This is a genomic window from Streptomyces sp. CB01249 (assembly GCF_001905735.1).
Taxonomy (GTDB): Bacteria; Actinomycetota; Actinomycetes; order Streptomycetales; family Streptomycetaceae; genus Streptomyces.
Genome location: NZ_LISW01000004.1, coordinates 341050 through 397378 on the forward strand (window position 1 = coordinate 341050; position 56329 = coordinate 397378).

The 56329-nt window shown below is 71.9% G+C and carries 55 protein-coding genes and 1 tRNA gene (2 of these 56 running past the window's edge); 19 read left to right on the forward strand and 37 right to left on the reverse strand.

Going from position 1 to position 56329, the window contains the following annotated elements; all coding sequences use genetic code 11:
• From AMK18_RS21165 to AMK18_RS21180, 4 genes are all read right to left on the reverse strand, one after another.
• Nucleotides 1–216 carry the 5' portion of an NAD-binding protein gene (locus tag AMK18_RS21165; RefSeq protein ID WP_018102014.1) on the reverse strand. Its footprint begins 1722 nt before the window's first position, so only the first 216 of its 1938 coding nucleotides appear in the window; it begins with the start codon at nt 214–216; its stop codon lies beyond the left edge, outside the window.
• 30 nt (nt 217–246) lie between these two features.
• Complete coding sequence (locus tag AMK18_RS21170; RefSeq protein ID WP_073863934.1) at nt 247–5133, reverse strand: DNA repair ATPase; 4887 nt, start codon at nt 5131–5133, stop codon at nt 247–249.
• 176 nt (nt 5134–5309) lie between these two features.
• On the reverse strand, nt 5310–7424 hold the full coding sequence (locus AMK18_RS21175) for a flotillin family protein (protein WP_073863935.1): 2115 nt from the start codon (nt 7422–7424) through the stop codon (nt 5310–5312).
• Between the two features lie 117 nt (nt 7425–7541).
• Nucleotides 7542–8186 (reverse strand): hypothetical protein, encoded by a 645-nt coding sequence (locus tag AMK18_RS21180; protein ID WP_073863936.1) that lies wholly within the window; start codon nt 8184–8186, stop codon nt 7542–7544.
• A 306-nt stretch (nt 8187–8492) separates the two neighbouring features.
• On the opposite strand from AMK18_RS21180, the gene AMK18_RS21185 reads away from it, so the two are divergent.
• Together AMK18_RS21185 and AMK18_RS21190 are read left to right on the forward strand one after the other, a co-directional pair.
• A complete protein-coding gene (locus AMK18_RS21185) occupies nt 8493–9578 on the forward strand; it encodes a PucR family transcriptional regulator (protein ID WP_073863937.1) in 1086 nt (361 codons plus the stop codon).
• 100 nt (nt 9579–9678) lie between these two features.
• The gene (locus AMK18_RS21190; protein WP_202534897.1) at nt 9679–11175 is read left to right on the forward strand and encodes an MFS transporter; all 1497 of its coding nucleotides are present in this window, start codon (nt 9679–9681) and stop codon (nt 11173–11175) included.
• Nucleotides 11176–11179: 4 nt separating this feature from the next.
• On the opposite strand, the gene AMK18_RS21195 is transcribed toward AMK18_RS21190, so the two are convergent.
• A complete protein-coding gene (locus tag AMK18_RS21195) occupies nt 11180–11692 on the reverse strand; it encodes a nitroreductase family deazaflavin-dependent oxidoreductase (protein WP_018102020.1) in 513 nt (170 codons plus the stop codon).
• A gap of 131 nt (nt 11693–11823) precedes the next feature.
• Here AMK18_RS21195 and AMK18_RS21200 point away from each other — a divergent pair, with 131 nt between their 5' ends.
• The gene (locus AMK18_RS21200) at nt 11824–12369 is read left to right on the forward strand and encodes a MarR family winged helix-turn-helix transcriptional regulator (protein WP_018102021.1); all 546 of its coding nucleotides are present in this window, start codon (nt 11824–11826) and stop codon (nt 12367–12369) included.
• Nucleotides 12370–12433: 64 nt separating this feature from the next.
• Here the strand turns inward: AMK18_RS21200 and AMK18_RS21205 are convergent, their stop codons facing one another.
• The 6 genes from AMK18_RS21205 to AMK18_RS21230 all read right to left on the reverse strand — a co-directional run bounded on the left by AMK18_RS21205 (nt 12434) and on the right by AMK18_RS21230 (nt 18246).
• On the reverse strand, nt 12434–13672 hold the full coding sequence (locus tag AMK18_RS21205) for a cation:proton antiporter (protein ID WP_018102022.1): 1239 nt from the start codon (nt 13670–13672) through the stop codon (nt 12434–12436).
• 2 nt (nt 13673–13674) lie between these two features.
• Entirely contained in the window at nt 13675–14145 is a 471-nt protein-coding gene (locus AMK18_RS21210; protein ID WP_018102023.1) for a cation:proton antiporter regulatory subunit, read from the reverse strand.
• 194 nt (nt 14146–14339) lie between these two features.
• Entirely contained in the window at nt 14340–15782 is a 1443-nt protein-coding gene (locus AMK18_RS21215; RefSeq protein ID WP_026171380.1) for a flotillin family protein, read from the reverse strand.
• Between the two features lie 69 nt (nt 15783–15851).
• The gene (locus AMK18_RS21220) at nt 15852–16361 is read right to left on the reverse strand and encodes a hypothetical protein (protein WP_018102025.1); all 510 of its coding nucleotides are present in this window, start codon (nt 16359–16361) and stop codon (nt 15852–15854) included.
• A 108-nt stretch (nt 16362–16469) separates the two neighbouring features.
• Entirely contained in the window at nt 16470–16955 is a 486-nt protein-coding gene (locus tag AMK18_RS21225; protein ID WP_073863938.1) for a peroxiredoxin family protein, read from the reverse strand.
• A gap of 82 nt (nt 16956–17037) precedes the next feature.
• Nucleotides 17038–18246: an MFS transporter gene (locus tag AMK18_RS21230; protein WP_073863939.1), complete on the reverse strand. Its 1209-nt coding sequence runs from the start codon at nt 18244–18246 to the stop codon at nt 17038–17040.
• A 77-nt stretch (nt 18247–18323) separates the two neighbouring features.
• On the opposite strand from AMK18_RS21230, the gene AMK18_RS21235 reads away from it, so the two are divergent.
• Nucleotides 18324–19076, forward strand: coding sequence for an AraC family transcriptional regulator (locus AMK18_RS21235; protein WP_073863940.1), 753 nt, complete (start codon nt 18324–18326; stop codon nt 19074–19076).
• Nucleotides 19077–19180: 104 nt separating this feature from the next.
• Nucleotides 19181–20905 carry a SpoIIE family protein phosphatase gene (locus tag AMK18_RS21240; RefSeq protein WP_073863941.1) on the forward strand — a complete coding sequence of 575 codons (1725 nt, stop codon included), beginning with the start codon at nt 19181–19183 and terminating at the stop codon, nt 20903–20905.
• 17 nt (nt 20906–20922) lie between these two features.
• Here AMK18_RS21240 and AMK18_RS21245 read toward each other — a convergent pair whose 3' ends face one another.
• From AMK18_RS21245 to AMK18_RS21260, 4 genes are read right to left on the reverse strand one after another with little or no spacing between them, the layout of a single operon-like run.
• Complete coding sequence (locus AMK18_RS21245; RefSeq protein ID WP_018102030.1) at nt 20923–21528, reverse strand: hypothetical protein; 606 nt, start codon at nt 21526–21528, stop codon at nt 20923–20925.
• Nucleotides 21525–22772: an MAB_1171c family putative transporter gene (locus AMK18_RS21250; RefSeq protein WP_073863942.1), complete on the reverse strand. Its 1248-nt coding sequence runs from the start codon at nt 22770–22772 to the stop codon at nt 21525–21527. Before AMK18_RS21250 ends, AMK18_RS21245 begins: the two co-directional genes overlap by 4 nt.
• A 48-nt stretch (nt 22773–22820) precedes the next feature.
• Nucleotides 22821–23381 (reverse strand): toxin, encoded by a 561-nt coding sequence (locus tag AMK18_RS21255; RefSeq protein WP_073863943.1) that lies wholly within the window; start codon nt 23379–23381, stop codon nt 22821–22823.
• Between the two features lie 3 nt (nt 23382–23384).
• On the reverse strand, nt 23385–23831 hold the full coding sequence (locus AMK18_RS21260) for a hypothetical protein (protein ID WP_018102033.1): 447 nt from the start codon (nt 23829–23831) through the stop codon (nt 23385–23387).
• Between the two features lie 475 nt (nt 23832–24306).
• On the opposite strand from AMK18_RS21260, the gene AMK18_RS21265 reads away from it, so the two are divergent.
• Entirely contained in the window at nt 24307–25749 is a 1443-nt protein-coding gene (locus AMK18_RS21265; protein WP_073863944.1) for a DEAD/DEAH box helicase, read from the forward strand.
• Here AMK18_RS21265 and crcB (AMK18_RS21270) read toward each other — a convergent pair.
• From crcB (AMK18_RS21270) to crcB (AMK18_RS21280), 3 genes are read right to left on the reverse strand one after another with little or no spacing between them, the layout of a single operon-like run.
• Complete coding sequence (gene crcB, locus AMK18_RS21270) at nt 25721–26095, reverse strand: fluoride efflux transporter CrcB (RefSeq protein ID WP_018102035.1); 375 nt, start codon at nt 26093–26095, stop codon at nt 25721–25723. The two genes, AMK18_RS21265 and crcB (AMK18_RS21270), sit on opposite strands and share 29 nt — an antisense overlap.
• Nucleotides 26092–26445, reverse strand: coding sequence for a DUF190 domain-containing protein (locus AMK18_RS21275; RefSeq protein WP_020207271.1), 354 nt, complete (start codon nt 26443–26445; stop codon nt 26092–26094). Before AMK18_RS21275 ends, crcB (AMK18_RS21270) begins: the two co-directional genes overlap by 4 nt.
• Nucleotides 26442–26861: a fluoride efflux transporter CrcB gene (crcB, locus tag AMK18_RS21280; protein WP_073863945.1), complete on the reverse strand. Its 420-nt coding sequence runs from the start codon at nt 26859–26861 to the stop codon at nt 26442–26444. Before crcB (AMK18_RS21280) ends, AMK18_RS21275 begins: the two co-directional genes overlap by 4 nt.
• A 428-nt stretch (nt 26862–27289) precedes the next feature.
• On the opposite strand from crcB (AMK18_RS21280), the gene AMK18_RS21290 reads away from it, so the two are divergent.
• Nucleotides 27290–28066 carry a peptidoglycan recognition protein family protein gene (locus tag AMK18_RS21290; protein WP_018102038.1) on the forward strand — a complete coding sequence of 259 codons (777 nt, stop codon included), beginning with the start codon at nt 27290–27292 and terminating at the stop codon, nt 28064–28066.
• Between the two features lie 47 nt (nt 28067–28113).
• Nucleotides 28114–28698: a GNAT family N-acetyltransferase gene (locus tag AMK18_RS21295; protein WP_073863947.1), complete on the forward strand. Its 585-nt coding sequence runs from the start codon at nt 28114–28116 to the stop codon at nt 28696–28698.
• Between the two features lie 7 nt (nt 28699–28705).
• Here AMK18_RS21295 and AMK18_RS21300 read toward each other — a convergent pair whose 3' ends face one another.
• Nucleotides 28706–29122: a DUF4267 domain-containing protein gene (locus tag AMK18_RS21300; RefSeq protein WP_073863948.1), complete on the reverse strand. Its 417-nt coding sequence runs from the start codon at nt 29120–29122 to the stop codon at nt 28706–28708.
• 193 nt (nt 29123–29315) lie between these two features.
• Between AMK18_RS21300 and AMK18_RS21305 the strand changes: the two genes are divergently transcribed.
• The 4 genes from AMK18_RS21305 to AMK18_RS21320 all read left to right on the forward strand — a co-directional run bounded on the left by AMK18_RS21305 (nt 29316) and on the right by AMK18_RS21320 (nt 33997).
• Complete coding sequence (locus AMK18_RS21305) at nt 29316–29897, forward strand: TetR/AcrR family transcriptional regulator (RefSeq protein ID WP_073863949.1); 582 nt, start codon at nt 29316–29318, stop codon at nt 29895–29897.
• An 82-nt stretch (nt 29898–29979) separates the two neighbouring features.
• Nucleotides 29980–32160, forward strand: a complete 2181-nt coding sequence (locus AMK18_RS21310) for an MMPL family transporter (RefSeq protein ID WP_073863950.1) — start codon at nt 29980–29982, stop codon at nt 32158–32160.
• A gap of 5 nt (nt 32161–32165) precedes the next feature.
• Entirely contained in the window at nt 32166–33356 is a 1191-nt protein-coding gene (locus tag AMK18_RS21315) for a sensor histidine kinase (protein WP_073863951.1), read from the forward strand.
• Nucleotides 33353–33997: a response regulator gene (locus tag AMK18_RS21320; RefSeq protein ID WP_018102044.1), complete on the forward strand. Its 645-nt coding sequence runs from the start codon at nt 33353–33355 to the stop codon at nt 33995–33997. Before AMK18_RS21315 ends, AMK18_RS21320 begins: the two co-directional genes overlap by 4 nt.
• 4 nt (nt 33998–34001) lie before the next feature.
• Here AMK18_RS21320 and AMK18_RS21325 read toward each other — a convergent pair whose 3' ends face one another.
• The 3 genes from AMK18_RS21325 to AMK18_RS21335 all read right to left on the reverse strand — a co-directional run bounded on the left by AMK18_RS21325 (nt 34002) and on the right by AMK18_RS21335 (nt 37425).
• Nucleotides 34002–34340, reverse strand: coding sequence for a P-II family nitrogen regulator (locus AMK18_RS21325; RefSeq protein ID WP_018102045.1), 339 nt, complete (start codon nt 34338–34340; stop codon nt 34002–34004).
• Complete coding sequence (locus AMK18_RS21330) at nt 34337–35644, reverse strand: ammonium transporter (protein ID WP_073863952.1); 1308 nt, start codon at nt 35642–35644, stop codon at nt 34337–34339. The genes AMK18_RS21325 and AMK18_RS21330 overlap by 4 nt, the downstream gene beginning before the upstream one ends.
• Before the next feature lie 206 nt (nt 35645–35850).
• Nucleotides 35851–37425: a hypothetical protein gene (locus AMK18_RS21335; RefSeq protein WP_073863953.1), complete on the reverse strand. Its 1575-nt coding sequence runs from the start codon at nt 37423–37425 to the stop codon at nt 35851–35853.
• A 336-nt stretch (nt 37426–37761) separates the two neighbouring features.
• Between AMK18_RS21335 and AMK18_RS21340 the strand changes: the two genes are divergently transcribed.
• Entirely contained in the window at nt 37762–38778 is a 1017-nt protein-coding gene (locus tag AMK18_RS21340) for a glycoside hydrolase family 11 protein (RefSeq protein WP_107422352.1), read from the forward strand.
• Nucleotides 38779–38952: 174 nt separating this feature from the next.
• Here AMK18_RS21340 and AMK18_RS21345 read toward each other — a convergent pair whose 3' ends face one another.
• From AMK18_RS21345 to AMK18_RS21355, 3 genes are all read right to left on the reverse strand, one after another.
• Nucleotides 38953–39882: a glycosyltransferase family 2 protein gene (locus AMK18_RS21345; protein ID WP_073863955.1), complete on the reverse strand. Its 930-nt coding sequence runs from the start codon at nt 39880–39882 to the stop codon at nt 38953–38955.
• A 147-nt stretch (nt 39883–40029) separates the two neighbouring features.
• The gene (locus AMK18_RS21350; protein WP_073863956.1) at nt 40030–40788 is read right to left on the reverse strand and encodes an SDR family NAD(P)-dependent oxidoreductase; all 759 of its coding nucleotides are present in this window, start codon (nt 40786–40788) and stop codon (nt 40030–40032) included.
• A gap of 181 nt (nt 40789–40969) precedes the next feature.
• Nucleotides 40970–41554: a TetR/AcrR family transcriptional regulator gene (locus AMK18_RS21355; RefSeq protein WP_018102051.1), complete on the reverse strand. Its 585-nt coding sequence runs from the start codon at nt 41552–41554 to the stop codon at nt 40970–40972.
• Nucleotides 41555–41745: 191 nt separating this feature from the next.
• On the opposite strand from AMK18_RS21355, the gene AMK18_RS21360 reads away from it, so the two are divergent.
• The gene (locus tag AMK18_RS21360; protein ID WP_073863957.1) at nt 41746–42528 is read left to right on the forward strand and encodes a hypothetical protein; all 783 of its coding nucleotides are present in this window, start codon (nt 41746–41748) and stop codon (nt 42526–42528) included.
• A 78-nt stretch (nt 42529–42606) separates the two neighbouring features.
• Here AMK18_RS21360 and AMK18_RS21365 read toward each other — a convergent pair whose 3' ends face one another.
• The 4 genes from AMK18_RS21365 to AMK18_RS21380 form a co-directional block, all read right to left on the reverse strand.
• The gene (locus tag AMK18_RS21365) at nt 42607–42954 is read right to left on the reverse strand and encodes a hypothetical protein (RefSeq protein WP_073863958.1); all 348 of its coding nucleotides are present in this window, start codon (nt 42952–42954) and stop codon (nt 42607–42609) included.
• A 34-nt stretch (nt 42955–42988) separates the two neighbouring features.
• Nucleotides 42989–43732: a GOLPH3/VPS74 family protein gene (locus tag AMK18_RS21370; protein ID WP_073863959.1), complete on the reverse strand. Its 744-nt coding sequence runs from the start codon at nt 43730–43732 to the stop codon at nt 42989–42991.
• A gap of 104 nt (nt 43733–43836) precedes the next feature.
• Nucleotides 43837–45234, reverse strand: coding sequence for a signaling protein (locus AMK18_RS21375; protein ID WP_073863960.1), 1398 nt, complete (start codon nt 45232–45234; stop codon nt 43837–43839).
• 239 nt (nt 45235–45473) lie between these two features.
• Complete coding sequence (locus AMK18_RS21380; RefSeq protein WP_026171381.1) at nt 45474–45812, reverse strand: MerR family transcriptional regulator; 339 nt, start codon at nt 45810–45812, stop codon at nt 45474–45476.
• Nucleotides 45813–46487: 675 nt separating this feature from the next.
• Here AMK18_RS21380 and AMK18_RS21385 point away from each other — a divergent pair.
• A complete protein-coding gene (locus AMK18_RS21385; RefSeq protein ID WP_018102062.1) occupies nt 46488–46847 on the forward strand; it encodes a hypothetical protein in 360 nt (119 codons plus the stop codon).
• Between the two features lie 146 nt (nt 46848–46993).
• On the opposite strand, the gene AMK18_RS21390 is transcribed toward AMK18_RS21385, so the two are convergent.
• From AMK18_RS21390 to AMK18_RS21405, 4 genes are all read right to left on the reverse strand, one after another.
• Entirely contained in the window at nt 46994–47305 is a 312-nt protein-coding gene (locus AMK18_RS21390) for an SCO5918 family protein (RefSeq protein ID WP_073863961.1), read from the reverse strand.
• A gap of 49 nt (nt 47306–47354) precedes the next feature.
• Nucleotides 47355–47708, reverse strand: a complete 354-nt coding sequence (locus AMK18_RS21395; protein ID WP_376452091.1) for a hypothetical protein — start codon at nt 47706–47708, stop codon at nt 47355–47357.
• A gap of 46 nt (nt 47709–47754) precedes the next feature.
• Nucleotides 47755–49197 carry a DEAD/DEAH box helicase gene (locus AMK18_RS21400; protein WP_073863963.1) on the reverse strand — a complete coding sequence of 481 codons (1443 nt, stop codon included), beginning with the start codon at nt 49195–49197 and terminating at the stop codon, nt 47755–47757.
• A gap of 190 nt (nt 49198–49387) precedes the next feature.
• Entirely contained in the window at nt 49388–49591 is a 204-nt protein-coding gene (locus AMK18_RS21405; RefSeq protein WP_018102064.1) for a cold-shock protein, read from the reverse strand.
• Between the two features lie 519 nt (nt 49592–50110).
• On the opposite strand from AMK18_RS21405, the gene AMK18_RS21410 reads away from it, so the two are divergent.
• Nucleotides 50111–50320, forward strand: a complete 210-nt coding sequence (locus tag AMK18_RS21410) for a DUF6243 family protein (protein ID WP_073863964.1) — start codon at nt 50111–50113, stop codon at nt 50318–50320.
• 215 nt (nt 50321–50535) lie between these two features.
• Here the strand turns inward: AMK18_RS21410 and AMK18_RS21415 are convergent, their stop codons facing one another.
• Nucleotides 50536–51138, reverse strand: a complete 603-nt coding sequence (locus tag AMK18_RS21415) for a TetR/AcrR family transcriptional regulator (protein WP_073863966.1) — start codon at nt 51136–51138, stop codon at nt 50536–50538.
• A gap of 115 nt (nt 51139–51253) precedes the next feature.
• Between AMK18_RS21415 and AMK18_RS21420 the strand changes: the two genes are divergently transcribed.
• Nucleotides 51254–52705 (forward strand): amidase, encoded by a 1452-nt coding sequence (locus AMK18_RS21420; protein ID WP_073864212.1) that lies wholly within the window; start codon nt 51254–51256, stop codon nt 52703–52705.
• Between the two features lie 111 nt (nt 52706–52816).
• On the opposite strand, the gene AMK18_RS21425 is transcribed toward AMK18_RS21420, so the two are convergent.
• Nucleotides 52817–52887, reverse strand: a tRNA-Gly gene (locus AMK18_RS21425).
• Between the two features lie 452 nt (nt 52888–53339).
• Here AMK18_RS21425 and dcd point away from each other — a divergent pair.
• Nucleotides 53340–53915, forward strand: a complete 576-nt coding sequence (gene dcd / locus AMK18_RS21430; RefSeq protein WP_018102070.1) for a dCTP deaminase — start codon at nt 53340–53342, stop codon at nt 53913–53915.
• A gap of 7 nt (nt 53916–53922) precedes the next feature.
• Nucleotides 53923–54423 (forward strand): phosphoribosyltransferase, encoded by a 501-nt coding sequence (locus tag AMK18_RS21435; protein ID WP_073863967.1) that lies wholly within the window; start codon nt 53923–53925, stop codon nt 54421–54423.
• A 68-nt stretch (nt 54424–54491) separates the two neighbouring features.
• Here AMK18_RS21435 and AMK18_RS21440 read toward each other — a convergent pair whose 3' ends face one another.
• On the reverse strand, nt 54492–55436 hold the full coding sequence (locus tag AMK18_RS21440) for a Yip1 family protein (protein ID WP_073863969.1): 945 nt from the start codon (nt 55434–55436) through the stop codon (nt 54492–54494).
• Between the two features lie 195 nt (nt 55437–55631).
• Nucleotides 55632–56329 carry the 3' portion of a (Fe-S)-binding protein gene (locus tag AMK18_RS21445; protein ID WP_073863971.1) on the reverse strand. The gene runs 1570 nt beyond the window's last position, so only the last 698 of its 2268 coding nucleotides appear in the window; its start codon lies beyond the right edge, outside the window; the stop codon is at nt 55632–55634.

Below are 56329 nucleotides of genomic sequence, written 5' to 3' on the forward strand. Positions count from 1 at the left end.
GAACAGCGCGGCGGCCCGCCCGCGCCCGCTCAGCGGCTCGTCCGGCCTGACCGTGCCCGGCTCGGGCGGCACGACGAGGGTGACCCGTTCCCCGTACACGTAACGCAGCTCCACGGCGAGCCGCTGGGCGAGCGCGTCGTCCCCGCAGACGACCATGTGGCCGGAGAACGGGGAGGGTTGGGGTTGCTGGGGGAATGAGGACACGTGTCCCAGCATGCCTTGCTCCGTTCCGTTGATCGAGGACGGTCAGCGGTCTTCGGGGTGTCTCGCCAGCAGATGGCGCGGGTCGGCGGCGCGCCCGATCGCCGTCTCGACGGCCGCGATCCGGTCCGCGAGCAGCCCCAGCGCGGCCACCGCGCGGGTCATCGGATCGCCCTCGGGCCCGCCGAGCGCCTGGGTGCGGACGTACGAGGAACAGAGCGCCGCCCACCGCTCGGCCTGCGCGGGTGTGAGCGTGCCCCGCAGCGCGGCGAGCTTCAGGAGCGCGGCCTCGGCGCCGCTGGTGAGGGTCTGTGCCTCGCCCGCGTAGTGGTCGGCCACGACGGCGGACAGCTCGGCGTCGTTCATCACGGGTGCGATCCGCTCCGCGATCCGGTTCATGTTGCGGTACGAACCCTGGAGCCGGAACGGCGGTTCGGTGCGGGTGGCGTCGGTCTGCGCGGCGGACGCGATGTACGCGGCGTTGACCGCGAGCACCGTGTCCCGGGCCCGCAGCAGATGCCGCAGCACGGCGGTGATCCGCTCCACCTCGGCGGGCGCGTAGGGGTGTTCGAGCTGTTCCGGACGCGCCGTGGGGTCCTCGGCGGCGAGCCGCAGCAGCAGCGCCAGGTCGTCGCGGGAGCGGCCGGCGAGCGGGGCGAGGACCGGGTTGGCGGTCAGCGCGTTCTCCACGAAGCTCAGCGCGAAGGTGTCCTCGCGGCCGGACAGCACCTCGCCCAGGTTCCACACGTCCGCCCGGTTGGCGAGCATGTCGGGCACCTGGAAGCGCGCCCCGGACTCGGTGTACGGGTTGCCTGCCATGCACACCGCGAACCGCTTGCCCCGCAGGTCGTACGTGCGCGGCTCACCGTCCCGTACGCCCTCGATGCGGCGCGTGGCGTCGCAGAGCGGGATGAACTTCTGGAGGAGTTCCGGCGAGGTGTGCTGGATGTCGTCCAGGTAGAGCAGCGTGTTGTTGCCCGCCTCGAGCGCGAAGTTGATCTTCTCGATCTCCTGGCGCGCGGTGGCGCTGCCCGCCTGCGCGGGGTCGAGCGAGGTCACGTCGTGGCCCAGGTTCGGGCCGCTGATCTTGACGAGGACGAGCCCGAGCCGGTCGGCGACGTACTCCATGAGCGTCGTCTTGCCGTAGCCGGGCGGCGATACGAGCAGCAGCAGGCCCTGCGAGTCGGTGCGGCGGTCGGCGTCGGAGGTGGAGAGCTGCTTGGCGAGGCTGTCCCCGATGAGCGGCAGATAGACCTCGTCTAGCAGCTGGTTGCGGACGAACGCCGACATCACGCGCGGCCGGTGGTCGTCGAGCCGCAGCCGGGTCCGCTCGGCGGCGACCAGGGCGGTGCGGCGGCGCTGGTAGGCGCGGAATCCGGGGACGACCTCGGTACGGAACTCCTCGGTCCGGGCGAGGAGTTCGTCGATGCGGACGGTGAGCCGGCCGCGCTCGATGCGCGGGTGGACGCCGAGGAGCCCGTCGACGGTCTCGGTGAGCGGCGCGTCCGCCTCGTAACGGCCGAGCAGGCCCTCGGGGCACAGCTCCACGGCGACGGCCTCCGCGAGGTCGCCCGGGTCGAGGTCCGTACCGCTCGCCTCGGCGTACGAGGTGAGCCAGCCCTCCACGAGCTGGCGCCGGGCGGGCAGGTCGTCCGCGAGGGCGGTGAGGTCGTCGTCGTACGCGGAGGTGCCGGTGGCGTGGCGGAACTTGTCGAGGAACGCGCGGACGGAGGCGCCCGTCGCGAAGCCCTCGGGCCCGCCGGTCAGCTCCTCGAAGAGGTACGCGGCGACCGTCCGGGGGCGCTCGCCGCCGATCACCGACGCCCACTCCTCCTGGAGCGCGGCGACCGCCGGGGCGAGCCCGAAGGTCTCCCGGGCGCGGGCCAGCGAGCGGGCGCGGCGCGTCCAGGAGGTGCGGCGGGCCTCGTCCGTCCCATGGGCCCAGAACAGCTGGGCGGCGGCCCGGACGGCGGCCGGGAAGCGCAGCAGCCCGGCGCCCGCGTGCAGCCGCAGCAGCGCGGCCAGGATCGCGGTCGCGTCCTCGTCGTGGACCCCGCGCTGGTAGCCCTCGTCGTACGCGGCGGCGGCCGATTCCCGTACGAGCGTCGCGAGTTCGCCGTCGTCCAGGGAGGCCAGCCGGTCCGCGCCGTGCTCGTCGAGGAGGCGGGCCGCCAGATGCTCGCCCCGGTAGACCGCCGGGGACTCGGAGGGCAGCGTCTGGTCCCAGTACGGGCGGGTCGCGGCGAACTCCGGGTCGGTCACCGGCATCCGGTAGTCGGTCCCGGTGACGGCGAACGCGAGCGTGCCGTCCTGCGGCACGAGGGTCAGCTCGAACGGCTGGGTGTTCACCGCGAACCGGTGCCGGCCGAGGCGGATCACGGACCCGCCGTCCGCGTACAGCTCGTCCCGGTCGCGCAGCGCCCGGCCCGCCTCCTGGCGGGCGGCGAGCAGCTGCCCGTCCAGCTCCTCCGCGCGCACGGTGTCACCGAGCGCCCGCAGCTCCTCGGCGGTCCGGCGGACCTTGGCGACCATCGGGTCGGAGGCGAAGTAGGTGTGGACGGCGTCCGCGTCGGGCAGCGCGGCGCTGCGCCGGGCGACCGTCTCCAGAACGCGCGCCGCGGAGTCCGCGAGGCGTTCGGTGCGGCGGGCCAGCTCGTCCTGGAGGCCCTGCCGGCGGGCCGAGAACGCCTCGTACACCTCCGTCCGGCGCTCGCCCAGCTCCGCCAGGAAGTCGTCGTACTCCGCGAACCGCGCCTCCAGGTTCTCCAGCTGGAGCAGCAGCCTCGCCAGCTGCTCGTCGCAGGACTCCGGTGTGTCGGCGGCGGCCAGCGCGGCCGTGACGGCCTGCCCGAGCAGCGCGGACTCGGCGGCGAACTCGGCCCGGCCCTCGTGGTCCGCCAGGGCGCGGCGGCGGGCGTCGAGCGTGGCGCGGGCCCGGTTGACGGCGCCCAGGACCTCCGCGATGCGTTCCAGGATCGACGTACGGACCACCCCGTCGCCGATGTCCAGACCGGCGACGACGTCCGTGACGGTGCTCAGGCCGTCCGTCATGGCGGCCAGCCGGTCCCCGAGTGCGGCGGCGTCGGTGACCGTGGCGAGCTCGGCGGCCTCCTCGGTGAGGCGGGCGATGTCCTCGTGGTACCCGGCGAACGCGTCGTCCCTGGCCAGGAAGGCGACCGCGCGGCGGGCGGCCGCCTCGATGTCCTCGGCGGTGGTGGCGGTGAGCTCCGCGATGCGCTCGGTGTCCGCGTACCGCATCTCGGCGAGGGTCGCCAGGTGGCCGTGCGCGCCGCGCAGCTCGGTGAGGCGGTCGACCCACTCGGCGGCGGTGCGCGGGGCCTCGCCGCGTACCCGGCGGACCAGGGTGGTGATGCGTTCGGCGGTCTCGGCGAGCGCGTCGGCGGCCTGCCGGGTGAGGGCCTGGACCGCCTCGAACTCCGCGACGACCTGGCGCGCGGTCTCCCGCAGCTCGCCCAAGGGCTCCGCGAGCCCGCCGAGTTCGGTGTCGTCCAGCCAGTGGTAGCGGTCCCCCGCCCGGACGCAGTCGGCGACCAGCCGGTCGTACACGGCGGCCGTCGGCGTCGTCTCGGACGCGGCGTGCGCGAGGGCCAGGCAGTCGGAGATCCCGCGCACGAGGTCGGCGTTGCCGACCCGGGCCAGGGGGCCTTCGCCCGCCGGGCGGGACGCGGCGTACGTGTCGGAGACGTACGGCGTCTGCCAGCGCTGCAACGGATGGACGCGCGCAGCGCCGCCCTCGCCGCCCTCCACCGGGTCGCGCAGCACGACGAGCGTGCCGTCGTCCAGCAGCGCGTGGCCCCGGCCCTGGAGCGGGGTCGCCACCTCCTGGCGGATGACGTTGTACGGAAGCAGCAGGCTGCGGCCGTCCTGGCGGGACCGGAAGACGTACAGCACGTCCTCGCCGTTCGGGGAGCGGACCGCCTCCTCGAAGACCGGGTCGGTGAGCGGCTGCGCGATGTCGAAGGTCCGGGCCTCGCCGGTCGTCAGATAGAAGCCGCCGGGGAAGATGATCCCCTGGTCCTCCGGGAGCCGCTGGCAGGCCGGGCCGATGCCGTCGAGGCGGGTGACGGTCCCGAGCAGCGCGTTGAAGACGAGGTACCGCCGCGCCTCCTCCTTGTACGGGCGGACCCGCAGCAGCACGAGCGGGCCCAGCTCCGCGTACTCGACCTCGGCGTCCGCGAGCGACTGGAGGGGTTCGGTGACCGGCTCCTCGTAGATCCCCTCCGGGGTCTCCGTGTCGTTGACGGTCTTCACGGTGAGCGTGCCGCCCAGCGTGTCCACGTACAGCTCGGCCTCGCAGCCGAGGGCGATGTGCGGGTGGCGGCCCGCGACGTGGGCCTCGCGGCCCGCGGTGGTCCAGGTGAAGTCGTGCGACGGCGGGAAGACGTGGTCGCGCTCGCCGCGCGCGTCGAGGAACGCGCCGGGGGAGCCGTCGGGGTTGAGCGCCCAGCGCAGGACCCGGATGTCCTTCGCGGTGTCGCCGGTACGGAAGACCGCCAGCAGGCGGCCCTCGGTCCGGCGCAGCCGCAGCAGGCGGGCGGCGCGGAAGTAGCGGTGCAGGCCGTCGAATTCGCGGACGAAGGAGGCATCGGTGAGCGGGGTGCCGGTGCCGGGGGTGAGGTCGGCGGCGTACAGGGCGAGCACGTCGTCCACGGCGGGTGAGTCCTGCGCGCCCGGGCCGCGCTCGAAGCCGAACAGCAGCTCGCCGCCGAGTGCGACGAGGTCGCGGGGGGTGGAGGGGCGGTGCGTCCGGATCTGCTCGCTGCCGAGCAGCTGGAGGCCGGTGGCGCCGAACGCCTCGGTGCGGCGGGCGTTGAGGGCGGTGGCCCTGCGGGCGAGCTCGGTGGCGTGCGTCCGGAGGCGGCGCCGCAGGACGTCGTAGTCCCCGGCGGCGGGGGCGGTCACGGTGTCCATGGGATGCGGTCTCCTTGCGGTGCGGTGCGGCTTGCGGCGGTGTCCTCAATCGCCGGACGGGCTTGGGAGGTCGCCGGGTGGACTGGAAGTGACCGCCGGGCGGGGGCTTGAAAACCCCGCCCGGCCCCACCCCAGCCCGTCCGGCGGTTGAGGACGGGCGGGGCTCGGTGGGGCGGTCAGGCCGCGGACCCCTCAGGCACCGGCGTGCCGTTCAGGCCCGCCGGGACCAGACCGCTGACCGGGACATCCGCGAGCCCCAGCGAGCGCGCGTGGTCCAGCAGTGCGCGGACCTGGTCCGCACCGACCCCGGCCCCCGGCGCGGCCATCATCCGCATGAGCAGCGCCGACACCGTCAGGTTCTGGATGTCACCCGTGGAGACCGAGGACAGCACCCGTGTCAGGTCCTCCGTGAACGAGGACTCGCCGTTCAGCCACGGACCGGCAAGCGCCTTCGCCGTGTCGGAGTTGTCCACGAAGCCGTCCAGGCTCTTGCCCATCGAGATGGACGAGACCAGCCGGTCGAAGAAGACCGACTCGCCGCCGACGATGTCGATGTCCGCGTTCTCCAGGCCCGTGGCCAGGACCGTCGCCTGCGCCTCGGCGACCTGCCGCTGCACGTCCAGACCGGCGAGCCGGATCTCCTTCTCGGCGGCCAGCCGCAGCCGGTACTCTTCGTGACCCCGCGACGCGTCGTCCAGCGCCGCCATCGCGGCCGCCTTCTCCGTGAGGCCCGCGGCCTCCGCCTTCAGCTTCTCGCCGATCATCGCCGCGTCGGCCGACGCCTGCGCCTGCGTACCCTCCGCGTCCGCGAGGGCCTTGAGGCGGGCACCCTCGGCCTCCGCCTTGAGCCGCGCGGACGTGGCCTCGGCCTCGGCGAGCCCCGTCTTCTCGATCACCTCCGCCGCCGCGTCCCGCACCTGGACGTCCGCGAGGCCGGGCGCCGCCGACTCCGCCTGGATGCCCTCGGCGAGCCGCAGCTTGGCCTGTGCGTCGAGATCGGCGGTCTTCAGCCGGGCCTCGGCGAGCGTCAGCTGCTCCGCCGCCCGGTGGGTGGCCGCGGCCTCCGCCGCCTCGGCCGCCTTGATGTCCTTGACCAGCCGCTCCTGCGCCTCCGCCTCGGCGGCGATGATGACCGACTTACGGGTGCGCTCGGACTCCTCGACGGACCGCAGCGTCTTGATGGACTCCTCCTGCTCGGCGACCGTACGGTCCACCGCGATGCGCTCGCGGATGACGTCGGCGACCTCGCGGCGCTCCGCCTCGACCTCCTTCGTCGCGGCGATGCGGTTCAGCTCGGTCTCGCGCTCGCGCCCGATGACCTCCAGCATCCGGTCCTTCTCGATGCGCTCGTTCTCCACGGCGATGACCCGCTCGCGGTTCTTCTGCGCGACGGCGATCTCCCGGGCCTGGTTCTCCCGCTGGATGCCCAGCTGCTCCTCGGTCTTGATGAACGCGGCCTGAGCCCCCAGGCGTTCCTCCTCCTGGACCCGGGCGGTCGCCGCCTCCTCGCGGGCCCGCAGCGTCTCGACCTCGCGGCGCTGCTTGATCTCCGCCTCGGCCTGCCGGCGCTCCAGCTCCAGGATGGTCTCCCGGGCGTCGACGTCCTGTCGGGTGATCTCCTTCTGCTCGGTGCGCTGGAACTCATTGGTGCGGACGTGCTCGATCGCGGTCAGCTCGGTGATCTTCCGGATGCCCTGGGCGTCCAGGATGTTGGCGCCGTCGAGCTGCGCCATCGGGGTCTGCTCCAGGAAGTCGATCGCCGCGTCGTCCAGGTGGTAGCCGTTCAGGTCGGTACCGATGACCCGGATGATCCGGTCGCGGAACTCCTCGCGCTTCGTGTACAGGTCCACGAAGTCCAGCTGCTTGCCGACGGTCTTCAGCGCCTCGGAGAACTTCGCGGCGAAGAACTCCTGGATGGCGGCCTTGTCGCTGGCGCGCACGGTGCCGATGGACTGGGCGACCTTCTTGACGTCCTCGACGGTCTTGTTGACCCGCACGAAGAACGTGATGTGGATGTCGGCGCGGATGTTGTCCTGGCAGATCAGGCCCTCACGCCCGGTGCGCCGGATCTCGATGGTCTTGACCGAGATGTCCATGGACTCGGCCTTGTGCAGCACCGGCAGGACGACGGCACCGGTGAAGGTCACGTCGACCTTCTTGGTCTTGGAGATGATCAGGGCCTTGCCCTGCTCCACCTTGCGGAAGAGCCGGGTGATGATCAGCAGAACGGCTACGGCGATGAGGAGGACCACGGCGACGAGCAGGCCGAGGCCCAAGGAGATGGCATCCATGACAGTCCTTGGCGGCAGGTGGTGCGGAAATGAGCGGTTTCACGTGAAACACGGCGCGGCGGCACACGGCGTCCGGGCAGCCCGGACGGGCACACCGCGCCGAGTGGGAGCGGTGGCTCAGACGGCGGGGCCGGAGGCCGTACGGCCGTGCGGCGGACCCGGGTCGAGCGCCTTGTCGTAGGCCGAGACCCAGAAGAACTCCCCGGCCTCGTCGTACGCGTACAGCAGTCCGGCGCAGCCGGAGGTCAGCTCCGCGTCGACGGGCTCCAGTTGGCGCACCTGGACGGTGGCAGTGGTCCCGTCGTCGGCGGTGACCTCGGCCTGGCCGAAGTCCGTGGAGACCGAGCCGGTACGGATCGTGCAGACGCGGCCCAGGAAGTCCTGGCGCGATGGCGGAGGCTGGTCCGGGAAGACGCGCCGGAAGTGGTGGACGAGCAGCCGCACCGCGCCCCAGGCGAGCAGCAGCGCCCCGGCGAGCACCGCGCAGGACAGCACGGCGCGCAGCGGCCCGATGGCGCCCGAGCGGTGCACCAGGACCGAACCGGTCAGGGCGGAGAACCAGCCGACGGCGATCATCAGGGACACCGAGACGGTGACCGGGACGCCTCCGACGCCCGCGAGATCGGTGTCCAGGTCGGCGTCGAAGGAGTGGTGGTCGGCCGCGCCGACCAGGACGAGCAGCCAGAAGGCGATGACGACGACCAGCGCGGCGGCGAAGAGTACGGCCGGGAAGGACAGTGTCGCGTCCAGGAATTCCCGCATCGGTACCGACCCCCTGCCGTTCCGTCGGCGGTGTCGCCGACGCCTGCGCGGACCGGTCGGGGACCACGGCGCCGCGGTGTCACCCTCGACGACACCACGGCGGCCGGGTCTTCCCCCGATCCCCCGTGCACCCCCGTGTTTCCCCCGTTGGTCCCCCGGTTGGTGCTGACAGGATCGTGTCATCCTGGGCGGCCCGATCGCATTGCCGGAACACGGCAACGTTCGCCGCCCCCCGATGCCGGGCACCGGCACCGCCTCCCGTGCGTTGGGCTGGTGACGGTACGGAATGGAAACGGAGGCGGACGCGTGGCGGAACCGGTGATTCCCGACAGTTTTCTGGAGGGTTACGCACGGATACTGGGGGAGGTGGCCGTCTCGGGCCGGCGGCTCACCCGCGAGGAGCTGGACTCCCGCCGCGCCCTGGGCAGGGAGGCCGCCGAAGCCGGCCACCAGCTCCGCGCCCTGGTCCGCATGCATCTCGCCGAGACCCGCGCCGCCTGGCCCGCCCCCGCCCCCGGCGCGACTCCGGCCGCCACGGCCGCAGCCACGGACAGCGTGCTGGCCGCCATGGAGCAGGCGGTCGACGCCTTCGCGGACGGCTTCGAGCGCGCCCAGCGCCTCACCGTGCGCCGCGAGGAGGCCGCCAGACGGGAGTTCATCGACGACCTGCTGTACGGGCGCAGCGATCTCGGCCGGCTCGCCGAGCGGGCCACCCGTTTCGGGCTGCGCCTCTCGCGCGCCCACGCCGTGGCGGTCGCGACGGGCCCGGAGGCGTACACCGAGACGGAGGCGGTGCCCCGGCACGTGGAGTCGGCGATGCTGGCCCGGTTCGGCGGGCGCAAGATCCTGCTCACCACGAAGGACGGCCGCATGGTGTGCGTCGCGCCCGGCAGCCAGCCCGACGTCCTGCGCTACTTCGCGAAGCAGGCGCACGCGGCGACGGACGGCGGCCGGGTCGCCGTCGGCCGCGCCCACCGGGGCCCCGGCGGCGTCGTCCAGTCGTACGACGAGGCGCTCGACGCGCTGGACCTGGCGGACCGGATGGACCTGGACGACCCCGTGCTGTTCGCCGCCGACCTGCTGGTCTACCCGGTGCTGACCCGGGACCGGCAGGCCATGGCCGATCTCGTACGCAGTGAGCTCGGCCCGCTCCAGAAGGCCAGGGGCGGCGCCGAACCGCTCCTCAAGACGCTGTCGGTGTACTTCGACGCGGGCTGTGTCGCCGCCGAGACCGCCCGCCGCCTCTCGCTGAGCGTCCGGGCCCTCACGTACCGACTGGAACGCATCCACCAGCTGACCGGCTCCGACCCGGCGGACCCCCAGCACCGCTACACGCTCCAGACCGCGGTGATCGGCGCCCGCCTCCTCGACTGGCCCGCCAAAGACCTCTGAGCCCGACAGGGCCTCGCTCCACATGCGGGAGCGGCGGGCTCCGCCTAGCGTGATCATCCGGGGGATTCCGGCGGTGTGCGCAGCGAGGGAGATCCGCCCCATGGCCCGTGAAGCAGGTCCCCGAGAAGCAGGAACCCGCAGGGCGAACCCCCGCGAGGACCACCCGGCGCACCGCTGGTGGGTGCTCGGGGTCATCGGGCTCGCCCAGCTGATGGTGGTGCTCGACGCGACGATCGTGAACATCGCGCTGCCCTCCGCCCAGCAGGACCTCGGCTTCAGCGACGGCAACCGGCAGTGGATCGTCACGGCGTACGCCCTCGCCTTCGGCTCGCTGCTGCTGCTCGGCGGACGCATCGCCGACCTGGTGGGCCGCCGGGTGGTCTTCCTGACCGGCCTCGTCGGCTTCGCGGTCGCCTCCGCGATCGGCGGTGCCGCCCCGAGCTTCGAGGTGCTGGTCCTGGCCCGCGCCCTCCAGGGCGTGTTCGGCGCGCTGCTCGCCCCGGCGGCGCTGTCGCTGCTCACCACGACGTTCACGGTGCCCAAGGAGCGGGCCAAGGCGTTCGGGATCTACGGCGCCATCGCGGGGGCGGGCGGTGCGGTGGGGCTGCTGCTCGGCGGAGTGCTCACCGAGTACCTGGACTGGCGCTGGTGCCTCTACGTCAACCTGCTCTTCGCGTTCCTGGCCTTCGTCGGTGGCTGGCGGCTGCTGACCGCGGGGGCGCCTACGGACCGGCCCCGGCTCGACATCCCGGGGACGCTGCTGGTCTCGGCCGGCCTCTTCTGCATCGTCTACGGCTTCTCGGAGGCCGAGTCGCACGCCTGGAGTTCGCCGCTGACCTGGGGGTTCCTGGTGGCGGGCGCGGTGCTGGTGGCGGCGTTCGCATGGTGGCAGACCAGGGCGGCGCATCCGCTGCTGCCGATGCGGGTGGTGCTGGACCGGGACCGGGCGGCGTCGTTCCTCGCGATGTTCATCTCCGGCGGCGGGATGTTCGGCGTCTTCCTCTTCCTCACGTACTACTTGCAGAAGGGCCTCGGCTATTCGCCGGTTTCCACCGGGCTCGCCTTCATCCCGATGGTCGCCTGCATGATCGCCTCGTCGGTGACGACGACGAATGTGCTGCTGCTGCGGTTCGGCGCGAAACCGATCGTCCCGACCGGGATGGGCATCGCGGCCGCCGCGATGGTGTGGATGACGGCCCTGGACCTGAACAGCAGCTACGCCGCCCATGTGCTGCCGCCGCTGCTCTGCCTGGGCATCGGCCTCGGCGCCGTCTTCGCCACGGCGATGAACCTGGCCACCGCGGGGGTCGGTCCGCGGGACGCCGGGGTGGCCTCGGCGATGGTCAACACCAGCCAGCAGGTCGGCGGCTCCATCGGCACGGCCCTGCTGAACACCCTCGCGACCACCGCCGCCGCGAACTACCTGGTGGGCCGCAGGCCGACCCCGCCCGTCGTCGCCCAGGCCCAGCTGGAGAGCTACTCCACCGCCTACTGGTGGTCCGCGGGCTTCTTCGCCCTCGGGCTCGTCGTCACCCTGTTCCTCTACCGGCCCGGCGCACCCCGCCCGCACCTCGTGGAGGAACCGGCGCGGGCGTGAGGGATCAGCGCCGCGCGCCCTCCGTGAGCCGGACGAACGGGATCGACTCGCCCACCCGCCGGTAGTCCTCCGTACCGCCGTCCACCTCGAAGCCCATGTACGCGCAGAGCCGGCGGGCGACCCTGGGGTGGCGGGGTGCGTACCGCGCCATCAGCTCGCCGCCCTCCTCGGCGGTCAGCACCTGCGCGGTGACCGCGTGGAAGCGGCGGCCGACCTGGACCGTGGCGTGCGGGGTGCGCTCCAGGTTGCGGAACCAGTCGGCGCCGGGGCCGAAGCCCGAGGCGACGGTCCAGCAGGCCCGGCCCTCGTGGGTGCCCGCCTCCACGACCTCGACGGCCGTCCGGCGGGGGAGGCCCGAGACGCGGCCGGTGTGGACGAGCAGCAGCAGCCGGCCCCCGAAGAGCGGCCCGAGCCCCATGCGGAACAGGTGGACGGGAAGCCGGAAGGCGGTGCGCCGCCAGCCGGTCGGCGGGTCCGGGCGCCGGGGAGCGGGGGTAGCCGCGGATTCGTGCGTCACTATGCAAACGTTGCACAATCCAAAGGTCGGTGCCAGCGGTCGCCGCTGTCGGTCCGGTACCGGTTGGGTGGCGTTTGCGTATCGGATGACCGCCGGTTCGAGTAAGCCGGGCGGGCGCGGTAAAAAGGGGCATGGCCGCGCACGGACAGGCACCCGATGACCCCCCGACCGCACCGGACCGGGACGACGTCGACGCGGTGACGCGCGCGGTGCTGACCGCGTCGAGACTGCTGGTCGCGGTGTCCGCCCGGTCGCTCGCGGCGGTCGAGGACCGGGTGACGCTGCCCCAGTTCCGGCTGCTCGTGGTGCTCTCCACGCACGGGGAGGCCAAGCTCGTCACCCTCGCCGAGCGCCTCGGTGTGAACCCCTCGACCGCGATGCGGATGCTCGACCGGCTGATCGCGGCGGGCCTCGCGGAGCGTCAGGTCAACCCGGCCAACCGCCGCGAGACGGTGCTGCGGGTGACGCCCGAGGGCCACCGCCTGGTCGAGGAGGTCACGGCCGGGCGCCGCCGCGAGGTCGCCTCGATCGTGGAGCGCATCGCGCCCGCGCAGCGCGCCGCGCTGATCGACGCGCTGCGGGCGTTCACCGACGCGGGCGGCGAGGCGGCGGCCCCCGCCGAGGGCCCCGACGCCTACCCGCTGGGCTGGACGCCGGACCTGCCGACGGGGGCCTGAGGCGCCCGGCGGCCGGGGCGCGCACCGCCACCGGACCCGCCGCCCGCACCCCGACTCCTCGCGGTCACTCGGTCGACGCCGAGACCTCTTCCCGGGCCGCCGGGACCGCTTCACCGCTCGCCGCGACCGGCGCCGGAGCCGCGTCCTTGCCGCGCCACTTCTGGACGCGCTCGACCACCGGCTGGGTCCAGCGCGCGGTGAGCGGGCCGACGATGACCAGGATCAGGACGTACGCGGTGGCGATGGGGCCGATGCGGGGCTCGGTCGCCACGGCCAGGCCCGCGATCACGATGGAGAACTCGCCGCGCGCGACGAGCGTGCCGCCCGCCCGCCAGCGGCCGCGCGGTCCGATCCCGGCGCGCCGGGCCGCGTACCAGCCGGTCCCGATCTTCGTGAAGACGGTGACGATCGCGAGCAGCGCGGCCGGGAGCAGCACCGGCGGAATCTCGGCCGGGTTGGTGGAGAGCCCGAAGAACACGAAGAAGACGGCGGCGAACAGGTCCCGCAGCGGCGTCAGCAGCTTGCGCGCGCCCTCCGCGACCTCGCCGGAGAGCGCGATGCCGACGAGGAACGCGCCGACGGCGGCCGAGACCTGGAGCTGCTGGGCCACTCCGGCGACCAGGACGGTCAGCCCGAGCACGACGAGCAGCAGCATCTCCGGATTGTCGGAGGAGACCGCGCGGCTGATGAGGCGGCCGTGCCGCAGCGCCAGGTAGAGCACCAGGCCGACCGTGCCGAGCGCGATCAGCAGGGCGACGCTGCCCCCCGCGAGGCCGACGCCCGCGAGCATCGCGGTGAGCAGCGGCAGGTAGACCGCCATCGACAGGTCCTCGATGACCAGCACCCCGAGGATGACCGGTGTCTCCCGGTTACCGAGGCGTCCCAGGTCCGCGAGGACCTTCGCGATCACGCCGGACGAGGAGATCCAGGTGACCCCGGCGAGCGCGACGGCCCCGACCGGGCCCCAGCCGAGCAGCAGCGCGGCGACCGCGCCCGGGGTCGCGTTGAGCACGAAGTCCACGGCCCCGGACGGGTACTGCGTCTTCAGGCTGGTGACCAGCTCGGACGCGCTGTACTCGAGGCCGAGCAGGAGGAGCAGCAGGATGACGCCGATCTCGGCGCCGACGGCGGTGAACTCCTCGCTGGCCCCGAGCGGCAGCAGTCCGCCGTCGCCGAAGGCCAGTCCGGCCAGCAGGTAGAGGGGGATCGGCGAGAGTCCTATCCGGCCGGCGAACCGCCCGATGATGCCGAGTCCCAGGATGACGGAGCCGAGCTCCATGAGCAGTGCGGTCGTGTCGTGCACGGTCAGCCCTCCGCGATGATCTCGGAGAGCGTGTCGACGCCCTCGCGTGTTCCGACGGCGATGAGCGTGTCGCCGATGGCCAGCCGGAAGTCCGGCCCGGGTGACGGGTGCGCGCTGTGGGTGCGCAGCACCGCCACGATCGAGGCGCCGGTCCGGGTCCGCGCCTTGGTGTCGCCGAGCAGCCGGCCGCCGTACGGCGAGCGGGTGCCGAGCGGGATGTGCTCGGTGACCAGGTCGATGCCCTCGGTCCGTACGGCGTCGATGGGCGCCGCGTCGATGAGGTGCGCGAGCCCCGTCGCCTCCTGTGGAGTCAGGGGAACGGAGAGCCGGCACGAATCAGGGTCGTCCTGGTCGTAGAAGCCGATGAACCGCCGCCCGTCGTGGTGGACCACCACGGAGATGTGCTGCCCCGACTCGGTCGTGTAGTCGTACTGGACGCCGACTCCGGGCAGCGTGGTGCGGTGGGTTCCCATGGCTTCCTCCCGAGGAGCGCGGTACGCGCGAGGCACTTGGTGATCTCTTTAGACCCGCATTACCTTATCCGGAGGTATGCGGCACCCCCGAGGGGCGACTTCCGGCCACCGGCCCGTTGCGCCACGGACCCGGCACACGAATGCCCGGCCGGTTGCGCAACCGGCCGGGCACGCGGGTCTGTTCGTACGGGGGATCAGTCGCCGATCTCGATCTTCCCGTTCTTCTCCGGCGAGGCCGCCGGGACCGGCTCGGCGGCGGCCGGCTTCGGCACCGCGCCCTTGAGGTTCTGGAGCAGCGCGGCCAGGTCGACCCCGGTGGTGGAGCTGAGCAGTTCCATGCCCTGGGCGACGTTGTCCGTGACCGTACGGGACAGCTGGCTCGCCCCGTCCGTGGAGATCACGGTCATCTTGTCGATCGCGCTCATCGGCTCGGCGGCCTTGGCGACGACCTGGGGCAGCACCTCGACGAGCATCTGGAGCACGGCCGCGTCGCCGTACTGCGCGAAGGCGTCGGCCTTCTTCTGCATGGCCTCGGCCTCGGCGGAACCGCGCGCCGCGATGGCGGCGGCCTCCGCCTCACCCTCGATGCGCACCGCCTCGGCGAGCGCGGAGCGGTGCAGCTTCTCGCCCTCACCGGTGAGCCGGGCGCGCTCGGCGGCCGCCTCGGCCTCCTTGACCTGGGCGATGCGGCGGGCCTCCGCCTCCTGCTCGGCCTGGTAGCGGGCGGCGTCGGCGGGCTTGCGGACCTTGGTGTCGAGCTCGCGGTCGGTCAGGGCGGCCTGGCGCTCGGCGACCTTCTCCTGCTCGGTCAGGATCTCCTGGCGGCGGGCGGCCTCGGCGAGCGGGCCCGCGGCGTCGGCCTGGGCGGCGGCCGCCTCGGTCTCCGCCTTGATCTCGGCCTGCTTCAGGTAGAAGGTCCGCTCGGCGATGGCGATCTCCTCGGCGGCCTTCAGGCGGGCCTGCTCCGAGGCGCGGCGGGCGATGGCCTCCGCGATGTCGGCCTCCTGCTTGGCGCGGGCGGCCTCGGGGCGGCCCAGGTCCTCCAGGTAGGAGCCCTCGGTGGTGATGTCCTGGATCTGGAAGGCGTCCAGGATCAGGCCCTGGCCGGACAGGCTGGCCTCGGCCTCCTCCGCCACCTGGCTCGCGAAGGCGGCGCGGTCGCGGATGATGTCCTCGACGGACATCCGGCCGACGATGGCGCGCAGCGCGCCGGAGAGCACTTCCTGGGTGAAGCCGACGATGCCGTCCTGCTGGCGCAGGAAGCGCTGGGCGGCGGCCCGGATGGAGTCCTCGCTGCCGCCGACCTTGACGATCGCGACGCCTTCGAGGTGGGCCTTGACGCCGCGCAGGGTGACGGCGCCGCGCACGGCGACCGGGATGTGCCGGCTGGACAGGTCCAGGGTGAACTTCTGCTGGACGAACGGCACGACGAAGACGCCGCCGCCGACGACGACCTTCTGGCCGCTGTTGTCGATGCTGGTCCGGCCGGTCACCGGGTCGACGGACTTCTTGCCGCGGCGGCCGGTGATGATGAACGCCTGGCTGGGGCCGGCCACCTTGTAACGGGTGATCACGGCGAGGGCGAGCAGGAAGAGGAGTACGACGACTCCGACGATCGCGATCATTACGGGACTCATGCGGTTTCCCCCTCTGCCTCCTGACGGGGGCAGTCGTGAGACGAGCGGTGATGGTGCCGGGCGTACCGGTCAGCGTTCGACGGGACGGACCGACACCGAAGTGCTGGAGAGCGACGCCTCGACCCAGACCTCGGCGCCGCGCGCGACGGGCACCGTGCTCCTCGCGGACAGCTTCACGAGGTGGCCGCCGAGGCGGAGCAGGACCTCGCCGTAGCCGTCGGCCGGGATCGCGGTGACCACCGAACCCGACGTGCCGACCAGGTCCTCGCCGCGCGGGGTCGAGTCCGTCTGGTCCCGCATCAGGGCGCGGCTGAACTTCCAGGTCAGCAGGGCGGCGGCCACTCCGGCCGCGACCCCCGCCACGGTGGCGACGAGGGTGCCCGCGCCGGTCGTGCCCAGCACGATGGCGCCGCCGAAGCCGAGCATCGACAGGAAGCCCGCGATCACCGGAAGGGAGACGAGCCCGCCGAACAGGCCCTCGAGCAGACCTCCGAAAAGGCCCTCCAGGATCCCGTCGAAGACCAGCGACAGGGCGAGCAGGGCGACCCCCGCGATGCCGAGACCGAGAAACAAGGTCATCCGATCACCCCTCCCGGCCCCGTTGATCCATGTGCTGCTTTTCCGTCGAACTGGCTGGATGATCCCATACGCACCCCCCGGACGACATTGCCGGAACCCGGCAACCTTTTACGCGTTCTTGATGCCGGACAATTGGTCGGACAGGGTGTCCAGGGACTGGAACGTCGCCCCCAGCAGTGCCACGTGCTTCCACCGCAGCACCCCCTCCGCGTCGATCAGGAAGACGGCGCGCCGCACCCCGATCCCGGGCGCCGCGACGCCGAAGGCCCGGGCGGTCTCCCGGCCCGGGTCCGCCAGCAGCGGCATGCGCAGCCCCTGGGCGCGGGCGAAAGACTCGTGGCTGTCCACACCCTGGGGACTGATCCCCCACACCTCCGCGTCCAGCTTCTCGAAGGTCTCCATGCCCGAGGAGTACGCGCACAACTGCTTCGTGCACACGGTGGTGTTGTCGCCCGGGTAGAAGGCGAGGACCAGGGCCCGGCCGCGTGCCTCCGAGAGCGTGTAGTCGCGCCGCTCGAAGGCGTCCCCGGCGAGCACGCCACCCGGAAGCGTGAAGTCCGGTACGGCCGATCCCAGTTGCGGTGACGATCCCATGGCGTGCCCTTCGGTGTGCTGCGCCCGGGCGGCGGTGGTGCCGCCCGTGTCGCGTACAGCATGCCTCCGTCACAGGGGACGGTCAGCCACCCGGGGACGGTTCCGGTTCGGTGAGGAACAGCCCGAGGAGTACGGCCAGTACGGGGATGGCGCACAGGATCGTGAACACGCCCTGCGGCCCGTACGCCTGCGCCGCCGCGCCCAGCGCCGGGGCGATCAGCCCTCCGACGCTGACGGCGAGGCCCAGTGTGACCCCGGCCGCCGTGCCCGGGCGCCCCGGCAGGTAGTCCTGACCCAGCTTCACCAGGACGGCGAACGGCACGTTGAGCGCCAGCCCCGCCAGGACCGCGAAGACCAGCGGCAGCAGGGTGCCCGGGGTCAGCCGCAGCGCGACCAGGGCCGGCACGGCGGCGAGACCGCCCAGCTGCACCGTACGGACCATGCCGACGCGGTCCGCGATCCGGCCGCCGAGCAGCGTGCCGGCGACCCCGCCGACCAGGAAGCAGGCGAGCGCGACCCCGGCGACGCCCCGGCCCGAGTGGAGGTGGCGGATCCAGAACAGCTCGATGAAGGTGATCGCGCCGAAGAACGCCACCGAGCGCACCACCTCGATCCCGGTGAGGAAGAAGAACGGCCGCCACCGGTCCCGCCCCGCCCGTCCGGCCCTGCGCGCGGGGGCGGCGGCCGGGCGGTGCCGGAGCAGGACGAACGCCATCAGGACGGCGGGCGGGATGAACAGCGCCGTCGCCCCGACCCCCATCGCGACGAGCGCCGGGGTCGCGAGCACCGGGGCCAGGAAGAAGCCGACGCTGCCGCCCGCCGCGAAGACGCTCATCGCGGACGCGCTGTCGCCCGCCGCCTCCCGGGCCGCCTTGCCCGCCGCCGGGTGGAACATCGCCACGCCGAGCCCGGAGAGCAGGATCAGCAGCCAGACGGCGGCGTACGGCCGGACCAGCCCGGACAGGCCGAGCCCGATCCCCGCGACGGCGAGCCCGGCGGGCGCCAGCCGGGGCAGCCGGTAGCGGTCCACCGCGACGCCGATGAACGGCTGCGGTACCGAGCTGCCGAGGGCGGCCGCGAGGGTCAGCCCGGAGGCGGCGACATAGCTGTAGCCCCGGTCGAGCACGAAGTACGGGACGCAGGCGGGCACGAGGCCCTGATAGAGGTCGTCCACGGCGTGCGCGGCGCCCCACATCCGCATCCGCCGCCAGGCGGAGACGGGCGCGGCAGCCCCGGCGGGCGCGGCGTCGGCGGGCGGGGCCCCGGCCTGCGCGGCGTTGTCGGTGGTCATGAAGGTGCTCCTCCTCGAAGGTCCCTTCGAGGATTCCGGGCGGCCCGGGCAGCGGGCTAGCGATAATCTGCCTGGTTATGTCGCCAACCGGCCGCACTCTGCACGGCCCCGCCCGGGTTCCGCTCGCGCACCAGGAGCGCATCGAGAGCCACCACCACCTGGAGCACCAGCTGGTCTGCCCCTCGCGCGGGGTGCTCGAAGTCGCCACCCCGCTCGGTGTCTGGGCCGTGCCCCCGCACCGGGCGGTCTGGATTCCGGCGGGCGTCGTCCACGCGCACCTCGCGTACGGGCCGACCGAGCTGCGGGCGCTCAGCTTCGCCCCGGCCGACAATCCGCTCCGGCTCGACCGGCCGACCGTCCTCGCCGTCACCCCGCTGCTGCGCGAGGTCGTGGCCTGCCTGACCGACGACACCGAGCTCACCGGCGATGCGCGCCGCCGGCGCAACCTGGAGCGCGTGGCGCTCGACCAGCTGCGCCGGGTCGAACCGCTCGGCGTCTGCCTGCCCACCCCGGCCGACGCCCGGCTGCGCGACATCGCCCGCATCCTCCGGGACGACCCGGCGGACGGGCGGACCCTCACCGAGCTGGGCGCGGCCGTCGGCGCGGCGCCCCGCACCCTGAGCCGGCTCTTCCGCGTGGAGACCGGGATGTCGTTCCCGCAGTGGCGTACCCAGCTCCGCCTGCACCACGCGCTGACCCTGCTCGCCTCGGGCGGCTCGGTCACCTCGGTGGCGGTGGCCTGCGGCTACAGCGGCCCCAGCGCCTTCATCCAGTCCTTCCGCCACGCCTTCGGCACCACTCCCGGCTCGTACGCGGCAAGCACGAGCTAGCGCACGCCGCCACCCGGCGGTCTGCGGATGCGGGAGCGCGCGGGGCGACCGAGGATGAAGGGCCGGGCAGCAGGCGGCCCGCGCCCTGCCCCAGGAGGTTCGTCTTGCCGGTGCACGCCCACCATCCGCCGTCCATCGACGTCACGGCGCTCGCCGCCGTGCTCGACGGCACGACGGCGGGCGTGGCCGTGTTCGACACCGAGCTGCGCTATCTGTACGTCAACCCGTCCCTCGTACGGCACAACGGCATCCCGCCCGCCGCCCACATCGGCCGCCGCCCCAGCGAGGTGCTGCCCGACATCGACGCCCGCGAGGACCTGATGCGCGCCGTGCTCGCGGACGGCCGGGCCCGCGAGGTCACCTCCAGCGGCCGGCTGCCCGCCGAGTCCGGGACCGCCCGGGTCTACTGGCACGGGGCCTACCACCGCCTGGAGGCGGACGGCCGGGTCGTCGGCGTCGTCGGGATCGTGCTGGAGGTCATGGCCGACGACGAACAGCGCCGGTTCGCCCAGGCCCAGCGCCACCTCTCCCTCCTCGACAGCGCGAACACCCGCATCGGCACCACCCTCGACATGGACACCACCTGCGCCGAGCTGGCCGACCTCGTCGTGCCGGGGCTCGCCGACGTCGCCATCGTCGAGGTCTTCCCGCCGGACGTCGCCCCGCCGGTGCGCCCTGCGCCGCCCGACGTGGTCCGGCTGCGCCGGGCTGCCATGTCGGCGGTACGCGGACTGAGCCGGGGCGTCGCCCGCTTCGGGGTGGCCGGCGACTACATCGATTACCAGGAGGAGGCCGCCGTACCGCGCTGTCTGGCGACCAACCAGCCCGTGGTCGAGGACCTCACCGACACCGAGCGGCTGAGCCGCGCCGCGCCCAACCCGGAGCGCGTCGCCGCCTACGGGGAGCTCGGGCTGCACTCGGCGGTCGCCGTGCCGATCTCGGTGCGCGGCGCCCCGATCGGCGTGCTCGGCCTGCTCCGGGGCGGCGGCTCACCCGTCTTCTCGGACGACGACGTGGTGGTGGCGCGGGAGCTCGCCGGGCGGGCCGCCGTCCATCTCGACCACGCCCGCCGCTTCACCCACGAGCACACCATCGCCCTGGAGCTCCAGCGCTCCCTGCTCTCCGAGCCCCGGCCGCCCCACCCGCACATCGAGGTCGCCACCCGCTATCTGCCGGCCGACCGCAGCGTCCTGGTGGGCGGCGACTGGTTCGACGTCATCCCGCTGCCCGACGGGCGGCACCTCAAGGCGATGGGCGACGTCATGGGGCACGGCGTGGAGGCGGCCGTCGCGATGAGCCACTACCGCTCGCTGCTGCGCCTCCTCGCCGACGAGGAACTGCCCCCGCACCGCATCCTGGAACAGCTGGACCGGATGGTGGAGCGCTCCGGGATAGACCGGGCGGCGACCTGTCTGCTCGCCGTGGTGAACGCGGACGGCGGGCTGTGCGAGGTGGCGAGCGCGGGCCACCTGCCGCCGGTCTTCCTCGACCCCGGCCCGGCGGGCACCCGGATCTGCGACGTACCGGCGGCCCCGCCGCTCGGCACCGGGTTCGGCGGCTACCGGTCGACGGTGATGGAGTGCGGCCCGGGCACGGTGCTGTTCATGTACACCGACGGGCTCGTGGAGCGGCGCGGCGAGGACATCGACGCGAGCGTCGCCCGGCTGGGGGAGCTGGCCCTGCCGGACAACGGCGATCTGGAGACCTTCCTGGACCGGGTGCTCGAACGCTTCGGCCCCGGCGCCGAGGACGACATCGCGGTCATGGCCTCGCGGACCCGGGAGGAGCCGCAGGCCACGGTCCCGGAAGCCACGGTCCCGGAGGCCTGAGCCGGGTCGCGCGAAGGTCACACGAAGAGGAACGCCGTCGCCGTCGCCGCGCCCAGCGCCGTACCCGCCGTGACCTGGCCGACCGTGTGGTAGCCGAGCGCCACCCGCGACCAGGAGACCGCGGCCGCCATCGCGTACGCGCAGAGCCACCACGGCGAGTGGACGGCGGCCAGCAGGGCGACCACCGCCGAGGCCACGGAGGCGTCCACGGAGATCTTCCACACCGTGTTGACCGCCAGCAGCACGACCGTCATCGCCCACAGCGCGAGCATCGCGGCCAGGATGCCGGTGGGCGCCCCGCCCAGCACCATGACCGCCGAACCGGCGCCGATGGAGCCCAGGATCACGAAGAAGATCGGTGCCCGCTTGGTGCGGTCCACGACATGGCGGTCGCCCCAGGTGCCGCGCCCGCGCTCCCACTCGATGTACCCGGCGGGCACGATCCCCGCGCACAGCGCGCCGAGCAGCCCCCAGAGCAGCCCGGTCCACTCCCCGGCCGCCGCGAGGCCGATGGCGAGCATGCCGACGAGCAGCACGTTGCGGGGCTGGAGGACGTCGGTCACCCGCCGCGCGAGGGCGTGGTCGGGGGCGGCCGTGCCGTCGGTGGCGTCGGTGGTGGTCATGCCGGCTGCTCCTTGCCCGCGGTGTCACAGGTGTCGAGGATCTGACGGGCCCGCTCCGGGGTCACCGTCCGGTAGGCCGCCGCGACCCGGACCAGCCAGGCGACCTCGCCGTCCTGGTCGGTGGCGTGCTGGGCGGAGAAGGCCGCCGCCTCCCCGGCCGCCGCCCCGGCGTCCCGCGCGATCAGCGCCGCCTTGATCCAGTAGGCGTCGGCGAGCGGCGAGCCGGAACCGGCCCCGGCGGCGGCCTCGGCGGCGGGCAGCAGGGTGTCCGGCACGTAGTGGCGCAGCTTCTCGACCGCGTCCGCGATGTCCGCCGCCCAGCGGTCGACGCGCAGGTCGGCCGGGGTGTCGAAGCGCGTGAGCTCCCGCAGCAGCGGGCGCGGCGGCTCGAAGGGCTGGTCCGGGAAGGCGGTCATCAGCGCGTACCAGAGGCCGTGCAGCCGTGCCTGCGCCCGCCAGAGCTTGGCCCGGCGGCGGACGTTGCTCAGGGCCGGGATGGAGGCGCCGACCGCGAAGAAGAGGAAGAGGACGACCTGGGCGGCCTCGGTGACCTCGTCGAAGTCCAGCGCGAAGGACTCGCTCGGCCGGTCCACGACGCTGACCCAGAGGAACAGCGTCCGGCTGACGGTGTAGCCGACGCCGATGAACATCGCGAACGTCATCATCCCGAGCCCGACGCGCAGATGGCGCATCCGGGCGCTCCCGGTGGCCAGCGCCCACTGGTACGCGCAGACGGCGGACGCGGCGCCGAGGTAGAGGTAGAACACGCTCATGTACAGCGTGGCGCCCCACTGCCCGGCGTGGTCCGCGACGAAGCGGTCCGAGGGCGTGGAGCGGTCGACCACGGTGAAGAACAGCACGGTGAGCAGCACCAGGGTGGCGACCGACGCCTTGGCCGCGACCTGCTGGATGAGCCGGGCGAACCGCACGTGCCGGGGGATGCCGCCCTCGTCGTCGTACCGGCCGTAGATCGCCACGATGTAGCTGAGAATGGCCAGAATCGCGATGGTCGCGGTGTAGTGCTTGATGAGGACCGACAGATCGGTCACCGGGCTGTCGTTGAGCCCGACGCGCACGAACCGGGTCTTCGTCCAGAGCGCCAGCGCGAATCCCGCGTAACACCCCCACAGCGCCCGGCGGCGGCGGTCCTCCTCGTCCCCCCACAGGGCGGCCGGCATGCGCCACAGGGCGACGGCTGTCATCAGGCCGGCTATGAGATAGCCGGCGAGGTCGAGCGGGGTCACGGCGGACGTCCTCGGGGGTGGGGGGAGTGCGGTCGGGCGGTACGGATCCTACGTACGCCGGAACAGGCCGCCGCGGCGGTGGGCGACCGGGCGCGAGAGCGAGTTGGCGAGCCGCCCCACCATGTCATCGCTCGTGACGTCCCGGGCCATCCGGGGGATCAGCGAGGCACCGAATTCGGCCATGCGTTCGTCGTGGGTGTCGTACTGCGCGCGCGCCTGCACGGCGTCCGGGGTGAGCACCGCGTCCGGGCCGACCATCCGGGAGATGAGCGAGGTGTCGAAGACGGGCAGCAGCCGCCGGAGCTGTTCCGCGTCGAGCGAGGTGCCGTGGTCGAACCACTCGTGGCACAGCTCGTGCAGGATGACGTGCTGGGTCTGGTACGCGGTGGGGCGCCGGCGGTACAGCACGAAGCTGGTGTCCCCGCTCTTCAGGCGCAGCCCGCAGGCGGCGTTGACGCGCGCCAGCCGGTCGGGCATCTCGTGCAGCACGATGGTCCGGCCCCGGGCCGCCTCCATGTTGGCCACCAGCCCGGGTATGGAGAACGGCGAGGGCAGCGGCAGCTCCGCGAGCCCCTCCTCGCACTCCCGCCGCAGCTTCCGCAGGGACATCGCTCAGCCCTGCTGTCCGCCGCCGGCCGGGGGCGTGCGCTCCTCGGCGTCCCGCAGCAGGGACATCGCGAACCGCAGCAGCTCCGGCGGCAGACCCTCCTCGTCGAGCCCGCGCCCGGCGAGCCCGCTGATCTCGCCCGTCCGCCGCTTGGCGAGGAACTGGAGCCCGGCCACGACGTCGTCCACGACCTCCGACTCCTCCTTGAAGAACCGCCAGTCGACGCCGAAGCCCAGGCCGAGCGCCTTCAGGATCTCCTCGGACGGCTGGGTCACCTTGCCGGCCAGGATGTTGGAGAAGTAGCTGTGGGAGAGCGATCCGCCGCGCTCCCTGACCAGGTCGGCGAAGAACCGGCCCGAGATCTTCCGGCCGGGGAAGGTCTTCTCGACCATGTACTCGACCTTCTGCCGCAGCGTCCGCAGCTCCGGCGCGCGCTCTACGCCGTTGTCCATCCGGCCCCCACGTTCACGTCCGCCGCGGACCCCTGTCCGGCCCCGGGCGGCGCTCGATTCGGTCAACGGGCTCGTACTGTAACGAACCCCCGACCACGCTCCCGGGGGCGGGCGACCGGAGGTGGCGTGAAGCGGAGCATTCTCATCCGGTGTCCGGAGCGGGCTTGCGCAAACACTCTACGTCACTGTTAACTCGAAAAAACATGGGCAGGGGGCCACGAGGGGAGTCCCTTGCCCGTGAAGACGCCGGTGCGCGGCCGCTGTGCGCGCCCACAAAGGGGTGTAGCCCTTCACGACGGGGGATGCGTGAAGGGCTACCCGCACATTATGGCCCCTGCCCGGTCAGTCATCAACTGACCGGCCGGTCAGTGTCCTTGTTCAGGGGATCTTTTCGGGCCCCGCGCCCCGTACCCGCCCCGGTTACCATCGGAAAGAGCCGCGGGACGCCGCGCATCTCCCGACGAAAAGGTTCCGCTTGAGCCGCGACCGCGCCCCCCGCCCCCACGACCGTTCCTCCCGCTCCCGTGGCCAGGGTGCCCCGGGCTCCCGAGCGGGCGGCGGCTTCCGCACCCGGGGCGCCGGCCGCTCCGGAGCCCCCGACCGCCGCTTCGGCGGGAAGGGCCGCAAGCCCGTGGCGCGGCAGGGCGAGTACGAGCTGCCGCGGACCGAGACCCCGGCGCTGCCCCCCGTCGCGTCCTTCGCCGAACTGGACCTGCCCGACGCCGTGCTGGCGGCGCTGACCGAGCAGGGCGTCACCGAGCCGTTCCCGATCCAGGCGGCCACCCTGCCGAACTCGCTGGCCGGGCGCGATGTGCTGGGCCGGGGCCGCACCGGTTCCGGGAAGACCCTCGCCTTCGGCCTGGCGGTCCTCGCCCGCACGGCCGGGCACCGGGCGGAGGCCCGGCATCCGCGCGCCCTGATCCTGGTCCCGACCCGCGAGCTGGCCCAGCAGGTGACCGCCGCGCTGACCCCGTACGCGAAGCCGCTGCGGGTGCGCCTGGCGACCGTCGTCGGCGGGATGTCGATCGGCCGCCAGACGGCGTCGCTGCGCGGGGGCACCGACGTCGTCGTCGCCACGCCGGGCCGCCTCAAGGACCTCATCGAGCGCGGCGACTGCGTGCTGGACCGGGTCGAGGTGACGGTGCTCGACGAGGCGGACCAGATGGCCGACCTGGGGTTCATGCCCCAGGTCACCCAGCTGCTCAACCAGATCCCACTGGGCGGCCAGCGCATGCTGTTCTCGGCGACCCTGGACCGGGACGTCGACCTGCTCGTCCGGCGCTATCTGAACGACCCGGTCGTCCACTCGGTGGACCCGGCCGCGGGCGCCGTGACGACGATGGAGCACCACGTGCTCTACGTACGGCCCTCCGACAAGTTCGCCACCACGACGGAGATCGCGGCGCGCGACGGCCGGGTGCTCATGTTCCTGGACACCAAGCAGGCGGTGGACGAGCTGACGGCCCATCTCCTGAACAGCGGGGTCCGGGCGGCCGCCCTGCACGGCGGGAAGTCGCAGCCGGAGCGCAACCGCACCCTGGAGCGCTTCAAGACCGGGCACGTCTCGGTCCTGGTCGCGACCAACGTCGCGGCGCGCGGCATCCACATCGACCACCTGGACCTCGTCGTCAACGTCGATCCGCCCGCCGACCACAAGGACTACCTGCACCGGGGCGGCCGCACCGCCCGGGCGGGGGAGTCCGGCAGCGTCGTCACGCTGGTGCTGCCCAGCCAGCGCCGCGACATGACCCGGCTGATGGCCGACGCGGGCATCACCCCGCAGATCGCGGAGGTCCGCTCCGGCGGCGAGGAGCTGCGCCGGATCACCGGCGCGCAGGCCCCCTCCGGCGTGCCCGTCACCATCACCGCGCCGCCCTCCGAGCGCCGGGTCAGGCCCAGACCGCCCCGGCGAGCCTGACGCCCGCGAAGGCCGCGCCGAGGCCCATGACGACGCTGACCACGACGTTGGCCGCCGCGTAGAACCTGGCCCCGTCCTCCGCGAGCCGCAGCGTCTCGTAGCTGAACGTGGAGTACGTGGTCAGCGCCCCGCACAGCCCGGTCCCGAGCAGCAGCTGAAGGTGCGAGGAGGCCGCCCCGGCCGCCACCGCGCCGGTCAGCGTGCCCAGGATCAGGCAGCCGGCCATGTTGACGGTGAACGTCCCCCACGGGAAGACCGTGTCGTGGCGGGACTGCACGGCCCGGTCGGTGAGATAGCGCATCGGGGCGCCGACCGCCGCCCCGGCGATCACGAGCAGCCAGTTCATTCCTGATCCCCCTGTATCCCGGGGTTCCGCACGATCTCGCAGGCGTCCAGCGTGACCGGGCAGCCGTCGGTCAGCTCGGCGATCTCCGGCAGGAAGGCCCGTACCGCCTCCTCCGCGTCCACGATCACCACCGCCACCGGCAGGTCCTCGCTCAGGGACAGCAGCCGCTGGGTGTGGATCATCGAGTGGGCGCCGAAGCCCTCGATGCCCCGGAAGACGCTGGCGCCGGACAGCCCGGCGGCGTGCGCCCGGTGCACGATCTCCGTGTAGACGGGCCGGTGGTGCCAGCTGTCGGACTCGCCGACCAGCACGGTCAGCCGCAGGCCCGGTTCGGTCATGGATGTCGTCATGCCTGCCTCCACGCCAGTGCGCGGCGCGTCAGCCACACCGCACTCCACACCGCCGCGAGGGCCGCGAGCAGTGTTACTCCGAGATAGACCAGTCCGGTGCCGGCCCGGTCCTTGGACACGAGCTGTTCGATGTCGACCGCGTACGTCGAGAAGGTGGTGAACCCGCCGAGGACCCCGGTCCCGAAGAACGGTCTCACCAGCCGGTGCGCCGCCCACACCTCGCTGATCACCACCATGAACACGCCGATGACCGCGCAGCCGACGACGTTGACCACGAGGGTCGTCCAGGGGAAGCCGCCGGCCGCGGTGGGCCACAGGAGCCCGGCGCCGTAGCGGGCACAGGCGCCGGTCGCGCCGCCGAGCGCGACCACGGCGACGACGGCGGTCTGCGGGTTCTTCGTGAGGATGCCGGGCATACGTCTCCTACCTGCCGGGGCGCCCGCAAGGTTACGGGCGCGCGTCTGCGCAAGTAGGGACCGTTGGCGGCGCATGAGCGCGCGCGGTTCGGGTACGGCGGGCCCCACCGCCGCGCAGTGGCCGTCACCGGCCCGCTGCTGCCCCCAGGATATCGCCGTACGGCGGGTGCCCGGACGCGGCCCTGGGGTCAGGGCCTTGCCTTTGGATCATGCTGGGCTCGCGGGGCGTGGCACGCGCGTCTGCGGCGTTGTCGTCAGTTGCCAACGCTCCGCGTTGTCGCCCTCCTCCGCCTTGCAGCCACACGCACCACGCCCCGCTCCCTGATCCAGCCTGATCCAAAGGCAAGGCCCTATTCCCCGTCCGGGGCGTTTTCACCCGATCGGCCACCTCATCTGCGGGCCCGGCGGGATAGCCGCAGGGTGGAGCCATGTGGCCCCACCGAATATGGCTGGGTGCCGCGGTCCTCCCGCTGGCTCTGCTGGTGCCGCGGGACGCCCCGGTGCCCCACATCCTGGCCGAGCCGCCCGCCGCCCCCCGCACCCGGGCGGTGGCCGCGCCGCAGCCCGTGATCGTCAGCCGGACGGCCTGGCACGCGGACGAGTCCATCGTCCGGGAACGTGCCGCCTACACGGGCGCCGTCCGCGCGGTCTTCGTCCACCACACGGGCGAGACCAACGACTACGACTGCGCCGAGGCGCCCGAGCTGATCCGGAACGTCGAGGAGGCCCACATCAAGGGCCGGGGCTGGGACGACATCGGCTACAACTTCCTGGTCGACCGGTGCGGCACGATCTACGAGGGCCGGGCCGGCGGCATCACGCGCTCGGTGCGCGGCGCCCACACCACCGGCTTCAACGCGGACAGCGTGGGCATCGCGGTGCTCGGCGACTACCGCGACGGCGAGAAGGTCCCGGCCCCGGTCGTGCGGGCCCTGGCGACTCTCGCGGCGTGGAAGCTGCGCCCCGGCGAGGACCCGCGCGGGAAGGTGAAGCTGCGCTCGACCAATGACGCCAGCCGCTACCCCAAGGGCGAGGTGGCCGTGCTGAACGTCATCTCCGGCCACCGCGACACATACCAGACGAGCTGCCCCGGCCAGGCGCTGTACGACGAGCTGCCCGAGATCCGGTCGATGGCGGCGGCCATGCGTGCGGCCGCCGGGCGCGAGGGCGAGGCGGACACGGAGGATGCGGGCAATACGCACTAGTGCATAAAGTGTTTGACGCTAGTACGTACGAGGGTAAGGTGACGGGTATGACCGCCTCGCACCCCCGCCCCGTGACCCTGACCGGACGCCATGTCCGCGTCGAACCGCTCGCCCCCGCGCACCTGGACGACCTCTTCGCCGCCGGCGGGGACGACGACGAGGTGTGGCGCTGGCTCGGCGGCCCGGTGCCCCGCACCCGGGAGGACATGGAGGCCGCGCTCGCCGCGATGCTCGCCAACACGTCCTACGTCCCCTTCGCCGTCGTCCACCTGGCCACCGGGCGGGCCATCGGCTGGACGTCCTTTCTGGACATCGACGCGGCGCACGAGCGCCTGGAGATCGGCTCGACCTGGTACGGCCGCGCGTACTGGCGCTCCGCGGTGAACACGGAGACCAAGCTGCTCCTGCTCGCCCATGCCTTCGAGGACCTGGGCATGGGCCGCGTCCAGTTGAAGACCGACCACCTCAACGAGCGCTCCCAGAAGGCGATAGCCCGCCTCGGCGCCCGCCACGAGGGCGTCCTGCGCCGCCACCGCCGTCGCCCGGACGGGAGTTGGCGCGACACGGTGTACTTCTCGCTGCTCGCGGACGAGTGGCCGGAGGCGAAGGCCCGCCTGGCAGCCCGGCTCTGACGCGACGTCAGGCCGGCCGCGGCGCCGGGGCCCGGCGCACCCGGCCGGTCTCGCGCAGCGTCAGCAGTCCGGTGACCGCGATGAACGCACTGGTCAGGCCGTGGATGCCGAACGCGGCGGAGAGCGGTCCGTCATGGGCCAGCACGTTGACCATGTCGCCGAACGGCGCGACGGCCTCCATCAGCAGGACCAGTCCCAGGGCGCGGCGGTGGCCCGTGATCAGCAGGACGCCGATGACCAGGCCCATGGCCAGTTCCCGGGTGCCCTTCATGATCAGGAAGCCGTCGCCGTTGCCCGAGGACCACGTGGGCAGTCCGACGCCGTGGGTGGACGCCTCGGGGGCCAGGACGAAGGACAGCCCGAGCCAGAGGACGAACAGCGTGCAGACCGCGATCAAGGCCGTGTTGACGTTCTTCAGTGACATGGTTCCGCTCCGTCGGTCGGATGGGTCGGTGGTCATCGGCGCTCGGCGTCGCCCGGCGTGACGGTCCCCTCCGGGGCGACGGCTGCGCCACGTTGCCAACACGTGTTGGCCAACGCGTGTTGGCTAACGCGTGTTGGCTAACGTAGGACCGCGCTTCTGGAATGTCAACGGATGTTGGCCTACGCTCGTTGGCATGACCGATACCACGGAGAACCAGCAGGCCGCGCGGCGTTCCGACGCCACCCGCGCCGCGATCCTCGCCGCCGCCCGCGCGCGGTTCGCGGCCGACGGCTACCAGAAGGCGACCATCCGGGCCATCGCGGCCGACGCGAAGATCGACCCGTCGATGGTGATGCGCTACTACGGCAACAAGGCGGGCCTGTTCGCGGCGGCCGTGGCCATCGACCCCGGACTGCCCGGCCTGCCCCTCGAACCGCACGACGAGATCGGCCGCACGCTGGTGCGCCACTTCCTCACCCTCTGGGAGGAGAACGGTGAACTGACCGCACTGCTGCGGGTCGGCTCCACCGATCCGGCCGCCGCCGACCGCATGCAGAGCGTGCTGCGCGACCAGCTCATCCCGCTGGCCCGCCGCCTCGGCCACGCACCCGAACAGGCGTCGACGCGGGCGGCGCTCTGCGCCTCGGCGGTGCTGGGCCTCGCGCTGACGCGTTACGTACTGCGCTTCCCGGCGAGCGTGGCGCTCGACCCGGAGGAGATCGTGGACTGGCTCGGGGCCACCGTTCAGCGGTATCTCACCGCCCCGGAACCGTAGTTCGGGTCCACCGACCGGTGGACCCCCGGTTCCACCGGTCGAGGCTGCCGGGCGCACCCCCCTCCGAAACAGCATGGAGGGCATGAGACTTCGACCCGTACACCTGGCCCGGTGGAGCGCCCGGCACCCCTGGCGCGCGATCACCGGATGGTTCCTCTTCGTCCTCCTCTGCCTCGGGACCGGCATCGCGGCGGGCCCCAACGCGGCCACCACCGAGGACTTCTGGGTCGGCGAGGCCGGTCGCGCCGAGTCGACGGCCACCGACGCCGGCCTCCAGCGCCGCCCCACCGAACACATCCTGATCCGGTCCGCCTCCGGCCCCCTGGACACCGCACGGGCGCAGGCGGCCGCCCGCGAACTCACCGCCCGCATGCGGGCCCTGGACGAGGTACGGGACGTGGAGGCGCCGGTCCCCTCGGCGGACGGCACCGCCCTGCGGGTGAGCGTCGTCATGGAGGGCGCCGAGCTGGACGGCCGGAAGAACGTCGTCCCGCTCCTCGCCGAGACCGCCGAGGTGGCCGACGCCCACCCGGAACTCGTCGTGGAGGAGACCGGTTCACCCGCCATCAGCAAGGGCGTCAACGACCAGCGCGGCGAAGACCTCGCGCTCTCCGAACGGCTCTCCCTGCCCGTCACCCTCGTCATCCTGCTGGCCGTGTTCGGCTCGGTGGTCATGGCCGGGGTGCCGCTGCTGCTCGCGCTCTCCTCGATCGCCGCGACGATGGGCCTGTCCATGCTGGCCTCGCACCTGCTGCCCGACCCGGGCGTCGGCACCAACATGATCCTTCTCATGGGCCTCGCGGTCGGCGTCGACTACACGCTCTTCTACCTGAAGCGCGAACGCGAGGAGCGGGCCCGCGCGGGCGGCCGGCTCGCCCCCGAGGCGCTGGTGGAGCTCGCGGCGGCCACGGCCGGCCGGGCCGTCGTGGTCTCCGGCCTCGCGGTGATCGTCTGCACCGCGACCCTCTACCTCGCCACGGACGTCATCTTCTCCTCGCTGGCCACCGGCACCATCCTCGTCGTCGCCGTGGCCGTGCTCAGCTCGCTCACCGTGCTCCCCGCCCTGCTGGTCAAGCTGGGCCACCGCGCCGAGCGGCGCGCTGCCAGGAAGGCCGCCCGGCGGTCCGGACGCGGGGCACCGGCCGCCGCGAAGCCCGAGAACGGCCGGATCTTCACCGCCCTCCTGCGCCCCGCGCAGCGCCACCCCGCAGCCACCCTGTGCGCCTCGGTCCTGGTCATGCTCGCCGTCGCCGCGCCCGCCCTCGGCCTCAAGCTCGTCGACCCCGGCAAGGACACCTTCTCCCGCTCGATCCCGGCCATGCAGGTGTACGACCGGCTGACCGCGGCGTACCCCGAACTCCTCGTCAAACACGAGGTGGTGACCCGTACGAGCCCCGGCCGCGCGCCCGAGGCCAGGGCCGCGCTGACCGAACTCGGGCGGCGCGCCCAGGCCGACCCGCTCTTCGCCCGCACCGGGAAGCCCGTCCTGCGCACCTCCGCCGACGGCCGGGTCACCGTGCTCGAACTGGCCGTCCCGCACCCCGCGCCCTCCGACGAGGCCATCGCGTCCCTGGACCACCTCCGCGACCGCTACATCCCGGCCACGGTGGGCAAGCTGCCCGGCACCGACACGGCGGTCAGCGGTGACGTGGCACGCGGGCAGGACTACGTGCACCACGAACGCGGCAAGCTGCCGCTGGTGATCGGCTTCCTGCTGCTGTTCACCTTCGTCACCACCGCGGTCGCCTTCCGCTCGGCCGTCATCGGCCTGATCGGAGTCGTGCTCAACCTGCTCTCGGCGGCCGCCGCGCTCGGCGCGCTCGTCCTGGTCTTCCAAGGCACCTGGGCCGAAGGACTGCTCGACTTCGACTCGCTGGGCGCCATCGCCTCGCGCGTACCGCTCTTCCTCTTCGTGCTGCTCTTCGGCCTCTCGATGGACTACCAGGTCTTCGTCGTCAGCCGGATCAAGGAGGCCATGGACCACGGCATGACGGCCCGGGAGGCCGTCCTCGAAGGCATCGCCCGTTCGGCGAAGGTCGTCACGAGCGCCGCCCTCGTCATGGTCACGATCTTCGCGGCCTTCGTCTTCCTGCATCTCACGGAGATGAAGCAGATGGGCTTCTGCCTCGCGGTCGCGGTCCTGATGGACGCCGTGGTGATCCGGATGATGATCCTGCCGTCGCTCCTGCTGCTCCTCGGCGAACGCGCCTGGCCCCGCAAGCGCCACGCCGAGGTCCCCGCCGAACCCCTCCCCGTAGGCTGACGGACATGCTTCAACGGCCCCGGCGCGGCGACCCGCTCTGGATCTGGGTGCTCCACGGCTGGGAGGCCCTGTCCTGGGGCATCGTCGCCCTGGTCACCCTGATCACGATGGCGGGCGGGACCCCCGGGGCCCGGAAGCTCGGCATCCTCGGCCTGACGGTCGTCATCGCCGCCTGCTACGCGCGGGTGCGGCTGCGCCCCGGGAGCCGGGTGCCGGGTCCGTACGGCTATCTGTCGGTGCTCACCGCGGGGCTCGGGCTCCTCGCCTACCTGGGCGACGGGTTCGGCGCCCTCTACACCGTGATGCTCGCCCAGTTCATCGTCTTCGTGGACAGCCCCCGGGGCGCCGTCCTCTTCACGGGGCTCGGGGCGGTGGGCATCACGGTCGGCGGGAGCCTGCGGGAGGGCGGGGCGCCGGAGGTCTTCCTGCACAACACCCTCTCCTCGCTCCCCGTCTGGGCGGTCGCCGTCCTGATGGCCGTGCTCACCCCGAGGGCCCTGGCCCAGCGCGACGAACGGGCCGCCCTGCGCGCCGAGTTGCAGAGCACCCAGCTCGAACTGGCCGAGAGCCAGCGGCGCCAGGGCGCGGCCGAGGAGCGCGAACGCCTCGCCCGGGAGATCCACGACACCCTCGCCCAGGGCTTCGCGTCGATCATCGTGCTCGCCGAGGCGGCGAGGTCCCAGCTCGCCGCGGATCCGGCGCGCAGTGCCCAGCAGTTGCAGTCCATCGAGCAGACGGCCCGGGAGAATCTGGCCGAGGCCCGGGTCCTGGTCGGCTCCGCCCCCAGCAGCGGGGTCGCCGCGGGCTCCGTCGCCGCGACGCTCCGCCGCACCCTGGACCGCTTCACCGAGGACACCGGCCTCACGGTCACCGCCGAGCTCGCGGACCTCGACTGCGACCAGCCGACCCGGGTCGCCCTGCTCCGCTGCACCCAGGAGTCTCTGGCCAACATACGCAAGCACGCCGCCGCGACCACCGTGGGTGTCGTCCTCACCGCACACCCCGGCGGCGCCGAGCTGGAGATCACCGACGACGGGCGCGGCTTCGTCGTGGCGGACTCCCGGGGCTTCGGCCTGGACGGCATGCGCAGGCGCCTCGCGGAGTTCGGCGGCGGGCTCACCGTCACCAGCTCGCTCGGCGACGGCACCCGCGTCCTCGCCACCATCCCGCTGCCCGAGAGGCCCCAGGTGCCATGACGCCCACCCCCGCACCCCTGCGCATCGTCCTCGCCGACGACCACACCGTGATGCGCGCCGGACTGGTCGCCCTGCTCGGCTCCGAGCCGACGCTCGACATCGTCGGCGAGGCGAGCAACGGCCGCGAGGCGGTCGCCCTGGTCGAACGCCTCCGCCCGGACGTCGCCCTGCTCGACCTGCGCATGCCCGTCCTCGACGGAGTCGGCGCCACCACGGAGATCGTCGCGGGCCCTGCCCCGACCCGGGTGCTGATCCTCACCACGTACGACACCGACGCGGACATCGAACGGGGCGTGGAGGCGGGCGCCACCGGCTATCTGCTCAAGGACGCCACCCGCGAGCAGCTGGTGGACGCCATCCACGCGGCCTCACGCGGCGAGACGGTGCTCGCCCCGCGCGTCGCCCAGCGCCTGGTGGCGAAGATGCGGCGGCCCGCCCCGGTCGCCCTGACGGCCCGCGAGTCGGACGTGCTCGAAGCGGTCGCGGACGGCCTGTCGAACGCGGAGATCGGCCGCAGGCTGTTCATCGGCGAGGCCACGGTGAAGACCCATCTCCTGCGCATCTTCGCCAAGCTGGACGTCAACGACCGCACGCGCGCGGTGGTGGTGGCGCTGGACACGGGCCTGCTGAAGCGCCGTTGACGCCTCAGAGCGCGTCCGGCCCCCGCTCGCCCGTGCGGACCCGGATCACCGTCTCGACGTGCTGGACCCACACCTTGCCGTCGCCGATGCGGTCCGTCCGGGCGGCCCGGACGACCGCGTCGAGGGCCGTCTCCTCGTCCGCGTCGTCCACGACGGCCTCGATGCGGATCTTGGGCACCAGGTCGACGCGGTATTCGGCGCCCCGGTACACCTCGGTGTGCCCGTGCTGGCGGCCGTAGCCACCGGCCTCGGTGACGGTCAGCCCCTGGACGCCGACCTCCCGGAGCGCGGTCTTCACCTCGTCCAGGCGGTGCGGGCGTATGACGGCGGTGATGAGCTTCATGGAGCGGTCTTCCTGTCCCTCGGGAGCGCCGACTGCGGGGCCGCATGACCCAGCGCGCCGTGATCGTAGGCGCTCTCCGCGTGCAGCGTCTGGTCGAGCCCCGTGACCTCCTCCTCCGAGGAGGCGCGCAGGCCCATCAGCCGGTCGATCGCCTTGCCGATCCCGTACGTCACGAGGAAGGTGTACGCCGCCACCGCGACCACGGCCACCGCCTGCTTCAGGAGCAGGGCCGCCCCGCCCCCGTAGAACAGGCCCTCCGCGCCGCCGGTCATCGCGGTGGTCGCGAACAGGCCGATGAGCAGGGTGCCGACGACGCCCCCGACGAAGTGCACCCCGACGACGTCGAGCGCGTCGTCGTAGCCGAAGCGGAACTTCCACGCGACCGCGTACGAGCAGACGACACCGGCCGCGAGCCCGACGGCGGCGCCGCCCAGGATGCCGACCGTGCCGCACGACGGGGTGATGGCGACCAGCCCGGCGACCGCGCCCGAGGCCGCGCCGAAGGTGGTGGGGTGACCGTCGCGCTGCTGCTCCACGAAGAGCCAGCCGAGCAGTCCGGTGCAGCCCGCGACGACCGTGTTGAGCATCGAGGCGGCGGCGAGCCCGTTCGCGGCGAGCGCGGAGCCGCCGTTGAAGCCGAGCCAGCCGAACCAGAGGAGCCCCGCGCCGAGCATCACCATCGGCAGGTTGTGCGGGCGCATCGCGTCCTTCCGGAATCCGATGCGCGGCCCCACCACGAGCGCCAGCGCCAGCCCCGACGCACCGGACGCGATCTCCACCACGAGCCCGCCCGCGAAGTCCAGCGCCCCCAGCGAGTCCTTGATCCAGCCGCCGGGCCCCCAGACCCAGTGCGCGACGGGCACGTATACGAGCAGCGTCCACACCGGTACGAAGACGAGCCACGCGGCGAACTTCGTACGGTCCGCCACCGCACCGCTGATCAGCGCCGCCGTGATGATCGCGAAGGTGAGCTGGAAGGTCGTGAACAGCAGGGTCGGCACCCCGCCGGTCAGCGCGTCCGGCCCGATGTCCGCCAGACCCAGGTGCTCCAGGCCGCCGACGAGCCCGCCGAACGCGTCGTCGCCGAAGACCAGCGAATAGCCCGCGACCAGCCAGACCACGGTGACCAGGGCGATCGAGACGAAGCTCATCATCAGCATGTTGAGGACGCTCTTCGTGCGGACCATGCCGCCGTAGAACAGCGCGAGCCCGGGCGTCATCAGCAGAACGAGGGCGGTGGCGGCGAGCAGCCAGGCGGTGTCGCCGCTGTCCAGGCCGGGCGCGGCCACGGTCACGGGGGTCACGGGGGTCCCTCCTCGGGGCGGGGAGCGGTGGGAGCGACTGCGAGCGTGACCGGCTCGCGTTTCGGCGAGGGACCCCGTGTGTTTCCGCCGTATTTCATTGCCCGGGTGTTGCCGGGATCTCACCGGGGCGGTACGGGGCGCGGGCCCGGCCCGGAGGGCTCACGGTCCGGGCCCGCCGCTGAGGGCTTACGGGTCCGGGCCCGGTCTCAGCAGCCGCGCCCCGTGAAGCGGCCGAGCCCGTACGCCGAGTCCAGCCGGTACGTCCCCGGCTTCCGCACGGTCAGCCGCGTCCACTCGCCGTCCTGCCGCAGACAGGCCCCGGTGGGCCCGTGCACGCGGAGCCAGGGGGAGTGGGCGACCCGTACGGTCACCGATCCGGCCCGCTCCATGCGCAGGACCAGCTCCGCGTCGCCGCCACCGGTGACCGTGGCGGGCGGGGGCGCGAGCGGGGTCGCCTCCCGGACCCGGTAGACCGTCCAGCCGTCGTCCTCCCACACCTGGTCCAGCCACGGCAACCCGCCCCTGACCAGGGCCGCTTCGGCCTCGGCGGGTCCGTCCGGCCGCCCGTGGGGCAGGACGACGAGGCCCACGGCCCAGCGGTCGAGCCAGGCGCGGTAGCGGTCCGGGGTGAGCTCGCCCTCGTAGAAGAGGCGCCCGCGCTCGACGTCCAGCTGGCGGTTCCAGCCCCGGGCCATGCTGACGTGCGGGGCGAGGACGGCGGCCTCGCGGTGGTTGCGCGCGGGGACGACCTCGACGCGGACCCGGTCGGCGCCCAGCCGGTCGAGCGCGGCGACGACCCCCTCGGTGCGGGACGCCCAGGACGGCACGGGGGTGGAGACGCGCAGGTCGTCCACGGTCTTGTCGACGAGCCAGTACCCGGAGAGCACGAGGACGGCGGCCAGGAACCCCGTACGCACCCGCGCCCCGGCCCGGACCGTGTCGAGGACCGCCGCGCACAGCACGGGCACGGCGACCAGACCGAGCAGCCGCTCCACGTTCGTGCCGATGGGGGAGGCGACGAGGAACGTCAGCACCACGCCGACCGCGTACACCACGGCCCCGTACCGCGTCAGCCGCCATTCCCGCGTCCAGGGCGCCGCCGCCGCGAGCACCGCGCAGACCAGCACCGGCATCCACACCCGGTCCGCGTGCATCGGCTGCTCGCCCCGGAACGGGAACAGCAGCGTCGTCGCGCCGACGACCACGAAGAACGGAACCATCAGGACCGCGCCCGCGCGCCACCGCCGGTCGAGCAGGTACGCGGCGCCCACGACGACCAGGAAGAGCCCGGCCACCGGGCTGGCCATGGTCGCCAGCGCCCCGGCGACGACGGCCACCACGGCCCGGTGGGCGAACCGGCAGGCGACCAGCCCGACGGCCACGCCGAGCGCGAAGGTCGTACGCCCCGACGCGACGTTGCACCACAGTGCGAAGGCGCCGAGCAGCGCGGGCGGGAGCGGGCGGCGCATCCCCGTACGGACGAAGAGGCGGGCCAGCAGCCAGGTGGCGGCGAGCCCGGAGACCACGGACACCGTGCGGACGCCGACGAGGGCCATCACGTACGAGGAGAAGACGCTGTAACTCGCGGTGTGCATCCCCCCGTACCAGGACAGGTTGTACGCCGATCCCGGGTGGCGCGCGGTGAACCCGGACCAGGCGAGCTGCGCGGCGAGATCACCGCCGCCGGTGGCCAGGACGGCCGCCCACACGACGTACAGCGGCAGCGCTATCGCGACGGAGACCAGCGGGACACGGTGGACCCGCCACCACGGCTCGCACACCGACTCGCTTGCGCCCGCCCGTACTTCTTCACCGACCACCACGTGCCAAACCCTAGAGGCTGATCAGTGGCGTCACCGACCCGAAACTTTCGAAATGACGGCCATTCGGTTCGAGGGGAGAGGTCACTTCCTCTCCAATTCCGCACTACTCGCTGACGAATCGATGGCAGCTGAGCTGCGCAATCCTCCAACTCCCTTACCGGCAAGGGCATTCGAAGGTTTCGCAACTCATGCCGAAAGTATTGACACCCCCAGGGGTCGGTCCAACACTGAGCGCCGTCGGCAGGCCCCCTTGCCGACGCCTACCTGCTCACGGGACGAGGAGGACTTCCCCCCATGTACGCAACCCCCGCACATCCGACGAGCCGCCCCAGACAGGTGAACGGCCTACGGCTGTTCATCCGCAGCGCCTTCGCCCTGGTGATCGCCGTCGTCGCGGCGATCGCCCTGCCCGGCACGGCCACCGCCGACACGACCGTGACCTCGAACCAGACGGGGACCAACAACGGCTACTACTACTCGTTCTGGACGGACAGCCCCGGCAGCGTCTCCATGAACCTCGGCTCCGGCGGCAGTTACGGGACCTCTTGGAGCAACACCGGCAACTTCGTCGCGGGCAAGGGCTGGAGCACGGGCGGCCGCCGCAGCGTGACGTACTCCGGCTCCTTCAACCCCTCGGGCAACGCCTATCTGGCCCTCTACGGCTGGTCGCAGAACCCGCTGGTGGAGTACTACATCGTGGACAACTGGGGTACGTACCGGCCCACCGGGACCTTCAAAGGCACGGTCACCAGTGACGGCGGCACGTACGACATCTACGAGACGACCCGGACCAACGCCCCCTCGATCGAGGGCACCAAGACGTTCAAGCAGTATTGGAGCGTCCGCCAGTCCAAGCGCACCGGAGGCACCATCACCACCGGCAACCACTTCGACGCCTGGGCCCAGCACGGGATGAACCTCGGCAGCTTCAACTACATGATCATGGCCACCGAGGGCTACCAGAGCAGCGGCAGCTCCAGCATCACGCTGGGCAGCACGTCCGGCGGCGGTGACAACGGGGGCGGCAACACCGGCGGCGGCAACAACGGCTGCACCGCCACCCTCTCCGCAGGCGAGAAGTGGAGCGACCGCTACAACCTCAACGTCGCGGTCTCCGGCTCCAGCAACTGGACCGTGACCATGAACGTCCCGTCCCCGGAGAAGGTCCTCTCCACCTGGAACATCAGCGCCAGTTACCCCAGCGCCCAAGTGCTGACCGCCAAGCCCAACGGCAGCGGCAACAACTTCGGCGTCACCATCCAGTCCAACGGCAGCTGGACCTGGCCGACGGTCTCCTGCACCACGGGCTGACCTTCCGGCGTGCTCCGGAACGGCGGCGGCCACCCCGGAGCACGCCCCAGCCCTCCAACTGCCTCACCGCACCGGCGACGCTGCCCCGGGGCACCCGGGTGCGGCCGCCCGGCCGGGCGCCCGTAGCACCCGGGCGGCGCCCGCCCGGAGCACCCCTTCAGTCGCGCACCCGCCTCACAGCACCGGCGGCCGTCCCAGCCGGGTCATCCGCCATACCGTCCGCCAGCTCATCGGCGCCCGCTCCCCGGCCGGTGTCCTGATCCCCTCGGCGAACCCGCCCCACCACGCCTTCAGCCCCGTGACCGAGCGCATCCGCAGCATGGCCAGCGTGATCCACACGCCGAGATAGACCGGGATCAGCGGCGCCGGAAGCCGCCTGCGCGCGAGCCACACCCGGTTCCGCGCGGTGAACCGGTAGTAGACGGCATGCCGGGCCGGAGATGTCCGAGGGTGCTGGAGGACGAGCGTCGGCACGTAACGGATCTCCCACCCGCCGTCCAGCGCCCGCCATGCCAGGTCCGACTCCTCGTGCCCGAAGAAGAACTCCCCCGGCCACAGCCCGATCTGCCGGAGCATCGGCATCGAGAAGGCGTGCCCGCCACCCAGGAACGCGGTCACCGGCCCCCCGCGCATCGGATCGCCCGCCCGCAGCCTCGGCACCCAGCGCCGTTCGGTCCGCCCCTGCTCGTCGGCGACCCGGAATCCGATGATCCCCAGCCTCGGATCCTCCGCGAACTGCCGCCGCACCTCGCGGAACACGTCCGTCGCGATGAGCAGCCCGTCGTCGTCCAACTCGACCACGACATCGACCTCGCCCCCGTCTGCCCCACCCCCGTCCCGCAGTAGCTCAAGCCCCACGTTCCGGCCCCCTGGGCACCCCAGATTCTCCGTGAGCGGCACCTTGGTCACCTCGGTCGCACCGGGGGTGCCCGCCGCGCCGAGCACATCGGTCGAGACGTCGTCCAGCGAGGTCGCGTTGCCCACCAGCACCACACGGGCGGCCGGCACATCCTGCTTGGCCACGGACGCGAGCAGCGCCTCCAACTCCCGGGGCCGGGTCCCCATCGTCACGATGACGACCCCGATACGCGGCGACAAGGTCATGGCGGTTCACTCCAGTGATCGGTGGGGCCCCGATGCTAGGCCGTATCCGCCGCGCCGCCCGGCACCCTCCGTCCTCCGTCCTCCCTCCTTCGTCCGCCGCCCCCCTGTCCGCTCCCCCTCAGGCCGCCGTCCTACGTCCGCCCTCCCTCAAGCCGCCGCCCCGCTGTCGATGACCAGGTCCGTGCCGACGACCGCTCCGGCGGCGGGCGAGGCGAGGTACAGCACCGCGGCCGCCACCTCCTCGGCCTGCGCGAGCCTCCCGAGCGGGTTCTGCGACTTCACCCGTTCCGCCCGGTCGGCCTCGGTCTCGCCCGGGTGGAGGGACATGGGCGCCTCGGATGCTCCCGGGCTGACGGCGTTGATGCGGACGCCCTCCTGGATGTGGTCGAGCGCCGCGGCCCGGCTCAGCGCGGAGACGGCCGCCTTCGACGTGATGTAGGCGGCGGCGTTCGGTATCCGCAGGTGGGCCCCGAGGTTGGACGCGATGTTGACGATGGCGCCGCCCCCATGGGCCCGCATGTGGGCGATCTCGTGCTTCATCGCCAGCCAGACGCCGGTGACGTTGGTCTGCAGTACCGCGTCCCAGTCCTCTTCGCTCACGTCCGCCACCGGGCCGGAACCTCGGAGAATCCCGGCGTTGTTGACCGCGATGTGGAGCCCGCCGAAGCGGTCCACGCTCTCTTCGACCAGGCGCCGGACCTGCTCCGAGTCGGTGACGTCGGCGACGACCGCGGCGGCCGTGCCCCCGCTCACCTCGATGAGCCGCACCGTCTCGTCCAGGGATGCCCGGGTGCGCCCCGCGACCACCACCGACGCGCCTTCGGCGGCGAAGGCGAGCGCGGTGGCACGGCCGAGGCCGGAGCCGGCGCCCGTGACGAGAACAGACCTGCCGATGAAGCGGTTCACTTCCACAACTCCTCTGTAGGGGGTCGGCCGGGCTGCCGGCGAACCCATTAAATGGACCGATCGTTCCATTATTTGGTCGTGCGAGATTGCGTCCGGCCCACCTCGGCCGGAGTGCCAGGCCGTTCGGAACAGGGGTAGGGGTAGGGGCGGAGGCGGGGCCCGGTCCGGTCGGCGGCCGGGGTCAGTCGAGCAGTGACAGGGCCTGCTCGGCGGCCTCCCGTACGCGGGAGGGATCGCTGGACGCCTTGCCGACGACCCGTATGCCTTGGAGCAGGACGAGCAGCAGGCGGGCCAGTGCACGCGGGTCGCGGTCCTCCGGCAACTCGCCCTGAGCCTGGGCCCGTACGAGCGCGGAGTGCAGCGGGGTTTCGAGGTGCTCCCAGCTGATCTCCACCCGGCGGGCCGCCGCCGTGTCATGCGGTGCCAGCTCGGAAGCGGTGTTGGTGATGAGGCACCCGTGCAGCCGCGCCTCCAGTGATGTGGCCTCCTCGGCGAAGCGGCGCACCACGGTCCGGACGGCGGGCAGGGCCGGCCCCGGCTGGGACAGTTCCGCGAGAAGGAGCGGATCGCGCCCCTCCGCGTAACGGTCCAACGCCTTCAGGAACAGCTCGTGCTTGTTGCCGAAGGTGGCGTAGATGCTGGCCCGGCCGATGCCGAGATGTTCGACGAGGTCGGCCATCGACGTCGCTTCGTAGCCGCGCTGCCAGAACAGCTCAAGGGCCGCCTGCAGCGCGGCCTCGGGATCGAATTCCTTGGTCCTGGCCACATCGAAGAGCGTAGGCGTTTCTGGAACGATCGGTCAATTACCTCGTTCGGGTGATCGCCGACTCGGGCGGTCCGCCTTCACGATTCTCCGTATCACCATCACGGATTCATCACTTACGGAGGACCTGGCTCCCCTTGCCCCGGAGTGACGGATACGGTCATGCCTCCACTAATCGCACCTTGGGGGGACGAATGAACTGGAACAACAACACCCAGCAGCCCTGGGGCCCGGCCCCGCAGAAGCCGTCCGGATCGGCTCCGGGCCTGCCGGCCTGGGCACGCAAGCGCGTCGTCGTTCCGGCGGCGGTCGGCCTGTTCGTCGCCGGAGCCGTCGCGGGGAGCGCCGGCGGCAGCTCCACGGAGAACGTCAACAGCGCGACGCCCGCGCCCGTCGCGACGGTCACCGTGACGGCGTCGCCGAAGGCCGGTGCGCCTGCCGACGCCGAGCCGCCCGCGCCGAAGGGCACGACCCGGCCGGCCGACGACGAGGCCGAAGCGGAGGTCTCCGTACCGGACTTCGTCGGCATGGGGCTCCAGTCCGCGCAGGACGCGGCCCAGGCCAAGGGCTTCTACACCCTGACCTCGCACGACAGCGCGGGCCGGGACCGGATGCAGGTGTTCGACCGGAACTGGAAGGTCTGCTCCCAGAACGTGGCGGCGGGCAAGCCGGTCGCCACGACGACCGAGTTGGACTTCGGCGCCGTGAAGACGGAGGAGAGCTGCCCGGCCAAGGACAAGAAGCCGCCGAAGGTGGTGGGTGGCCGGATGCCCGACCTCGCGGGCAAGTCCGTGAACACCGCGCGCGCCGCGCTCGACTCCGGGACCTCGCTCACGGTGAAGGACGCCGCGGAGGACCGCATGGTGCTGCTGGAGAGCAACTGGAAGGTCTGCACCCAGGTGCCCGCGGCGGGCGCGAAGCTGAACGGACAGCCGGTCGAGATCACGGCGGTGAAGTTCGAGGAGAGCTGCCCCTAGCTTCCCCTAGCCGCCCGCAGGGGCGCGGGCCGCCCGGCTCCGTCAGGTGCGGCCGATGTCGAGCGCGAGTGAGGGTCATCAACTCGACGCCTCCAGCGCATCGGCCCGTTCCGTGAGCCCGGTGGCCACGTCGTCCCAGTCGGGGCCGTGCAGCCAGAGGTTCTGAGCCGCCTCCCGCAGGAGCGCCGGTTCGTCCGGCCGCTGCAACAGCACAAGCCGGTACGCCAGGTTGCGTACCCACACGGGCAGATAGCCGTCCACGATGTTCGGGGCCAGTGCGCGCAGCATGGCGAGGATGGCGCCCGCGTCGGCGAACGTCAGCTCCTCGACGAAGTAATGCTCGCGGTGTTCAAGCCCGCATACGGGGGTGGGCCCGTACTCGTCCCCGTACAGGCATCGCGCATGTGCCGTCAGGCTGCTGTGCATGGACGCGAGGGTACGACGCGCACCGCGCCCGCCCTCAGTCCCCGCCCCCGTCGCCGCCGTCACCGTCGAAGATCCAGCTCAGCGGATTCCAGCCCGGGCCCGTGCTCTCGGGCAGCGACTCGCCGCCGCGTGTCCGCCCCGGCGTGCCCTCCCGCTCGCGGATCAGTTCCCGTACGGTCCGCGCTATGGGGTCCCGCCCGGCGGAGGCCGTCACCTCGCTGCGCGGCTGGAACAACTCGTCCCCCGGCAGTACGTTTCCGGCCAGCCCGGTCGCCCCGACGAGCGCGGCCAGCAGCCGGGCGCGCTCGTCGCCGGTCGCTCCGTTCCCCACAGCGGACACCCGCTCGCGCGCGGGCGACGTCCGGTCGTCCGGCCCCACGAGGTGGCGGCGCTGCGCGATGACCCCCAGGGTCCGGGTGCGCTCCTCGCGCAGCGCCCCGCGCGCGACGAGCCGGTGGCGCCACACCTCGTCCGTCCTGCCCGCACTGGTCTTCACGCCCGCGGTATCGCGCACCCACCGCTGAAGCTTGTGCCCCTTGCGACGCCCGGCGACCCCGGCCAGCGCCGCATCGAGAAACGAGTCCCCGATCCCCGGCGCACCGGACGCGACAATCTTCCCGTCCCGCACCTCGACCCGCCCGGCCAGCACCAACTCGGCGGCAACGGCCCCCGCGATCCCGAGCCGCAGAGCGTGCGTCCGGCACACGACCCGCCCCTCGACGGGATCGTGCGCAAGCAGCAACAACTCCTCGGGAAGCGTGAAGTGCGGTACGAACACGACGACATGACCCCCAGCCCGCTAAGAACAACGGGGTCATGTTCGCACGCGCTCGCGAATCGGAGTCAGCGGCAGGGCGCGACGCGCCCCTGCCTGAAGGCCCTTCAGCTGGTGAAGTAGCCGGCGTCGAGACCGACCCAGCCGGTGATCAGGCGCTCATCGAAGAGCAGCAACGAACCGTTGCTGAGTACCTCCCAGCGGACGGTGAGGGGCCCGGACACCCCGGAACCCGTGACCTGTCCGATCAGGCCCTGGGTGCGGTTGGGGCGGATGTGCGGCGGGAGAATGAGGACCGTCTCCCCGCTGGTCCACGGACCGCCGTCGGTGCGTGAAAGCCGAAGGTGGAGGTCGACGCGATTGCCGACCTGGCGGTACTGAGGGGTGTAGGTGCTGTTGACCGGGGTGTAGAGCTTCGGGTGGTCCAGGTTGGTCCACGGAACGTGGTCGCCGGTGCCATCGGTGGTGGCTGTGATGCCGAAGAGAGTCATGAGACGCGGTCCTGGTTCTCGGGTGGCGAAGCCGAAGACGAGCTGCGGCCCGTCAGGCGTCCGGCGAACGGTGATGGCTTCGGTCTCGCGGTGGGAGAGGCCGAGCGCGGTGGTGTTGAAGCGTCGCTCGATCAGGTGCCCGGTGGTGATGTCGTAGACGTTCCACCAGGAATTGCCGGGAAGCGGATTGGCAGCGCTGTAGGGGTTGCCCTCGTTCTGATAGAGGAGGTCTCCGTACAGGCACCATGACTGAGTGCGATACATGGGCGGGAAGCGGTACAGCGGGGTAAAGCTGCGCCGCTTGAAGGCTTCGAGGTCGTAGACGAGGTACTCCTCGGCGTCGAGCACCTTCTGACGCACGGCGATGCGGCCGTGTTCGAGGTCCAGGGCCGGGGTGACGTGTGAGGCTCCCGGGGTGGGATCGAACACCTCGATGTCGGCGCTTCCCGCGTCCACGATGGCGTCGGGGGTGAAGGCGACACGGCCGACGCGCTTGCCGTAGGCGAAACCGCCGCCGGCGACGGGATCCGCGTCGGTCTCCAGCCAGAGCCAGGCCCGGCCGTCCACATGCTCGACGCCGAGCCCGCCACCGTGGCCGACGCCTCGCAGATACATGACGGCGCGGACGGTTCCGTCGGGAGCGACCTCGTTGACGCACAGATCACCCCGCCGGTCGCGCTCGCTGACGGGCACGGGAGCGGGCTCGTCGGCGAGTTGGCGCCCGTTGCTGAGGATCTGCGTCACGTACGCCAGACCGGTCACCGGATCAAAGGCGACCTGCTGATGCACCTTGCCCTGGGCCAGCCGGATCTCGCCACCGAACAGATCGACGGGCTCGGCCGTGAGGTCGAACCTGTTCCGGGCGTTCAGGGCGGCTTGCGTCGGCTGCGCAGTGGCGGTTCCGGCAGCGAGCACGATCTGCTCGGGTGCCCGGGTGGTGCCGAGGGGTGCGAGCACCGGGGCAGCGGCAGCCGCGGTCGCGGCGGTCAGGAGGGTCCGGCGGGTCAGCGACATGACCGGCCGGCTTCACTGCCCGACTGCGCGGGTCTGACGGATGCGGCGTGTCCCGTGCGGCATATGGGCATGGACGCGCCCCCTTCCAAGATCGTCGTCCAAATGGTGCCCAATCCTCGCACGCACCCGGGAGCCCGTCGGAGGGAGTGCGGGGACCATGGAGGGGGTGTCAGGGCATACGCAACAAGAGGGCGACGGGCGGGGCGCCCCGGCGGGCGCCCGCGAGGCCCGACGCCGCTTCAGTCCTCGCGCGGCGGCTCCGCCGACTCCCTCGCGCGGCGGTACTCGGCGTTGATGCGCTGCGCCTCTTCCAGCTGGTCTTCCAGTACGACGATGCGGCAGGCGGCCTCGATGGGCGTGCCCTGGTCGACCAGTTCGCGGGCGCGGGCGGCGATGCGCAGCTGGTAGCGGGAGTAGCGGCGGTGGCCGCCCTCCGAACGCAGTGGGGTGATCAGACGGGCTTCACCGATGGCGCGGAGGAAGCCTTGGCTCGTGCCGAGCATCTCGGCGGCCCGGCCCATCGTGTAGGCGGGGTAGTCGTCATCGTCAAGACGGCCGTACGAGTCGTCTGCTGTCACTTGCACCTCTCTTGTGGAACGCACGGAACGCGTTGAGGGGCCTTGGCGCCGAATGGCACCAAGGCCCCGAAGGAACTACTACACCACCTGCCGGCCCAGACACGGCACCGGCCGTCTGTATCCGCGGCTCCGACCTGGCTGCTGTCGGGGGCGCGGGGATCGCGGTTGCTTGACCGGAGACCACCTCACTATCGATGTCCTGCGGTACCCGGGCGGGCCGAAGACTCCGCCCCGGGCGATCCTGATGGCGCGGGCTCCTCCTTCTTCTCTCGATGATCAACTTCTCACCAGCGGGTACTGCGTACTGCGTGCACGGGCGCCGTGACTGTCATGTCGACGGTCCCGCTCCGGCGGCCCCTCGCTGCGGGCCACCCGGTCCGGCGGTCAGTCCCGTCGCCGTCACAACAACCCTGGCTTCGAAACTCCACCGCCGCACCGTCCTGCGACTGCGTCCTCAACCGGCAGTCCGTCTCTGCCGGGTATCACTGTCTCTCTGGGTTACGAGAGAAACCTTAGGCGTGCCATCGCCCAATGTCTACTGCGGCCACCATAGATTTTCGGGTTCACTCCAAGGAGGTAATCGACCGTGCCCGAGGCGTCCGCCATCCCCTGGCCGACCGCCCTGTCCGAGGGGCCAGGGGACGACGGGGCGTCCCGTGCATAAGATTCGCTCTCATGTCGAAGCCTGACGAGCTGCTCGTTGACGTCGCCACGCTGGTGGAGTCCGGGCACAGCAACCAGATGTCCCTGACCGTGGTCGCCGGTGGTGCCGTCATCACCGGCCGCCTGGCGCCCGAAGCCGTGTGGCGGCAGCGGGTGTCGGAGGTCCTGACGGACTCGGCCCGCCTGGGCGAGTTCTCCGCCATGTTCACCACCGCGGCTGGGAGGGAGGGGCCGCCCGCGTATCTGCACTTCCACATGGCGCGGATCCTCCAGGGCACGGTGGGGATCCCGGAGACGGGCGGGATGTACCGCGTCGCGATCGAGGACGTCAGCGCCTGGACCATGGGCGACTTCACGTACTCCGAGCACTGACGTCCGCGCGGACGGAACCACCGTTACGCGGAAGGGCCCGACCGGTACGCACCGGTCGGGCCCTTCCGACTGCTCAGGTTTCGGCTCGCGCGTCCCGTCGGCCGGGCGGGGAGCAGCGGGCACCCGGCCCGCCGCGCGTCAGGCGGTCAGACGGTCACCGGACTGCCGAGCATCGCGGAGGCGTGCTGGAGCGGGCTGACGGCCGGGACGGGCGCGGCGGCCCGGGGAGTGCTGTGGCAGGTGAAGCCGAGCTTGGCCATCGCCCGGAGGACTTCGTCGCCACTGAAGTCGCGGCGGTCCTGGCGGGTGATGACCTCACCGACCTGCTTGACGGGATAGGCGCGGCGGCCGATGGTCACGGAGTCCCCGACGACCTCCTCGGGCTTGACGCCCTTCAAGGAGTCCAGGACACCGCTCTTGCTGAGCTCGAACGGGAAGCGGGCGATGACACAGCGCACGATGCCTCACAGGGGGAAAAGGGGGGGATGGTTCCGCGGGGGAGACGCTTCAGAGGGCCGGGGCGACGGCGGAGGCCCGTCGGCGCATGGTCTGCGCGGCCGTCACGGCCGCCGATGCGTCCGGGCCCCGCTCGCCGAGAATGTCGCGCAGCTGGACCCGGTCCGAGTAGCCGGGGCCGTCGCGGACGACGGTGAGCTGGGCTCGGGTGACCAGGGCGGTGCACAGGCCGTCGTTGTCGCAGACCCGCAGGCGTACGGTCCTGGCACTGGCCATGACGGATAGGGCCACCTCCACGGTCATGTCGTCGCCGACCTGTGGCCCGGCCGCGTCCAGGGCGTCGGGCGTCGCCCTGAGGACGGGGCCGGTGTTCACCCGGGCGGGCTGATTCTGAACCGCTGTCACCATGTGCCTCCTGCGGAGATGGGCCGTCATTCGGATCACGGGATGTTCAGGCCGCGGCGCGCGAGACGGACCGCCGCCCGCTCCCGCGCCGGGCGGCCGCGCCGGGGTTGCGACGACCGGTGGGCGCCGCGCCGCGCCTACGCTGCTCGGACACCGGCGCCGTGATCGTCACAGGAACGCCGGAGGGGGTCCGGGCGCCGGTGATCCGGCTGAGCGCCGCCTCGCCGGAGCGGACCTCGGTGGTACGGGGGACGATGCCGGCCGCCGCCATGAGGCGGGTCATCTCGCGGCGCTGGCCGCTGGTGACCAGGGTGACGACGCTGCCGGACTCGCCGGCCCGCGCGGTACGGCCGCCCCGGTGCAGGTAGTCCTTGTGGTCGGTCGGCGGATCCACGTTGACGACGAGGTCGAGGTGGTCGACGTGAATCCCGCGCGCCGCGACGTTCGTCGCCACCAGCACCGTGATGTGCCCGGTCTTGAACTGGGCGAGCGTGCGCGTGCGCTGCGGCTGCGACTTCCCGCCGTGCAGGGCGGCGGCACGGACCCCGCTGGCCAGGAAGTGCTGGGTGAGGCGGTCCACCGCGTGCTTGGTGTCCAGGAACATGATCACCCGGCCCTCGCGCGCCGCGATCTCCGTCGTCAGCCGGTGCTTGTCGGCACCGTGCACATGCAGGACGTGGTGCTCCATGGTGGTGACCGCGCCCTGCGAGGGGTCCACGGAGTGGACGACGGGGTCCGCGAGGTACCGCCGGACCAGGAGGTCGACGTTACGGTCCAGAGTCGCGGAGAACAGCATGCGCTGGCCCCCGGGGCGGACCTGGTCCAGGAGCGCGGTGACCTGCGGCATGAACCCCATGTCGGCCATCTGGTCGGCCTCGTCCAGGACGGTGATCGCGACCCGGTCCAGTCGGCAGTCGCCGCGTTCGATCAGGTCCTTGAGGCGGCCGGGGGTGGCCACGACGACCTCCGTACCGCCCCGCAGCGCGCTCGCCTGCCGTCCGATCGACATCCCGCCGACGACGGTGGCCAGCCGCAGCTGCGCGGCCCGGGCGTACGGGGTGAGGGCGTCGGTGACCTGCTGCGCGAGCTCCCGGGTGGGAACGAGGACCAGGGCCAGCGGCTGACGGGGCTCGGCGCGCTGACCGGCGGTGCGGGCCAGCAGGGCCAGGCCGAAGGCGAGCGTCTTGCCGGAGCCGGTCCGGCCGCGGCCCAGGACGTCACGGCCCGCCAGGGAGTTCGGTAGCGTCGCCCCCTGGATGGGGAACGGCGTGGTCACGCCCTGCGCGGTGAGCGCGGCCAGCAGGCTCCTCGGCAGGTCGAGCTCGCTGAACGCCTCGACCGCGGGCAGCGCCGGGGTGACCGTCTTGGGCAGGGCGAATTCTCCCCGCATCGGGGCGGGTCGCCGGCCACTCGAACGGCTCGGGACGGAAGCGCCGGAGCGTCGGCCTCGAACCGGGCCGGACCGGCTGTTCGTGCGCGTGGGGTTCATGCTGAACCTTCCTTGATACGGCATGCATCAAGGAATTCCGCAGCGAAAGAGCGGCGCGGGGAATCACAGGCACGGACCGAATGAAATGCGAACGCGGCCGGCGGGAATTCCGTACCGGCAGCGGAGAAAAACAAGTAGCTGGGGCCCGCACCCCGAAGGATGCGGGCCCCAGCTACTGATGCGCGTGGCGTCAGGCCGTGACGATGTTCTCGGCCGTCGGGCCCTTCTGGCCCTGCGCGATGTCGAAGGAAACCTTCTGGCCCTCCTGGAGCTCGCGGAAGCCCTGGGCGGCGATGTTCGAGTAGTGGGCGAACACGTCAGCGCCGCCACCGTCCTGCTCGATGAAGCCGAAACCCTTTTCCGCGTTGAACCACTTCACGGTGCCAGTAGCCATGTCAATCTCCTTTGGGCAGTACACCGGAATCCGCACTTTACGGACCCCGTGTCGCCGCGATGATGCCCTGCCCGGAAATGACCGGAAATACTAAGCGCCCCTCTGCGGCTTTCGGCCGGCCCGAGGCGCCTGAAGATATTTGGGTACCACAACTGCAACTGGCTCCGACCGTAGCACGCCGAGAAGGGTTTATGTGCGCCCGACATTTTCCCGCGCACGCCGCAACAGAAACCCTTCCGGTGCGGACCGCTAAATTCTGAGACGGCCGACAGAGGTATTCAGTGACCCCGGGCAGAGCGTTTCCGCCCGGCGGCACCGGCATCTCGGACCAGCCGATCGCCGGCGGACGCCGGGGTGCCGAAGGCATGGCGTGCGGGGCCGACAGGACCGGGTAACGTCCTCGGCACGTTCTTCCAGGCGCCGATTCACGGCTGAGAGCGTGACGGGCCCCGCTGACGTCCTCCGTAACAGCCCCCCGTCCCCCACCGTGGATCCCTTCATGACACACCGGGAGAACCCGTGACCGACAGCAAGAACATCAACAACCCCGTGGGCCAGGGCGGCGGCCAGCGCAAGAAGCTGTCCCGCGCCGAACGGCAGAACAACGGTCCGCACCGCAACCTCGACCGCCAGGGTGCCGCTGACCGCAAGGCGGAGCTGGTGCGCAAGATGCGCGAGAAGACTCATGCGGCCGGGAGCACGGGGCAGACGGACGACGACCTGAGCTGACGCACCGCGCACGCCGTGGCACAGGCAGCGCCCGAGGACCGCACTCCGCAGGGGAGCGCGGTCCTCGGCGCATGCGGCTACGCGGGCCGGCCTCCGTACGGCACGGTGATGAACTCCATGGCGTGACCCGCGGGATCCATGCGGCACGAGGGGCTGCGTGGGTCTCGGGTCCGCCCGGCCGACGTCTCCGGGTCCGCCGCTCTCGGTCAAGCAACTCAGCGCGGGGAGCGGTGCCGGTCCACGATTCCCTCGACGACTTTCATCAGGCGGTCTCCCGTCCGATCGATGCTTCCGTTCTGTGTGCTGACCTGGGCCCCTTCGAGCGCGAAGGTGATCTCGGCCGCGGCCTGTCCGGGGTCGCGCATCTGCGCTTCGGTGCACATGCCGATCAGCCTGCGGGTCTGGAGGGCCTTGTGGTCCTCGATCACTCGCCGTGCCGGATGAAGGCGGTCGGGAAGCTCGGCGAGGGAGTTGATGAACGGGCAACCCCTGTATGAGATCGCCGACAGCCCCTCGGCGATGAATCGGGCCAGGCCCAGAATCTGCTCCTCGGGCCGGTCGGGATATTCGGCTTCCACCCGGTCGAAGGCCGCCTGATAGTCCGCGGCGACGATCCGCAGCCACTCCGCGACCAGCGCGTCCTTGGTCTCGAAGTGCCGGTAGATCGCCATTTTGGTGGTCTCGGCCTTGTCGGCGATCGCCTGGACCCCCACCAGCCGGATCCCTTCTCTCTGGAAGAGCTCTTCGGCGGCGTCGAGAATGCGCTCACGAGGCGGCAGCTTCGCCACTCTGCTCGGCCTGCTGAGGGTCGATGCCATGACTACTCCGGTCGATCGTGCGGTTCACGCCCTCGCCACGGTACCAGTCGGACCCACACGATACCGTTGGGTATCGTTCGGTATTCAAAGGTATCTTTCTTGGTGGGGAGTGACGGTGAAAGCTTCTGAGTACGTGAGTTTCGACGCGGTCGGGCTGGCGGAGCTGGTGGCCGAAGGCGAGGTACGCTCCGCCGAGTTGGAGGCAGTCGCACGCCAAGCCGTGCAGGCGGTTGATCCGCAGATCAACGCCGTCGTGGAGACCTGGCCGACCGACGACGAACCTGCCCCTGGCAGCACACCACTGGCCGGCGTCCCCTTTCTGATCAAAGACATCGCGGTGGCCATGGCCGGGCGGCGGATGGAGCTGGGAAGCCGCCTGGCGGCCGGTAACGTCGTCGGCGCCGACTCCTCGCTGATGCGGCGCTTCCGGCGCGCGGGTCTCGTGACGTTCGGGCGCACCGCGACACCGGAGATGGCTTATGGCATCTCGACGGAATCCGCGTTGTACGGCGTGACCCGTAACCCGTGGGATCTGGAGCGCAGTGCGGGCGGGTCCAGTGGAGGCGCTGCCGCCGCTGTCGCGGCCGGGGTGGTTCCGGTCGCCCATGGCACCGATGCCGCCGGATCGCTCCGTATCCCCGCCGCCTACAACGGCCTCTTCGGGATCAAGCCGACCCGTGGCCGGGTGTCCATGGGGCCCGACGTCGACGAGGTCTTCAGCGGCCTGGCCGTCCACGGCAGCGTCAGCCGCACCGTACGCGACAGTGCGGTACTGCTCGACCGGATACGCGGCCCGGAATCGGGCGACCCCTACTTCGCCCCGCAGCCGTCACGGCCGTACGCGGAGGAAGTCACCCGTCATCCGGGCTCGTTGCGCATCGGTGTGCTCGCCCAGGCGTGGGGCGGACGCCGCACCATCGCACCGGTGACCGACGCCCTCTCCCGCACCGTGCGGTTGCTTGAATTCCTTGGTCATCAGGTAACGGAGGTTGAGGTCGCCCTCGGCGTCGGCTGGGAGGAATTCGTCCTGTCCAACGCCCGACTCATGACGGTGAACCTCACCACCTTGGTCGACGGCCTGGCCGCCGCCTTCGGCCGCCCCATCGACTCCTCGACCCTCGAACCGGCGACCCTCGCCGGCTACCACTACGGGCATCGGGTCACCGGCGCGCAATTCCACACCGCTCTCGCGATGCGGAACCGGGTGGCCCGAAGCCTGGCGCGGTACTTCGACGAGTACGACATCCTCCTCACGCCAACCCTGCCGGAGCCTCCCGTGTCTCTCGGCACTCACACGGAGGGTGCGGAGGCACTGGACGGCCTCGGCTGGATCGAGCGCATCCATGACCGGTCGCCGTTCACCATGCCGTTCAACGTGGCAGGCACACCCGCCATGTCCGTACCCGTGACGGCCGACCCCGGCACGGGGCTCCCGGTCGGCATGCAGTTCGCCGCCGGATACGGCCTCGAAGACCGACTCTTCCGCCTCGCCGGCCAACTCGAACAGGCAAGTCCGTGGTCAGGCCGAATCCCCACGGTATGGGCAGGGAATGATTCAGCCCGCTGAAGAATGCTCCCAGCAAGTACGTCGACTTGGGCCGCGTAGAGGGCGCGCGGCCCACAGGGAGTTGAGGAAACGACAAACCCCCAGGCCGTTGGCCTGAGGGTTTGTGGAAAGAGCGGGTGACGAGAATCGAACTCGCGCTCTGAGCTTGGGAAGCTCATGTTCTACCATTAAACTACACCCGCGAAATCGGCGGCCGCGTATCCAGCGGCGCATCCTCGCACACTGTACCCCATCGCGATCCCCTCGCGGCGACGTTCCGGATCGGCTGTGTGTGTGGCGGGAGTTGGGGGCGTAGCGTGGGTGTCGGAGTGCCGCGTGGAGGGGGGGCCTGTTCATCCCCTAATGTGGCGGTCTCGTCCACGGCTTGATGGGGAAGGGACTTGATGGACTCCATGGAGCGCACCGTCGTCCGCTGTGCCGAAGGGCACGTTTTCGCTACCAGCTCGTTTCCGATGCAGCAGCTCGGGGCAGGGCGGATCGGGCCCGGGCGGCTCATCCGGTGTCCCCGGTGTGCGCGGTTGCGGCATGCCGTTCCCGTGGTGTTCGAGCGGCGGTAGCGGCGGCGGGTGACGGAGGACAGGCGCGCGGGCGGCCCGATGAGGGCGGACCCGCGCGTTCTGCGTATCCTCGGTGGGTGCTTCTCTCAGACAAGGACATCCGCGCCGAGATCGACGCCGGACGCGTACGCATTGATCCATTCGACGCGTCGATGGTGCAGCCGTCGAGTATCGACGTGCGGCTCGACCGCTATTTCCGGGTGTTCGAGAACCACCGCTACCCGCACATCGACCCCGCCGTCGAGCAGGTGGACCTGACCCGCACCGTCGAACCGGAGGGGGACGACGCGTTCATCCTGCACCCCGGGGAGTTCGTGCTGGCGTCGACGTACGAGGTCATCTCGCTGCCCGACGATCTCGCGTCGCGGCTGGAGGGGAAGAGCTCGCTCGGCCGGCTCGGGCTGGTCACGCATTCCACGGCCGGCTTCATCGACCCGGGCTTTTCCGGGCACGTGACCCTGGAGCTGTCGAATCTCGCGACGCTGCCGATAAAGCTCTGGCCCGGCATGAAGATCGGCCAGCTGTGCATGTTCCGGCTGAGTTCTCCCTCCGAGTTCCCTTACGGCTCCGAGCGGTACGGGTCGCGCTATCAGGGGCAGCGCGGTCCCACCGCGTCGCGCTCCTTCATGAATTTCCACCGGACGCAGGTGTGAGGGCCCGATGACCGACGATGTACGGGAGAACCTGACGTACGACGGCTTCGGCCACGCCGTACGCGAGCTGGCGCAGGCCGTGGCCGACGACGGGTACGAGCCCGACGTGGTGCTGAGCATCGCGCGCGGCGGGGTGTTCGTCGCGGGCGGTCTGGCGTACGCGCTGGACTGCAAGAACATCCACCTGGTGAACGTGGAGTTCTACACGGGCGTGGGCACCACCCTGGAGATGCCGGTCATGCTGGCGCCGGTGCCCAACGTGATCGACTTCTCGGACAAGAAGGTCCTGATCGCCGACGACGTCGCCGACACCGGCAAGACGCTGAAGCTGGTGCGCGACTTCTGCATCGACCACGTCGCCGAGGTGCGGTCCGCGGTCATCTACGAGAAGTCCCACTCGCTCGTGCAGTGCGAGTACGTGTGGAAGAAGACCGACCGCTGGATCAACTTCCCGTGGAGCGTGGAGAAGCCCGTCGTACGGCGTAGTGGGCAGGTTCTCGACGCGTAGTAAGAGCCTTGCAACGGAAAAGGGCCCCGGTCACCCCGGGGCCCTTTTCCGTATGCGCGGCGCGGCCGTCAGATCGTGCCCAGCTTCAGGATCGAGACCAGCGCCAGCAGCTGGATCGCCGACGCGCCCAGCGCCTTCGGCCACGGCAGGTCGTGCGATTTGCTCACCATCGAGGTGAGGAGCGCCGCCGCGGCCAGCCAGGTCACCCAGCCGAGGATGACGACCAGCGCGTTCTCGCCGCCCAGGAACATCGCGAAGACCAGGCGCGGCACGTCCGTGATCGACATGATCAGCATGGACAGGCCCACCGTCGGCTGCCACGCGCCGTCGCCGCCGAGCTGGCGGGCCAGCGTGTGGGTGACCGCGCCGAGCACCAGGCCGCCGAGCACGAAGCAGACGCCCGTGAGGATGACGTAGGGCACCGCGCTGGAGACCGGGGCGTGGATCGCGTCGTCGCGGGCCTGGTCGAAGCCGAAGAGCGCCAGGAGGCCGTAGAGGAACGTCACCGTTAGGGCAGGGCCCCAGACCGCGTAGTCGCGCATCTGCCAGAACGTCGGGCCGGGGCGCGTCACGATGCCGCTCAGCAGCTGCTTCCAGTGCAGGCGCGGGCCCATGGGAGCCGCGGGCGCGTGTCCGGCGCGGTAGGCGTTGCCGTCGCTGTACGGCTCCTCGTCCACGCGGAACGCCTGCGTGTGGCCCGGATTGTTCGCGTACGGGTCGCCGGGGTTGGGGCCCTGGGGATACGGGTACGGCGTCGGGTCGGTGAAGTACTCCGGCTCGTCCGGGCCGGCCCCGGCGTAGCCGCCGCCCGGGTGGCCACCGCCCCCTTGGTGTCCGCCGTGGTAGCCCGGTGCGGCGTGGTGCGGGGCGCCCTGTCCTCCCGACGGCGGCCATTGCTGCTGCCCGTACGGCGGCGGCGATGCCTGATTGCCGTACGGCTGCTGCCGCGGTTGCTGTTGCCCTTGCTGCGGGGTGCGGTTGTCCCGGCCGCGTCCGATCCTGAATCCAGCCACGTCATCGAACGTACCCGGTCTGCCGGTTATGGGAGCCCGGGGCCGGGGAAGTACCGGCCTTTGACGCGTAGATGTGACATCCCCTAAGGGGACCCCCGGGGGTTATCCCCAGCATCCGCCGGGGAAACGCGGAAGCGGCCGGTCCTGCCCCCGAGGCAGGTCCGACCGCTTCACCGCGCCGTGACGCGGGCCCGGCTACTTCGCCGGTTCCGGCTCCGGTTCGTCCGCCGACTCCTGCTCGCCCGCCGGGTCGGCCGGGGTCTTCACGGAGTCGAGCAGCAGCTGGGAGACGTCCACGACCTGGACGGACTCCTTCGCCTTGCCGTCGTTCTTCTTGCCGTTGACCGAGTCGGTCAGCATGACCAGGCAGAACGGGCAGGCCGTCGAGACGATGTCCGGGTTGAGGGAGAGGGCCTCGTCCACGCGCTCGTTGTTGATGCGCTTGCCGATCCGCTCCTCCATCCACATCCGGGCACCACCGGCGCCGCAGCAGAAGCCGCGCTCCTTGTGGCGGTGCATCTCCTCGTTCCGGAGACCCGGCACCTTCGCGATGATCTCGCGCGGGGGCGTGTAGATCTTGTTGTGACGGCCCAGGTAGCAGGGGTCGTGGTACGTGATCAGGCCCTCGACCGGGGTCACCGGGATCAGCTTGCCCTCGTCGATGAGGTGCTGGAGCAGCTGCGTGTGGTGGATGACCTCGTACTCGCCGCCGAGCTGCGGGTACTCGTTCGCGATCGTGTTGAAGCAGTGCGGGCAGGTCGCGACGATCTTCTTCGAGGCCTTGGCCTTCTTGGTCGAGTCGTCCTCGTCGTCCTCGCCGAACGCCATGTTCAGCATCGCCACGTTCTCCGCGCCGAGCTGCTGGAACAGCGGCTCGTTGCCGAGACGGCGGG

Coding starts and splice junctions, on each gene's coding strand:
- AMK18_RS21170 (WP_073863934.1), bottom strand. CDS start 5,133: ATGGACACCGTGACCGCCCCCGCCGCCGGGGACTACGACGTCCTGCGG.
- AMK18_RS21175 (WP_073863935.1), bottom strand. CDS start 7,424: ATGGATGCCATCTCCTTGGGCCTCGGCCTGCTCGTCGCCGTGGTCCTC.
- AMK18_RS21180 (WP_073863936.1), bottom strand. CDS start 8,186: ATGCGGGAATTCCTGGACGCGACACTGTCCTTCCCGGCCGTACTCTTC.
- AMK18_RS21190 (WP_202534897.1), top strand. CDS start 9,679: ATGGCCCGTGAAGCAGGTCCCCGAGAAGCAGGAACCCGCAGGGCGAAC.
- AMK18_RS21200 (WP_018102021.1), top strand. CDS start 11,824: ATGGCCGCGCACGGACAGGCACCCGATGACCCCCCGACCGCACCGGAC.
- AMK18_RS21210 (WP_018102023.1), bottom strand. CDS start 14,145: ATGGGAACCCACCGCACCACGCTGCCCGGAGTCGGCGTCCAGTACGAC.
- AMK18_RS21215 (WP_026171380.1), bottom strand. CDS start 15,782: ATGAGTCCCGTAATGATCGCGATCGTCGGAGTCGTCGTACTCCTCTTC.
- AMK18_RS21220 (WP_018102025.1), bottom strand. CDS start 16,361: ATGACCTTGTTTCTCGGTCTCGGCATCGCGGGGGTCGCCCTGCTCGCC.
- AMK18_RS21225 (WP_073863938.1), bottom strand. CDS start 16,955: ATGGGATCGTCACCGCAACTGGGATCGGCCGTACCGGACTTCACGCTT.
- AMK18_RS21230 (WP_073863939.1), bottom strand. CDS start 18,246: ATGACCACCGACAACGCCGCGCAGGCCGGGGCCCCGCCCGCCGACGCC.
- AMK18_RS21235 (WP_073863940.1), top strand. CDS start 18,324: ATGTCGCCAACCGGCCGCACTCTGCACGGCCCCGCCCGGGTTCCGCTC.
- AMK18_RS21245 (WP_018102030.1), bottom strand. CDS start 21,528: ATGACCACCACCGACGCCACCGACGGCACGGCCGCCCCCGACCACGCC.
- AMK18_RS21255 (WP_073863943.1), bottom strand. CDS start 23,381: ATGTCCCTGCGGAAGCTGCGGCGGGAGTGCGAGGAGGGGCTCGCGGAG.
- AMK18_RS21260 (WP_018102033.1), bottom strand. CDS start 23,831: ATGGACAACGGCGTAGAGCGCGCGCCGGAGCTGCGGACGCTGCGGCAG.
- crcB (WP_018102035.1), bottom strand. CDS start 26,095: ATGAACTGGCTGCTCGTGATCGCCGGGGCGGCGGTCGGCGCCCCGATG.
- AMK18_RS21275 (WP_020207271.1), bottom strand. CDS start 26,445: ATGACGACATCCATGACCGAACCGGGCCTGCGGCTGACCGTGCTGGTC.
- crcB (WP_073863945.1), bottom strand. CDS start 26,861: ATGCCCGGCATCCTCACGAAGAACCCGCAGACCGCCGTCGTCGCCGTG.
- AMK18_RS21290 (WP_018102038.1), top strand. CDS start 27,290: ATGTGGCCCCACCGAATATGGCTGGGTGCCGCGGTCCTCCCGCTGGCT.
- AMK18_RS21295 (WP_073863947.1), top strand. CDS start 28,114: ATGACCGCCTCGCACCCCCGCCCCGTGACCCTGACCGGACGCCATGTC.
- AMK18_RS21300 (WP_073863948.1), bottom strand. CDS start 29,122: ATGTCACTGAAGAACGTCAACACGGCCTTGATCGCGGTCTGCACGCTG.
- AMK18_RS21305 (WP_073863949.1), top strand. CDS start 29,316: ATGACCGATACCACGGAGAACCAGCAGGCCGCGCGGCGTTCCGACGCC.
- AMK18_RS21310 (WP_073863950.1), top strand. CDS start 29,980: ATGAGACTTCGACCCGTACACCTGGCCCGGTGGAGCGCCCGGCACCCC.
- AMK18_RS21315 (WP_073863951.1), top strand. CDS start 32,166: ATGCTTCAACGGCCCCGGCGCGGCGACCCGCTCTGGATCTGGGTGCTC.
- AMK18_RS21320 (WP_018102044.1), top strand. CDS start 33,353: ATGACGCCCACCCCCGCACCCCTGCGCATCGTCCTCGCCGACGACCAC.
- AMK18_RS21325 (WP_018102045.1), bottom strand. CDS start 34,340: ATGAAGCTCATCACCGCCGTCATACGCCCGCACCGCCTGGACGAGGTG.
- AMK18_RS21340 (WP_107422352.1), top strand. CDS start 37,762: ATGTACGCAACCCCCGCACATCCGACGAGCCGCCCCAGACAGGTGAAC.
- AMK18_RS21345 (WP_073863955.1), bottom strand. CDS start 39,882: ATGACCTTGTCGCCGCGTATCGGGGTCGTCATCGTGACGATGGGGACC.
- AMK18_RS21360 (WP_073863957.1), top strand. CDS start 41,746: ATGAACTGGAACAACAACACCCAGCAGCCCTGGGGCCCGGCCCCGCAG.
- AMK18_RS21365 (WP_073863958.1), bottom strand. CDS start 42,954: ATGCACAGCAGCCTGACGGCACATGCGCGATGCCTGTACGGGGACGAG.
- AMK18_RS21375 (WP_073863960.1), bottom strand. CDS start 45,234: ATGTCGCTGACCCGCCGGACCCTCCTGACCGCCGCGACCGCGGCTGCC.
- AMK18_RS21385 (WP_018102062.1), top strand. CDS start 46,488: ATGTCGAAGCCTGACGAGCTGCTCGTTGACGTCGCCACGCTGGTGGAG.
- AMK18_RS21400 (WP_073863963.1), bottom strand. CDS start 49,197: ATGAACCCCACGCGCACGAACAGCCGGTCCGGCCCGGTTCGAGGCCGA.
- AMK18_RS21405 (WP_018102064.1), bottom strand. CDS start 49,591: ATGGCTACTGGCACCGTGAAGTGGTTCAACGCGGAAAAGGGTTTCGGC.
- AMK18_RS21415 (WP_073863966.1), bottom strand. CDS start 51,138: ATGGCATCGACCCTCAGCAGGCCGAGCAGAGTGGCGAAGCTGCCGCCT.
- AMK18_RS21435 (WP_073863967.1), top strand. CDS start 53,923: ATGACCGACGATGTACGGGAGAACCTGACGTACGACGGCTTCGGCCAC.